This window comes from Streptomyces sp. NPDC094143, assembly GCF_040303825.1.
Taxonomy (GTDB): Bacteria; Actinomycetota; Actinomycetes; order Streptomycetales; family Streptomycetaceae; genus Streptomyces.
The window spans coordinates 1-57,671 of record NZ_JBEOTZ010000022.1 but is presented as its reverse complement, the minus strand read 5'-3'; the positions used below and the strand labels follow the sequence as shown (position 1 = coordinate 57,671).

The window sequence follows — 57,671 nt, the reverse complement described above, 5'->3', positions numbered from 1 at the left end:
TGGATCGACCGGGCCGACGGCGTGCTGCGCTTCGGCACCGGCGCCGGCATCACCTGGGGCTCCGACCCCGAGGGGGAGTGGCGCGAGACCGAGCTGAAGGCCTCCCGGCTGCTCGCGATAGCGTCGGGAACGTACGAGGTGAGTGGAGAGGACCTGACGTGAAGATCTGGCTCGACGGCGGGCTGCAGGACATCGAGTCCGCCCGCGTCTCCGTCTTCGACCACGGGCTGACCGTGGGCGACGGCATCTTCGAGACCGTGAAGGCCGTGGACGGCCGGGCGTTCGCGCTCACCCGGCACCTCGACCGGCTCACCCGCTCCGCGCGCGGCCTCGGTCTGCCCGACCCGGACCTGGACGAGGTGCGCCGCGCCTGTGCCGCCGTCCTTGAGGCCAACCCCGTACCGCTCGGCCGCCTCCGCGTCACCTACACGGGCGGCCACGGCCCGCTCGGCTCCGACCGCGGCGACCGCGGCCCGACCCTCGTCGTCGCCCTCGGTGAGACGACCCGCCGCCCGGACTCCACCGCCGTGATCACGGTCCCCTGGACCCGCAACGAGCGTGGCGCGCTGACCGGCCTGAAGACCACCTCGTACGCCGAGAACGTCGTCGCCTTGGCCCGCGCCCGGGAACAGGGCGCCTCCGAGGCCCTGTTCGGCAACACGGTGGGACAGCTCTGCGAGGGCACGGGGTCGAACGTCTTCGTCGTCCTCGACGGCGAGATCCACACCCCGCCGCTTTCCTCCGGCTGCCTCGCGGGCATCACGCGGGCACTGACCGTCGAGTGGACCGGCGCCAGGGAGACCGACCTGCCGCTGGACGTCCTGGAGCGGGCCGACGAGATCTTCCTGACGTCCACGCTGCGGGACGTGCAGGCCGTGCACCGGGTCGACGGCCGTGAGCTGGCGGGCGCGCCGGGCCCGGTGACCGCCAAGGCCATGCGGATCTTCGAGGAGCGGTCCGGGGACGACCTCGATCCCTGACCGCCCGCGTTTAATCGGGCTGAACAGGGCGGCGGTTACGGGTAGAACACCCCTGATGACCACGACCCTGCGGCCGACCGAGCCGCTTCAGCAGAACGCCGACGGGACGCGCTCGCGCCGCTACCAGGTGTGCGTGAACGGCCGTCCCGTAGGGGCGGTACACCTCGGCACGCATCCCGTGTTCGGCGCCGCGGTGGCCCAGATCATGAAGCTCCGCATCGAGGAACCGGATCGCGGGCGCGGCCGGGGCACGGTGGCCGCGCTCGCCGCGGAGGAGGTGGCGCGCGGCTGGGGATGCCGCCGGATCGAGGCCATGGTCCCCGGGGACTTTGAGCCCGCGCTGCGCTTCGCCACGGCGCTCGGCTACGTCGTGCGCAACCGCGGCATGGAGAAGCAGCTCGGCGACACCCCGCCCGGTCTTCCGTCCGGCAGCCGGGCCCGGCCCATGACCGAGGCGGAGTTCGGTCCCTGGCTGGAGAAGGGCAAGGCGGACTACGCCCGCAGCTGGATCGACCGGGGTGTTCCTAAGGCCGAGGCCCGGGCCAAGTCGGAGCGGGACCACGCCACGCTGCTGCCCGACGGCCTCGCCACTCCCGGCACGCTCATCAGCGTCGTCGAGCACCTGGGGACACCGGTGGGCACGCTGTGGCTGGCGGTGCGCGAGAGCGACGCCTTCGTCTACGACGTCGAGGCGGACGCCGCCCACCGGGGCCAGGGACACGGCCGCACCCTGATGCTGCTGGCCGAGGCCCAGACGATCACCGAGGGCAGGCGCGTCCTCGGCCTCAACGTCTTCGCGGGCAACACCCCGGCGGAGCGGCTCTACGCGTCCCTCGGCTACGAGACGACGCGGTACGCCGTGTACAAGCCGCTGCTGTAGCGGCCCGGAGCCGGGAGCCGGCGAGGGCGATCAGTGCTCCCGGCCGGCCAGCAGCCGGTCCGCGATCTCCTCGATCCGCTCGCGCAGGCCCTCCTGGCTCTTGCCCCCGTCGAGCCGCTCGCCGCCGATGACGTACGTCGGGGTGCCGGTCACGCCGATGGCCTTGCCCTCGGCCTGGTCGGCGTCGACGATCAGGATGTGCCGTCCGTCGACCAGCGCGGTGTCGAACTCCTCGGCGTCCAGCCCCAGTTCCCGGGCCACCTCGACCAGGAAGGCCTCTCCCTTGCGGTCCAGCTCCTCCACGCGGCCCAGCACGGCCTCGACGTAACGCCATCCCTGTCCCTGCTCCCACGCCTCCTCCGCGGCCTGGGCGGCGGCGAAGGCGTGCTTGTGCTTCTCCAGGGGGAAGTGGCGCAGCCGCGGATCGAGGCGGTCGCCATAGCGCTCGCGCAGGGCACGCAGGTCGTCCAGCGCGGTACGGCAGTCCGGGCACTGCAGGTCGCACCAGATCTCGAGCACGGGGGCGGGGGAGGAGTCGTTCATGCCGACAGTCTTCCAGCAGTCGGCGCCGCGGGTGGAGCCCGCACCGGCACCTGGGGAGGAGAGGACCCGGAGATGTCCCTGATGTCGGGCCGCGGCATGGCCCGCCGCGGTGTCGCGGGTGCAGGATGGAAGGGACGGAGTGCCCCGCTCGACCGCGCCACGCCTGGAGGACCGGATGATTGCCGAGACCGTCTGCTCCGCCGTCTCCGCGGCCGGCCTGGGCATCGCGGCCGTCACGGCCTACCGCAAGCGCTTCCTCGCGGCGGTCCGCATCGCGGCGTACTCGCTGGTGCCGATCGGGCTGGTGCTGACGGGCGTCGTCGAGTGGCTGGCCGACACGGCTTTCAGCCCGACGGCCTGGGCCGGCTTCGGCCTGCTGGGCCTCGCGTGGGTGCTGTTCACGACCACACGCGTGGTGGAGCGCCGCCGCGGTGGCACCCGCAAGGAGCGCAGGGCGGCGGCCCGCGCCGCGGACCGTCCCGACGCGGTGGCCCCTGCGGCCTCGGCGCCCTCCCTCGGCCAGGGCGCGCGCCCGGCGGCCCGGCCCACGGCGGCGCCCCGGGGCGAGGACGACTTCAGCGACATCGAGGCGATCCTCAAGAAGCACGGCATCTGACGACCGGGCGACGGCCGAACCGTCACAGTGGGTCCGCGGGCGCACGGAAGTGATCACAACCCGAACCGGACCTCACGGAATCGGGGCACACCCGCACGGATCGAGGCCGCCGATCGCGCCCGGCCCGGCGACTGCGTCATCATCGCCCCGAGATGCTGGACACGACGGAACAGAGCGACCCCGCCCCGCCGCAGGACGAGCCCCGTCCCCGTCGGGACGAACCACGCGGTTGCCTCTTCGCCCTTTCCCAGCCACCGCTGATGATCTTCCTTGCGGTGATCGGGTGTCTGCTGCTCATGGCCTCGTTGCACGATCTGCTGTTGCTGTGAGCCGTACCCGCGGTACCCGGCGTCACCCGCCGGGGCCGCGTCGGCATCGACGTCGGTCCGGCGGCCTGGGCGGTCAGCCGGCCGCCTCCTTGCGGCGGGCCCGGTACGCGGCCACGTGCAGCCGGTTTCCGCAGGTGCGGCTGTCGCAGTAGCGGCGGGAGCGGTTGCGGGACAGGTCGACGAAGGCGCGCCGGCAGTCGGGCGCCTCGCAGCGCCGCAGCCGCTCCTGCTCCCCGGCGACCACGAAGAACGCCAGCGCCATCCCGCAGTCGGCCGCCAGGTGGTCGGCGACGGACGCGCCGGGCGCGAAGTAGTGGACGTGCCAGTCGTAGCCGTCGTGGTCGGTGAGCCGGGGGGTGGTGCCGGCGGCGGCGACCAGCTCGTTGATCAGGACGGCGGCGGTCCGGGCGTCGGGGGCGGCGAAGACGGAGGCGAACCGGCCGCGGATCTTCCGCACCGCGGACAGGTCGAACTCCGAGAGCACCCCGACATCGCTGATCTCGTGGTTGCGCACGAAGTCCGCGAGAGTCGCCACGTCCGGCAGCCCGTCGGCTGCCGTGTCGTCCTCCGGTGCGGTGTTCACCAGATCGACCACGGTGTCGAGGGCGCACCGGGTGTCATGGGTGATCAGCACGATTCGCTCCCTGGCCTGGGGGTCGGGCAGGCGCCCGTCGGTGGGGGCCGATGGTAACGGCTCCGCATTCGCCGGACCGCCCTCACGCCCGCACATGGCTTCGAATACAACGCCGCCGAGGCCGCCATGGTTCCCCAGGCGGTCCCGGCGGCCGCCTGCGCGACGCGGACCGGCGCCGCCCCGCGTGCTCCGCGGTGCAGACGCCGGTGTATCCCGTATGCGATTGTCCGAGCCCGAGCCGTCTCCCCGAGTCGACGGCGCCGGGCGGCTTTGTGAGGGCCTCGGCCTAGCTTTCCGCCAGGATGTGCGAGAGCTCCTGATCGAGATCGAAGTGCCGGTGTTCCGTGCCGGGCGGCACAGCGGCGTCGGTGCGCTTCAGGAAGGACTCCAGGGCCCGCGCCGGGGCCTCCAGCAGGGCCTCGCCCTCCGGCGAGCTCAGGGCGATGCACACGACGCCCTGACCGTGGCTGCGCGACGGCCAGACGCGGACGTCGCCGGTGCCCGTGGGGCGGTGAAGTCCCTCGGCGAGCAGGTCGCGGGCGAACACCCACTCGACGGTTTCCTCGGCTCCGGTGTGGAAGGTGGCGTGCACGGCGTAGGGGTCGGCCGTGTCGTACCGCAGGCCTGCGGGGACAGGCAGGGAGGACTCGCTCGACACAACGAGGCGCAGGTGCAGCTCGCAGCTGACCGTGGTGTTCATAAGCGCCAGGGCCTTTCGCTCAGTGTGCGCTCGGGGATTCGCACGTCGGCGAAATCGACATGCCACCTACGGTGCCGTTGTAAACCCCTCTGAGTGTTTTGCGTGCCTTTACGTAACTCTTCCGGCCGAGAGATCGTTCGCGCCGTGCGTCCATTCCGGTGACTGGTTTCGCTCGGGTAGTGTTTGGCCGTATGAATACGGGGAGTGACGAGCCGGGCGAGGTGGCCGTGGCATCGAACGAGACGGGGACGAACGAGGCGCACGACGAGCCGCATCGGGGGCTCGGCTCGCGGGCGCCGGAATTCGTCAAGGCGCGTCGGCTGCTGCACGTGAGCTGGCAGGTCGGGGTCTTCATCATCGGGCTCGCGGTCGTCGTGACGGGCATCATCATGCTGCCCCTGCCCGGGCCCGGCTGGGTCGTGATCTTCGGTGGCATGGCGATCTGGGCGACCGAGTTCGTGTGGGCGCAGCTGGTGCTCCGCTGGACCAAGCGGAAGGTCACCGAGGCCGCGCAGCGGGCCCTCGACCCCAAGGTGCGGCGCCGCAACATCATCCTGACGAGCATCGGGCTGGTCATCGTGGCCGTACTGGCCGGTATCTACCTGTGGAAGTTCGGCATCGTCATGCCGTGGAAGATCGAGAACCAGTGAGCCGCGTCGGGGGTGCCGGCGTCGACCGATGGTCCCAGGCACCCCCTGACATGGGGTAATGTTCTTCCTGCGTCCGGGCGATTAGCTCAGTGGGAGAGCGCTTCGTTCACACCGAAGAGGTCACTGGTTCGAACCCAGTATCGCCCACCCAAAACGGCGGCCCACCTGCGACAACGCGGGTGGGCCGCCGTCGTTGTGGGCGGGGGAGGTGCCACGGGCGCGCGCCGTCCCCCGTGCGGCTCCGGCCCCCTGCGGGCGGTCACCGCGCCGCTCGGAACCGCACCGCCGAATCGCTCCGCACCGCCTCGGGCCGTTTCCCGGGTGCCAGACGCCCGTGCGACAGCCGCTCGCCCGGTCACCGCTGCGCGGCCCGGTCCGGCGGCGGACCGGGCGCGTCTGCGCGAGCCGCGCGAGACCGGATACGGCACGCCCCGCACGTCGCGCAAGATCGGACACGGCGTGCTCCACCGGACCGTGGTCGCACCCCACAAGATCCGCAGGTCGGCCCGCCACCGTCACGCGCTGTTGCCCGCCCGTCTCACCGTTCGTCTGGCCGGAAACGGTCACCGACTGTCCCGCTGTCCCCTCCGCTCCACCGTCGTCTTTCGGCCGCCCCCGAAAACCGTCGGGCGGTCCCGCCGCGTTCGCCCCGTCGGCCGCACGCACCTCACCAGCGACGTCCGTCCGCCCCGCACTCGCCCCCACCGCCTCGCCCGGCCCGGCACCCCGCCCCTTCGGTGAGAAATTCTTGTCCGAATCATTGACGCACCATCTGCCCCTCCGTAACTTGTGCCAGCAAGCGCTTACTTGAAACGATTCATGCGAGCGGGGCAATGTGCGGGGAGGTCCAACCGTGGTGAACGGCAGGAATGTTGAGAGACGTACGGTTCTGAAGGCGGCCGGGGCCACGGCGGCGACGCTGGGGCTGGCCGCGACCACCGGGTGCGGTGGCGACGGAGGGGCGTCCGCGGACGGGACGGTGACGATCCGTTACGCGTGGTGGGGCGCGGAGGACCGGGCCCAGAGAATCAAGAAGACGATCGCGCTCTTCGAGAAGAAGTACCCGAAGATCAAGGTGAAAACGGACTTCCAGCCTTATCTCGACTTCTGGAAGAAGTTCAACACGCAGGCCTCCGGCGGAAATCCGCCGGACGTCTTCCAGAATGCCGTCGGCTTCCTCCGCAAATACGACGCGAAGAACGTCCTGCTCGATCTCAGCGAGCAGGTCGAGGCGGGCAACCTCCGGATGGAGGGATTCCGGGCGGGTCTCGAGAAGTTCGGCGAGATCGACGGCAAGCTGCTCGGCGTCCCCGCCGGCTCCAACTCGATGGCCCTGGTCATCGACAAGCCCGTCTACACCAAGGCCGGCGTCAAGCCCGAGCTGGGCTGGACCTGGGACGACTTCGAAGCGGGCATGAAGAGGATCCGCGACAGGACGGGCCGCGCCGGGGACAGCGGCATGTACGGCGTCATGTACCTCTACGACCTCTACCTGCGCCAGAACGGCAAGGCCTTCTTCACCGAGGACGGACTCGGCTTCACCGAGGCGGATCTGACGGACTGGTGGGCCAGGGCCGAGAAGGGCGTCGAGGAAGGGCTCTACGCCGACCCCAAGAAGGTCGCCCAGATCAAGCCCAAGTCGGCGCTCGCCGCGGAGCTCTGCGGCAGCGAGTTCACCTGGGACAACTTCACCGTGCGCTACAGCGCCGAGGGCAAGAGCGAGTACGCCCTGGCGCCGATCCCCACCACCGACGGCAAGAAGACCGGCCAGTACCTCGGCTCCCTCATGCTGAGCGCCTCCAGGCGCACCCGGCACCCGAAAGAAGTCGCCCAGTTCATCGACTTCATGGTGCACGACCCCGAGGTCGCCAAGATCATGGGCTACGACCGCGGCGTGCCCGCCACCCAGGCGCAGTTCGACGCGTACCAGCCGACCGACGAGGTCAACAAGGCGATCGCCGCCTATGAGGAGTCCCTCGTGGAGGCGGGTGTCCTGGAGCCCATCACGCCGCACCCGAACGGCGCGGACATCTGCGAGTCCGCGTTCCTGCGCATCGCGGAGGAGCTCGGCCTGGGCAAGCGGTCGGTGGACGAGGCCGTCAAGCAGTTCTTCACCGAGTCGAAGACGGCTCTCGGCACCTGATGGGAACCACCGTGACACACGCCCCTGCGATGGAGGGCCTGTCCCGGGACTCCGAGCCGCGGCACGGTCCGGTGCAGCCCGCGCGCCCCGCCGCCCTCAAGCGGCGGCGGCGCCGGGAGAACCTGGCCGGCTATCTCTTCATGTCCCCGTGGATCGCCGGGTTCCTGCTGCTCACAGCGGGCCCGATGATCGCCTCGCTCTACTTCGCGTTCACCGACTACAACCTGTTCGACCCGCCGAAGTGGATCGGCCTCGACAACTTCTCCGAGATGTTCGGCGATCCCCGCTGGCGCCACTCGGTGCAGGTGACGTTGTGGTACGTCGTCGTGGGCACACCCCTGAAGCTGATCGCGGCGCTCGGAGTGGCGCTGCTCCTCGCCCAGAAGCGGCGCGGGCAGGCTTTCTACCGGGCGGCGTTCTACGCGCCGTCGCTGATCGGGGCGAGTGTCTCCGTCGCGATCGTGTGGAAGGCGATCTTCTCGGACGACGCGGTCGTCGACCGTACGCAGAAGCTGTTCGGGATCGACGTCGGCGGCTGGACCGGCGACCCGGACATGATCATCTACGCGCTGGTGGCGCTCACCGTCTGGCAGTTCGGCGCTCCCATGGTCATCTTCCTCGCCGGTCTCAAGCAGGTCCCGCGGGAGCTGTACGAGGCGGCCGAGGTCGACGGAGCCGGCAAGCTGCGGCGGTTCTGGAACATCACCCTGCCGATGATCTCGCCGGTCCTCTTCTTCAACGTCCTGCTGGAGACGATCCACTCCTTCCAGATCTTCAGCTCGGCGTACATCGTCGGCGGCGGCGCCGGAGGCAACGCCTGCGGTCCGGCCGACGGTTCGATGGTCTACACCTGCTACCTCTACGTCCAGGGCTTCGAGAACAGCCGGATGGGTCTGGCCTCCGCCATGGCCTGGCTGCTGCTGATCGCGGTCGCCCTGGTGACGGCGGTGCTGTTCTGGTCCCAGAAGCGCTGGGTGCACTACGAGGAGGGCGCCTGATGAGCGCACCAGCCACCGAGATCGAGCCCTCCACCGGGGCGCTGCGCCGCAGGCTCCCCGGGTCCGTCGCCTGGCACGTCGGCTCCCTGCTGATCCTCGGGGTGATCCTCTACCCGGTGGTCTGGGTCGTCGGCGCCTCGTTCAAGAAGAGCGAGGACATCGTCGGCAGCCTGGACCTCTTCCCGGGCGATCCGATCACCACGAACTACACGCGGCTCGGCGAGGGCATCGCGGACATCGCCATCTCCACGTTCTTCGCCAACTCGCTGATCCTCGCGGTGGGTTCCGTGATCGGGATCCTGGTGTCCTGCTCGCTGACCGCGTACGCCTTCGCGAAGATCAGGTTCGCGGGCCGGAACCTGCTGTTCACACTGATGATCGGCACGCTCCTGCTGCCGTACCACGTGCTGCTCATCCCGCAGTACGTGCTGTTCCGCAACATGGAGATGATCAACACCTACACCCCGCTGCTGCTGGGCAAGTACCTGGCCACGGAGGCGTTCTTCGTCTTCCTGATGGTGCAGTTCATGCGGAACCTGCCCAGGGAGCTCGACGAGGCGGCCCGGCTCGACGGCTGCGGGCACCTGCGCGTCTACTGGTCGATCGTGCTGCCGCTGTGCCGTCCGGCGCTGATCACCAGTGCCATCTTCACGTTCATCAACTCCTGGAACGACTTCATGGGCCCGCTGATCTACCTGAACGAGCCCGACAAGTACACCGTCTCGCTGGGGCTGAAGATGTTCGTGGACCAGGACGCCGTGGCCAACTACGGCGGCATGATCGCCATGTCGCTGGTCGCGCTGCTGCCGGTCCTCGCCTTCTTCCTCGCCTTCCAGCGCTATCTGATCGACGGCATGGCCACGTCGGGTCTGAAGGGCTGAGGTGAGCATGGCCGGGACACGGGTGAAGGCACGTGGTGAGTCGTTGCTCGCGGAGCGGTTCGCGGTGTTCGCGGAGACGTTGCTGACGGGTGTGTGGATCGCGGTGGCCTCGCTGGGCGTGGTGACGTACCCGGCGGCCTTCGCCGCCGGGGCGCGGCACCTCAGGCGCCGCACCGCCCACGAGGGCGGCGGTCTGCGCGAGTTCGTCGCCGACTTCCGCACGGCCCTGCGCCGCGGATGGCTCGCGGGCCTCGTCGGGTGGGCCGCGGCGGTCGCGGTGTGGGTGGACGTCCAGGCGGCCCGGGCGGGAATTCCCGGTGGGCCCGTCGTGGGGGCTCTGGGAGTCCTCGCGCTGATCGGGCTCGTCGTGGCCGGGCTGCGCGCTTCGGCGGTCTGGGAACCGGGCGCCCGCTGGCGGACGCTGCTCGCGCACGCCGGACGGCGGACCGTGCTGGATCCGGCCGGCTCCTTCCTGATCGTCGCCGGGCTGGCCGTGGTGCCGCTGTCCGCGTGGTTCGCCACGCCGCTGGCGATCCCCGTCCTCGGGGCCGTCGCGGCGGCGGCCGTCGCCGTGGAGGAGCGGTACCGGCACCGCTGACGGCGGTCCCCGCCCACCCAGGCCGGCGCCCCGGGCGCCGCGCCTGTGCCTGTCATGCCCATGACCTGAACACGCGCACGGATTCCCATCCCGCACGGACGAGGAAAGGCAGCAACCCCTATGTCTCCCATTCCCCGCAGATCCCTCCTCAAGGCGGCCGCCGCCGCCGGAGCCGCCGCCCAGTTCAGCTGGGCGCTGGGGGCGCAGGACACCCACGCCGCGCCCGCGGCCGCGCCCGCCGAGCCCGACCCGGTGGTCCTCGACTGGCTGGAGGACGGCGGCCTCGGCGCCGCCCCCGGCTCCACCGTCGGCGTCCCCTGGCCCAAGGGCGCCTACCAGGAGCACCAGACCTTCGCGCTCACGGACTCGGACGGCAAGGCCGTACCCGTGCAGTCGTGGCCGATCGCCTACTGGCCCGACGGCTCCCTCAAGTGGACCGCGCACGCGGTGGGTTCGGGCAACGGCAAGCTCACCCTCGCGGCCGGCGCGCCCGCCGCGCCCGAGAAGAAGGTGACCGTCGATCAACGCGGCGGCACCGTCGACATCTCGACCGGCGTCATCACCGTGCGGATCGGCAAGTCCGGCTCCACGCTCGTCAAGTCCGTCACCCGCGGCTCGACCGAGATCGCCCGCAACGGCCGCCTGGTGCTGATCCGCCAGCCGGAGTTCGAGGACGAGGACCAGGGCACGGTCAGGACCGAGCGCTTCGACGGTGTCCTCTCCAAGGTCCAGGTCGAGCAGGAGGGCCCGGTCCGGGCCGTCGTCCGCATCGACGGCAGACACCGCAGGGGCGACCGCAGCTGGCTGCCGTTCTCCGTCCGGCTCTACTTCTACGCGGGCGCCGACTCCTTCCGCATGGTGCACACCATCACCTACGACGGCACCCAGAAGCCGGGCAAGGCGTCCGGCGACTTCGTCCGCGGCCTCGGCGTCCGCTTCACCGTGCCGATGCGCGACGAGTCCTACGACCGCCACATCCGCATCGGCGGCGACGGCACCGGCCTGCTGCGCGAAGCCGTCAAGGGCATCACCGGACTGCGCCGCGACCCGGGCGCGGCCGTGCAGGCGGCCCAGTACGAGGGCAGGAAGCTGCCCGACCCGGCCACCTGGGACCAGCGGGTCACCACCCGCCTGCAGTACATCCCCGAGTGGGGCGACTACACGCTCTCCCAGCTCTCCGCCGACGGCTTCACCGTGCGCAAGCGCACCAAGAAGGGACACGGCTGGATCGGCGCCGGCGGCGGCCGGCGCGCGTCCGGATTCGGCTACGTCGGCGGCGTGAGCGGCGGACTCTCCTTCGGCCTGCGCGACTTCTGGGAGAAGTTCCCCGCCCAGCTCGACATCCGCGACGCCCACACCGACGCGGCCGAGGTCACCTTGTGGCTCTGGTCCCCCGAGGCGCAGCCCATGGACATGCGCTTCTACCACGACGGCATGGGCCAGGACACCTTCCCCGAGCAGCTCGAAGGCCTCAACATCACCTACGAGGACTACGAGCCCGAGTTCGGCACGCCCTACGGCATCGCCCGCACCTCCGAGCTGCTGTTCTGGGCCAACGCCTCCACCCCGAGCGCCGAGACGCTCGCCGGGCAGGTCGAGGCCGTCCGGGTCCTGCCGCAGCTCGCCGCCCCGCCGAAACAGCTCATCGAGGCGGGCGTCTTCGGCAAGGGCCTGTTCGCCGAGCCCGACCGGTCCACCCCGGCCAAGGCGAAGATCGAGGACCACCTGGACTTCCTCCTCACCTACTACAAGGACCAGGTGGAGATGCGCCGGTGGTACGGCTTCTGGGACTACGGCGACATCATGCACACCTACGACGCCGTCCGGCACCAGTGGCGCTACGACGTCGGCGGCTACGCCTGGGACAACTCCGAGCTGTCCCCGGACCTGTGGCTCTGGTACGCGTACCTGCGCTCCGGCCGCGCCGACGTCTTCCGCTTCGCCGAGGCCATGACCCGGCACACCGGCGAGGTCGACGTCTACCACCTCGGCGAGTGGGCGGCCCTCGGCACCCGGCACGGGGTGCAGCACTGGGCCGACAGCGCCAAGCAGCAGCGCATCGCCAACACCACCTACCGGCGTTATTACTACTTCCTCACGGCGGACGAACGCGTCGGCGACCTCATGCACGCCAACGTCGACTCCGACGAGACGTTCCTCGCCCTCGACCCGCTCCGCAAGATCCGCACCGAGCCGTACACGCCCGACCGGCACGCCCTGTCGATCGGCTTCGGCACCGACTGGAGCGGGCTGGTGTCGGCGTGGCTGACCGAGTGGGAGCGCAGGGGCCCCAAGTGGGAGAAGGCCAGGGCGCGTGTGCTGTCCACGATGGAGACCATCGCCGCCCAGCCCAACGGCTTCGTGCAGGGCAGTGGCCTGTACGACCTGGACACCGGCAGGTTCGCCGTCGCCGCCCAGCCCAAGGTGGAGGTCTCGCACCTGTCGGCCGTCTTCGGCCTCAACGAACTGTGCGCCGAGCTCATCGACCTCGTCGACATGCCGGAGTTCAAGGAGGCCTACCTCGACTACTGCCGCTACTTCAACGCCACCAAGGCCGAGCAGGCGGCCCGCTACGGCAGCAACTTCGGCTCCCTGATCCTCTTCCAGGGCCACTCGCGCCTCGACGCCTACGCCGCCGTCCACAGCGGCGACGAGAAACTCGCCGAGCGCGCCTGGGACAAGTTCTACAACTCCGACGGCTACAAGGAGTCCGCGCCCTGGAGGACCGAGAAGCTCAGCGGTCCGCTGACGCTGGTGCCCGGCAGCGAGGCGCCCTGGGTCTCCACCAACGACACCTCGCTGTACGGCCTCGCCGCGATCGAGAATCTGGCCCTGCTCGGCGACAGGATGCCCTGATCGGCGGCTAGTTCATCCTCCCGAGGACCTCCCGCACCCGCCGGACGTCCCGGATCCGCTGCTCGTACGTCGCCCCGAGTGCGAGCAGCAGGAGCCCGGCCAGGGCGGGAGGCGCCCAGCGGGGGAGTGCACCGGTCACCTGCACGACGTACGGGGCGAGTTCGTGCAGCGTGACCAGGGTCAGCACCGCTCCGCCCAGCACCAGCGGTGCCTGGAGGTGGTGCCGGGCGCCCAGCAGGGTCACCAGCAGCGCCGCCGCGCCCAGCAGCAGCGGGCGCGTCCAGTGCGGGTCGGCCCAGGCCGCGACCAGGCTCGGCAGGAGGGTGGCGGCCAGTCCGGCGCCGTACGCCGTCCAGGACGTGACCCGCGGGTCACGGCGCCGGCGCAGGGCGCCGACGAGCAGGGCCGGGACGGTCACCGGGAGCGTGTACGCCTCGGGCGTGGACACGTCCCAGGCGGCCAGGCGCACCCACGCGGCCAGCACCAACAGGGCCGTGGCCGCGTAACCGACGGGTCGGCGGCCGGGACGCAGCGCGGTACCCGCGGCGATCACGCCGCACAGGGCCAGCACCAGGGCGAGCAGCGGCGGGTCGGTGACGGCCAGGCCCACGGCGAGCAGGCCGGTGGCGGCGGCGGTGAGCTCCACCGCCACGACCGTCCGGCGCTCGACCAGACGCGCCACGAGCAGGGCGGCGACCGCGGGAACGGCCAGGACCAGCAGGGCCGTACGGGCCGGCGGCCAGTTGGCCGCGGCGCCCGTGGCCGAGGCCAGCGCGGCGGCGTACACCAGGGCGGCCGGAGCCGTGAACGGAGTGAGTGCCGTCCGCCAGGAGAACGCGGCGAGCAGGGCCGTCAGCACGGACAGCACGACCAGCGTCGCCGTCCGGGCGGCGAGGGAGAGCAGGGTGAGGTCGACGACGGTGACCAGCGCGAGAACGAGGGCGGTGATCCGTGCCTCGGCCGAGGTGGTCCGGGCCGTGTACAGCGCGGCCGCGGTCAGGACGGCCAGGACCGACACCCCCGCGGCGTACGGAACCGTGGCGATCGCGGGAAGCGGCAGCGCCGCCGCCCAGAGGAGACCCAGCGCACCGAACCGGGCGCGTGACCGCCACTGGTCCACGCGGACCACCAGCGCGAGCACGACCGCGACCAGCAGCAGCACCACGGGAGCCGTCGCCGCGTCCGGCGGCCAGGGCGCGTCCACGGTGACGGCCGCCCGGGCGTCCGACGGCGCACCGCTCCACACCCGGGCGAGCCACCCGGCCGGACCCAGCACCACCAGGGCGAGGACCGGCAGCGTCCACAGCAGGGCCAGCCCCTGCACGACGGCAGAGGCCCAGACCCAGCCGCGCCGCACCGCGTCCGGCAGCCGCACGGCCCGGAGCGCCCCCAACAGGGCCACACCCAACACCAGATGGACCGGAACCACCCACTGCGACGGCACCACCGTGCGCGGCACCGCGCCGAGCGCCGCGACGGTGAGCAGCCCCGAGGTGATCGTCAGGCCGAGCGTGTGCGCCGTACCCGGGCCCCGCCGGGCCGCGCCCAGCGCGATCCCCGCCGCGAGCAGGAGCAGCGCCCCCGCCCGGGCGGCCGCGCCCGGACCGTCGGCCGTCACGGACAGCCAGCCGGCGCCCAGGACGCCCCAGCCGCCCGTGCCGTAGGCGCCGACGACCGCCGTGATCCGCACGGACACGGCCGTCACCCGGAGCGCCACGACCGCGTCGAGTCCGGCGGTCACCAGCAACGCCGCCGTGACGGCATGGGGTCCCGCGTCGGCGGCCACGGCCCACAGCAGCAGCGGGAGCTGCGCCGCCGCCAGCGCGGAGGGCAGCGGCAGCCGCAGCGCCGCTGTGACCGGCAGCCGGCCGTACGCCGCCCAGACCACGGCCAGTACCGCCGTGGCGGCCGCCGCGTACCCCGTCCCGCCCGTCCCGGAGAGGGCCGCCTCGTGCAGGGCGTACGCGTCGAGGACGGTCAGGGCCAGCCCGAGCCCCGCCACCGCCTCGGCCGTCGAGCGCAGCCCCCGCTTGAGGAGCGGCACGGGCACCGCGAGCGCGGTCAGCGTCACCGCGCCGAGCACCAGCGCCCGCCCGGTGATGCCCATGTGCCCCCAGCTGACCAGGGTGAAGACCGCGGCCGCGAGCGTGAGCAGGACACCGCCCAGCACCAGGAGCACGTTCTGCACGCTGGGCGCGGCGGCCTCCGGCCGGGGCGGTGCCGTGGACGGCGTCCGCGGGTGCGCCCAGGGCCGCGACGGTCGTCCCGTCTGCTGCAGGGCCGCGACCAGCCAGGCGCGGCGGGTCAGCAACTGGGCCCGGCGGGCGTCCAGTTGCCGCAGTTCGGCGTCGAGGAGCCGCAGTTCCTCGGCCGGGGGCGGAAGGTGCGTCATGGCACGCAGTGTGTCCGGCGTCACCGCGCCGGTCATGAGCGCGGATACTCAGGCGCGTACTCAGTCGGACCGTCCCCTGAGTGGGCAGACTGCGGACATGGACTGGAACCATTACCGCTTCCGCAGCCTGTGGACCCTGCCCGAACCCCCGACGGCCGTGTACGAGGTGCTGCGGCGCCCCGAGGACTACCCGCGCTGGTGGCGCCAGGTCCGCGAGGTGACCCGGCTCGACGACACCACCGGGGTGATCCGGATCCGTTCCGTCCTGCCGTACGACATGACCTTCACGGCGCGCGAGGTGCGGCGCGACCCGGGCGCCGGGGTGCTGGAGATCGCCGTGTCCGGGGACATCGAGGGCTGGGCGCGCTGGACGGTCACACCACGCGGGACGGGCAGCCTCGCGCGGTACGACCAGGTGGTGAGCGTCACCAAACCGTTGCTGAGGCGGCTCGCCGTACCGGGACGGCCCGTCTTCCGCGCCAACCACGCCCTGATGATGCGGTCGGGGCGGCGCGGACTGCTCCGGCACCTGCGAACGGTTTGAAGGAAGCGCGCCGGGACCTGTATTGTTCAGTGCGTTCCCGGGCGATTAGCTCAGTGGGAGAGCGCTTCGTTCACACCGAAGAGGTCACTGGTTCGAACCCAGTATCGCCCACCGGAAACAGCCGGTCCGTCGCAGACGGACCGGTTTTTTCATGCCCGCCCCGTGCCGCCGGTTCTGTCCCGCGCCGTCTGCTCAGGCCGCCGCGGGCAGGTCCGGACGCAGCGGCCAGGCCGGATCGACCGCCTCGTCCACGCCGCTGCGCGCGAACCACGCCTGCAGGCCCCGGGCCTGTGCCGCGTGCCACACCGCCTGCAGCGTGTGCAGCTCGCCCGGCGCGAGACGCTCCAGCCGGGACGCGAACCGGCGGCCCACCGCCCGGGTCACCTCCAGCGCCGCCACGGCGTCCGCCGCCGCGTCGTGCGCGCCCTCCAGCGCGACGCCGTAGTGCGCGCACAGGTCGGTCAGGGTGCGGCGGCCCTTGCGGTAGCGGTCCAGGTGCTTGTCCAGGACCCTCGGGTCGAGCACCAGCAGCGGCGCCGACTCGAACCAGCGGCCGAGCGCCGAGGCGCGATGCCGGCGCAACTCCCGGTCCAGCACGGTCAGATCGAACGGGGCGTTCATCACGACGACCGGACGGCCGGCATGGGCCTGCTCGGCCAGCGCCTCCGCTATCTCGAACATCACCGGCGCCGGCCACCGCCCGTTGCGCTGCAGGTGTTCCTCCGTCAGCCCGTGCACCGCCGTCGCCTCGGCGGGCACCGGCACTCCCGGGTTCACCAGCCACCGGCTGACCCGCGGCCGCATGCCCGGGGCGTCCTGGACGACGACGGAGGCCGACACGATCCGGTCGGTCTCGACGTCCACGCCCGTCGTCTCCGTGTCGAAGGCGGCCAGCGGCCCCTCGAACCAGCACGTCGTCATAGCCACACAACCCCTCTTTCACGCTCAGCAGTTGACATACCGTCCGCTGCCCGATCCGGTGATACCCCGCCTGTTTGCGCCGTACGCCGGAAGGAGACAACAGGAGTACGGGTCGCCGCAGTTCAGCGGTCCGCAGCGGGACTCACTTGTTCTGGAAGGCTGTTGGGCCATGGCCATAGCGCAGCCCGAACGGGGCGGGCTGCTGCCCGGGAGCGCGGCTGCCTCTCGCGGCTCTCTCGCCACCACCGCCTGCATGGAGACACTGCAGGTCGGCTATCTGCACGCCGTCGCGGCGGCCGCCGGCTGCTCGCTGTCCCAGCCTTTCCCCGACAACGGCATCGACTGGCACGTCAGCCACAGCGCACCCGGGCACACGGTCGACGACGAGGTCACCATCAAGGTGCAGCTCAAGGCGACCTACCAGGTGCCGCCCCACCCCCCGGGCCGCGCCTTCTCCTTCACGCTCGACAACGACCACCTGGCCAAGCTCGCCCGCACCCCCGTGTCCGTGCACAAGATCCTGGTGGTGATGCTGGTGCCCCGGTCGCAGGACGACTGGCTGCGCGCCGGCCACGACCGGCTCGACCTGAGGCACTGCTGCTACTGGACCAACCTCGCCGGCCACCCGATCACCGGCCGCCGCCGCACCACCGTGCGCATACCGACAGCACGCATCTTCGACGACCGGGCGCTGTGCGAGATCATGACGCGGGTCGGGACGGGAGGAAGACCGTGACGCACCGCCCGACCGAGGAACCGGCGAGGCCCGTCCGGCCCCACCCCGTGGACGTCCACTGGAGCGGCTCACCGCCCGAGCCCGGCGCGGTCGACCCGGCCGTGCTCGGCGCCCTGCTGCGGCGGCACGGCTGGCAGCGCCGCGGCGGTGCCCCCGGACGGTACGGCCGCTGGACCCCGCCCGGGCCGGGCGGTGGCGGCACGAGCCTGCTGGTGCCCGAGAGCCGCGCCTTCCCCGACAGCGACGACCTGCTCGCCGAGGCCCTGCTCGCCCTCTCCCGCAGCGGCTCGCCCTCCGCCCGCGAGGTGCTCGTCTCCCTCGCGGTGCCCAGCGACGAGATCCGCTGGTGGCAGGACGTGCCCGCCGGGCCCGCGGGCGCGGCGCCCTGGACCGCCGAGGAGCGGCTGCGCACCGCCGCCCGCCGGATGCTGCTCGCCGCGGCCCTCGCCACCCGCGCCCGGGCCGGCTACCACGGCGCCCGCCACCGCCGCGCCGCCGCCGCGGCCCTGGGGAGCGTCCTCGTCGGCTCCGCCACCGGCGGCCGGCTCACCGCCTTCGTGCCCGTCACCGGCGGCCGCCCCCTCGCCGTACGCCTCCACCAGGCCCTGTTCGCCGCCCGCGAGGCCGTCGACTACCAGCGCGCCACCGGCGGCATGGACGTCTTCGACGCGGCGGTCGAGGCCGGGGTGAGCCACGAGCTCACCGAGTCCCTCGTCGCCCTCGTCCAGGGCACCGAGGGCGCCCGGATCGCCGTCGCCTGGGCCCCGGCGGCCGGGGTGCCCGAGGGCTGCGCGCCCGCCGCCGAGCCCGTCGAGTTCTCCCCCGGCGACCTGCCCGCGCTGCGCGACGCCGGCACCCGCTACCTGCGCCAGGAGCCCGCCGTACCGGTGCGGATCACCGGGGCGGTCACCCGCATGCGCCGGTCGGGCCCGCGCGGCGAGGGCACCGTACGGCTGCGCGTCCTGGCCGGTGCCGACGTGCCGCACGTCCGGATCACCCTCGACGAGGAGGCGTACCGGATCGCCGGGCACGCCCACCTGGTGGGGCTGCCGGTGCGGGTGCACGGCAGGCTGGAGAGCCGGGGCGGATTCCGCCGCCTCACCGGCGCCCACGGTGTCGTCCCCGTGCAGGTCGACGACGCCGAGCGGGACCGGTTGCTGAAGGAGCTCCAGGAGAACCTCGACTTCTTCGAGGAGGCCTGCGGAGGGGACTGCGGGGACTGATTTCGCCCAGGGTGGTCCCGGGTCGGTACGATCCTTACTCGTGCGTGCGCTCCGGTATGGCGCCGCAGCCCCCTTCAGTCAGGAGAGACCGGTGTCAGACGTCCGTGTGATCATCCAACGCGATTCCGAGCGGGAAGAACGCGTGGTGACGACGGGCACTACGGCCGCCGAGCTCTTCGCCGGCGAGCGCTCGATCATCGCCGCGCGCGTGGCAGGCGAGCTCAAGGACCTGTCGTACGCGCTGTCGGACGGCGACGAGGTCGAGGGCGTCGAGATCGCCTCCGAGGACGGTCTGAACATCCTGCGCCACTCCACCGCGCACGTCATGGCGCAGGCCGTGCAGGAGCTCTTCCCCGAGGCCAAGCTCGGCATCGGCCCGCCCGTCAAGGACGGCTTCTACTACGACTTCGACGTCGAGAAGCCGTTCACGCCCGAGGATCTCAAGGCCATCGAGAAGAAGATGCAGGAGATCCAGAAGCGCGGGCAGCGCTTCTCCCGCCGCGTGGTCACCGACGAGGCCGCCCGCGAGGAGCTGGCAGGCGAGCCGTACAAGCTGGAGCTGATCGGCCTGAAGGGCTCCGCCTCCTCCGACGACGGAGCGGACGTCGAGGTCGGCGCCGGCGAGCTGACGATCTACGACAACCTGGACGCCAAGACCGGCGAGCTGTGCTGGAAGGACCTCTGCCGCGGTCCCCACCTGCCCACCACCCGGAACATCCCGGCGTTCAAGCTGATGCGCAACGCGGCCGCCTACTGGCGCGGCAGCGAGAAGAACCCGATGCTCCAGCGCATCTACGGCACCGCCTGGCCGACCAAGGACGAGCTGAAGGCGCACCTGGAGTTCCTCGCCGAGGCCGAGAAGCGCGACCACCGCAAGCTGGGCAGCGAGCTGGACCTGTTCTCCATCCCGGAGCAGATCGGCTCCGGCCTCGCCGTCTTCCACCCCAAGGGCGGCATCATCCGCCGGGTCATGGAGGACTACTCGCGCAAGCGGCACGAGGAGGCGGGTTACGAGTTCGTCTACACCCCGCACGCCACGAAGGGGAAGCTCTTCGAGACCTCGGGCCACCTGGACTGGTACGCCGACGGCATGTACCCGCCCATGCAGCTCGACGAGGGCGTGGACTACTACCTCAAGCCCATGAACTGCCCGATGCACAACCTGATCTTCGACGCGCGCGGCCGCTCCTACCGCGAACTGCCGCTGCGCCTGTTCGAGTTCGGGACCGTGTACCGGTACGAGAAGTCGGGCGTGGTGCACGGCCTGACCCGGGCCCGCGGCTTCACCCAGGACGACGCGCACATCTACTGCACGCGCGAGCAGATGTCCGAGGAGCTCGACAAGCTGCTCACGTTCGTGCTGGAGCTGCTGCGCGACTACGGCCTGACCGACTTCTACCTGGAGCTGTCCACCAAGGACCCGGAGAAGTTCGTCGGCTCCGACGAGGCCTGGGAGGAGGCGACCGAGACGCTGCGCCAGGTCGCCGAGAAGCAGGGCCTGCCCCTCGTCCCGGACCCGGGCGGCGCCGCCTTCTACGGGCCGAAGATCTCCGTCCAGGCCAAGGACGCCATCGGCCGCACCTGGCAGATGTCGACCATCCAGCTCGACTTCAACCTGCCGGAGCGCTTCGACCTGGAGTACACCTCCGCCGACGGCTCCAAGCAGCGCCCGGTCATGATCCACCGCGCCCTGTTCGGCTCGATCGAGCGCTTCTTCGCGGTGCTCCTGGAGCACTACGCGGGCGCCTTCCCGGCCTGGCTGGCCCCGGTCCAGGCGCTCGGCATCCCGATCGGCGACGCGCACGTCGAGTACCTGGAGAAGTTCGCCGCGGCCGCCAGGAAGCAGGGCCTGCGGGTCGAGGTCGACTCCTCCTCCGACCGGATGCAGAAGAAGATCCGCAACGCCCAGAAGCAGAAGGTGCCCTTCATGGTCATCGCGGGCGACGAGGACATGTCCCAGGGCTCGGTGTCCTTCCGCTACCGCGACGGCTCGCAGGAGAACGGCATCCCCTTCGACGAGGCCATCGCGAAGATCCAGAAGGTCGTCGAGGAGCGCGCGCAGGTCTGATCGCACGGCGCGCGGGCCCCCGGGGGCGATCCCGGGGGCCTTTGCCGTCCCCCCAGCTCGACGCCATATGCTGCACTGCATGACGAGTGAGCCGGAGCAGCAGCTGGGAGTGGGGACGCAGGACGCGTTCCAGCGTCTGTGGACGCCCCATCGGATGGCCTACATCCAGGGGGAGAACAAGCCGACCGGCCCGGGCGCCGGCGACGGCTGCCCCTTCTGCTCGATCCCGGCCAAGTCCGACGAGGACGGCCTCGTCGTCCGCCGCGGCGAACAGGTCTACGCGGTGCTCAACCTCTACCCGTACAACGGCGGGCACCTGATGACCGTGCCCTACCGGCACGTCGCCGACTACACCGACCTGACGGCCGCCGAGACCGCCGAGCTGGGCGAACTCACCAAGCAGGCGATGACGGCCCTGCGCACCGCCTCCGGCGCGCACGGCTTCAACATCGGCATGAACCAGGGCTCGGTCGCCGGCGCGGGCATCGCGGCGCACCTGCACCAGCACATCGTGCCGCGGTGGGGCGGGGACACGAACTTCATGCCGGTGGTGGGGCACACGCGGGTGCTGCCGCAGCTGCTCGCCGACACGCGGAAGATGCTGGCGGAGGCGTGGCCGAGCACCTGAGCCCGGCGGTTCCTGTCAGCCCGTCCGGCGCTCGCGGACGAGGCCGTGCGGGCCGAGGGGGGTCCGGGGGCGCGGCCCCCGGGACCCGCTGACGATCGACTACGCGTCGTACACGTCCGCCTTCTTCGGCGAAGCCTCCTGCACCGCCCCGCTGAGCGCCGCCGACCGCGCCCCGAACTTCTCCACGTTCACGCCGTTCTCCCGCAGCACCTTCAGCGCGGCGGCGTGCACCACCCGCAGCACCGGCGTCGCCGCCCGCAGCGCGTCGTCCGCCATGAACCGGTGCCGCCACGGCTGGTCCGCCCACGCGTGCCGCAGACCGAACGGCTCGGGCAGCGTCAGGCTCCCGCCGAGCCAGTTCAGCAGCGGGGGGTACCAGGTCAGCGGGGCCCGCGCGGCCAGCCGGACCACCTCGTCGGCGTCGATCAGCGGGAGCTTCACGGTGCGGGTCTCCCAGAAACGGAGTGCCTTCTGCACCGTCTTCTCCCTGGCCGCGGGCTTCTCGTTGAACAGGGGGTTGACCGGGCCCAGGGCGTGGCCGGTGACCTCGATGCGCAGCGTGTCGTGCAGCACGGTCACCGTGATCAGCATCGTGATCACCAGGTGGCCGTCCCATAGCGTCCACTGCACGCCCAGGTAGTGCCGGTCGCCGCTGCCGAACTGCTGCTTGTTGCAGATCTCCTGTACGGCGTGCGTGCGCACCGTGTACGCGTCGACGTCCGTGCCGCTCGGCCGGGACACCTCCGTCGCCTTCTCACCGATCGGCGTGACGACCCAGTGCGTGATGGTCGGCTTGGGGAAGCCACCGGTGTTGATGGACGTGCGTTCCAGCATGCCCAGGCCGCCCTGGATCGCCACGATGACGTCCCAGCTGCGGAAGGGGTGGAAGTCCTTGCCCGGCTCGGCGGAGACCAGCTCCTCGGCCAGCTGCCAGCTGCCCCAGCGCGTGCCCATGCCGAGGATGCCCTTGGGACCGGCGTAGAAGGCCGAGTTGGAGCGCTGCTCGGCGGCGAGCCGGGCCAGCTCCTTGCGGACCTGCTCGGCCGCGTCGCCCGGCGTGCCCGGCACCGCTTCGGGGATCTTGGCGCCGACGCCACCGCCGGACAGCAGGCTCGACCAGCGATCGCGCAGGTCGCGGGCCGTGCGCTCGCAGATCTGCTTGGCCCAGAACCAGCCGACCACCGGCATGACGATCGCCAGGCGTCCGTACCACCCCCAGAATCCGGTGAACGGCATGCGCAGCAGGAACAGCACCGCGAGCGCGCCCACGGCGATCAACAGCGTCGTGGCGAGGGCGCCGGCGCGCTTGTCCTCCCGCTTGGCCATGGTGGTGCGCAGGGTGAACACCAGCAGCCACACCAGGAAGCCGGGCAGGAAGAGCACCCCGCAGATCACCGTGATCGCCGAGAGCATGTTGTCGCGGTCGCGGCGGATGCGGTGGGCCGCCAGGCAGTGCTCCACCACGACCTGCGGCTCGATGCCGAAGGACTGGATGACCGGCTTGCGCCCGGCTCCCAGCATGCGGTCGATGATCGCGCGGGAGAAGGCCTCACCGAACCGGGGGCGGAAGATCTTCGCCCAGGGGCGCGGCGGTGTCACCTTCGACTGGTGCCACTCGTTGTCGGCGCTGAGGATCTTGGTGACCTCATCGTCCCGGTATGCCGCCGCGGCCAGCGCGTAGGTCGCCGCCGTCTGGCCGCTCGCGCCCGCCACGGGCACCTGGGCCCCGGGACTGAAGTCGAATCCGTCCGTCACTGCCGCCCCCATCGCTGCCGCATCTGCATCTGCGGCCTTCCCGACTTCCGCGCTCCGCACACCTGTTGATCAGGTCATCAGCGTATCGGCACGCACCGGCGGCCGTCGGCGGGCGGCCCGCAAGCCGCCCGCCGACCCGGAACGGAGCCCTCAGGGGGGCACTTGGAGGCGCCGGGGCGCCAACTACGAGGCCCCGCGCGCCTCTTCGCGCACCCGGTCCGCGACCTGCTGCGGCATCGGCTCGTGGCGCGCGTAGCGGCGGCTGAAGCGGGCCGTGCCGTGGGTCATCGACCGCAGGTCGATCACGTAGCGGCCGATCTCGATCTCCGGCACCTCGGCCCGGATCACGGTGCGCCCGCCCGGTGTCTGCTCGGTGCCCAGCACGCGGCCGCGCCGGCCCGACAGGTCGCTCATCACGGCGCCCACGAAGTCGTCGCCGACCAGCACCGACACCTCGGCCACCGGCTCCAGCAGATGGATCTTCGCGTCGGCCGCGGCCTCCCGCAGCGCCAGCGCCCCGGCCGTCTGGAACGCGGCGTCGGAGGAGTCCACCGAGTGCGCCTTGCCGTCCAGCAGCGTCACGCGCACGTCGATCAGCGGATGCCCGGCGGCGACCCCCTTGGCGGCCTGGGCCCGTACGCCCTTCTCCACCGACGGGATGAACTGCCGGGGCACCGCGCCGCCGACGACCTTGTCCACGAACTCGATGCCGGAGCCGCCCGGCAGCGGCTCGACCTCGATCTCACAGATGGCGAACTGGCCGTGCCCGCCGGACTGCTTGACGTGCCGGCCCCGCCCGGCCGCCCCGGTCGCGAACGTCTCACGCAGCGACACCCGGTGCGGGACGACGTCGACCTGGACGCCGTAGCGGCTGCGCAGCCGCTCCAGGGCCACGTCCGCGTGCGCCTCGCCCAGGCACCACAGGACCACCTGGTGGGTGTCCTGGTTCTGCTCGAGCCGCATGGTCGGGTCCTCGGCCACCAGCCGGGCCAGCCCCTGCGACAGCTTGTCCTCGTCCGGTTTGCTGTGCGCCTGGATGGCCAGCGGCAGCAGCGGGTCGGGCATCTGCCACGGCTCCATGAGCAGCGGATCGTCCTTGGCGGACAGGGTGTCGCCGGTCTCGGCGCGGCTCAGCTTGGCCACGCACGCCAGGTCGCCGGCGATGACGTGCGACACCGGGCGCTGCTGTTTGCCGAACGGCGTGGACAGAGCGCCGATCCGCTCGTCGACGTCATGGTCCTCGTGGCCCCGGTCGGCCAGCCCGTGCCCGGAGACGTGGACCGTCTGGTCGGCGCGCAGGGTGCCGGAGAAGACGCGGATCAGCGACAGCCGGCCCACGTAGGGGTCCGAGGACGTCTTCACGACCTCCGCGACGAGCGGCGCGTCCGGATCGCAGGGCTTGAGCTCGCGCGGCTCGCCGTCGATCGTCGTGACCCGCACGGTCTCGTGCTCCAGCGGGGTCGGGAAGCCACCGGTGATCAGCTCCAGCAGCTCCACCGTGCCGAGCCCCTGCCGGGCGCCCTCGGCCGCGGGGGCGGCGGCCAGGACCGGGAAGAAGACCCCGCGCGCCACGGCCCGCTCCAGGTCGTCGATCAGGGCCTTGACGTCGACCGGCTCCCCGCCGAGGTAGCGGTCCATGAGGGTCTCGTCCTCGCTCTCCGAGATGATCCCCTCGATCAGCCGGTTGCGGGCCTCCTCGATCAGCGGCAGCTGGTCCTCGCCCGGCTCCGACTCCTTGCGCTCACCGGTCGAGTAGTCGAACAGCTTCTGCGACAGCAGCCCGATCAGCCCGGTCACGGGCGCGTGCCCGTCGGGCGCCTGCGGGCCGTGCAGCGGCAGGTAGAGCGGCAGGACCGCGTCGGGGTCGTCCGCGCCGAAGGCCTCCGCGCAGATCCTGGTCATCTCCCCGAAGTCGGCGCGCGCCGCCTCCAGGTGCGTGACGACGATGGCCCGGGGCATGCCCACGGCCGCGCACTCCTCCCACACCATGCGCGTCGAGCCGTCCACGCCGTCGGAGGCCGAGACGACGAAGAGGGCCGCGTCCGCCGCCCGCAGACCGGCCCTGAGCTCACCGACGAAGTCGGCGTATCCGGGGGTGTCGAGGAGATTGACCTTGATGCCGTCCCACTCGACGGGCACCAGGGAGAGCTGTACCGAGCGCTGCTGCCGGTGCTCGATCTCGTCGTAGTCGGAGACGGTGCCGCCGTCCTCCACGCGGCCCGCCCGGTTCACCGCCCCCGCGGTCAGCGCGAGGGCCTCCACCAAGGTCGTCTTGCCCGATCCGGAGTGGCCGACCAGCACCACATTCCGTACGGACTGGGGGTGGTCGGCCGCCTGTGCCCTGCCGGCGGCTCCGGGGTGTGTCTGTGCCTTGTCGCCCATGATCCTGCCTCCCGTGCACGGTGAGGTCACTGGGGGCGCGGACAGCCGGAGCCGCGTGCGGTGCGGCTCCGGCGACGCCCGCGGTCTTTCGACCTTCCCACTGTCGTCACGGTGCGTCCATACGAACGACGTCGCCCCGCCGCCCGCCGGGGCCTCGCGGGTTCCCCCGAAAGGGGTCCGGGTGCCCGTCCCTCGCCGCCACGCGCGCGTGGCTACGATGGGCCAGCCGGTGGCCAGCAGGGGCCAGACGGCGACACCGACCCTCGGGAAGGCCATGCTGAACAAGTACGCGCGTGCATTCTTCACGCGTGTCCTCACACCGTTCGCCGCGTTTCTGATCCGCCGGGGCGTGAGCCCGGACACCGTCACGCTCATCGGCACCGCCGGGGTGGTCGCGGGCGCGCTGGTCTTCTATCCCATGGGCGAGTTCTTCTGGGGCACGGTCGTGATCACGCTGTTCGTGTTCTCCGACCTCGTCGACGGCAACATGGCCCGCCAGCTGGGCCGCTCCAGCCGTTGGGGCGCCTTCCTCGACTCCACGCTCGACCGGGTCGCCGACGGCGCGATCTTCGGCGGCTTCATCCTCTGGTACGCCGGCGGCGGCGACGACCTGGTGCTGTGCGCCGTCTCGATCTTCTGCCTGGCCAGCGGGCAGGTGGTGTCGTACACCAAGGCCCGCGGCGAGTCGATCGGCCTGCCGGTCGCGGTCAACGGGCTCGTCGAGCGCGCCGAGCGGCTGGTGATCTCCCTGGTCGCGGCGGGCCTGGCGGGCCTGCACGCGTTCGGCGTCCCCGGCATCCAGTACCTGCTGCCCATCGCCCTGTGGATCGTCGCCGTGGGCAGCCTCGTCACGCTGATCCAGCGGGTCGTCACGGTCCGCAGGGAGTCCGCCGAGGCCGAGGAGGCGGCCGCCGCCGCGCAGGACGATGACGGCGGGCAGCACAACGCCTCACACGGGAGCGGGGCGGCCACGTGAGCGCCCGGGACCGGCTGACGGACGCGCTGTACGGCCTCGGCTGGAGCACGGTCAAGAAGCTCCCCGAGCCGGTCGCCGTGACGCTCGGGCGCACCATCGCCGACGCCGCCTGGAAGCAGCGCGGCAAGGGCGTACGGCGCCTGGAGAGCAACTACGCGCGCGTGGTGCCCGACGCGAGCCCCGAGCGCCTCGCCGAGCTGTCCCGTGCGGGCATGCGGTCGTATCTGCGCTACTGGATGGAGTCCTTCCGCCTCCCCGCCTGGAGCGAGGAGCGCATCCGGGCGGGCGTCGACGTCAAGGACCTGCACCACCTGACCGAGGGCATGGCCGCCGGCAAGGGCGTGATCCTCGCCCTGCCGCACCTGGCCAACTGGGACCTCGCCGGGGCCTGGGTCACCACGCACCTCGGCATCCCGTTCACCACGGTCGCCGAGCGCCTGAAGCCCGAGACGCTCTACGACCGGTTCGTCGCCTACCGCGAGGGCCTCGGCATGGAGGTCCTGCCGCACAGCGGCGGCAGCGCCTTCGGCACCCTGGCCCGGCGGCTGCGCGACGGCGGCCTGGTGTGCCTGGTCGCCGACCGTGATCTGTCCGCCTCGGGCGTCGAGGTCGGCTTCTTCGGCGACACGGCCCGGATGCCGGCCGGACCGGCCCTGCTCGCCCAGCACACGGGCGCTCTGCTGCTGCCCGCCACCCTCTGGTACGACGACTCGCCCGTGATGCGCGGCCAGGTCCATCCGCCGGTCGAGGTGCCCGAGTCAGGCACGCGCGCCGAGAAGACGTCCGTCATGACACAGGCGCTGGCCGACGCCTTCGCCACCGGGATCGCCGACCATCCGGAGGACTGGCACATGCTGCAGCGCCTGTGGCTCGCGGACCTCGACCCCGCGAAGGGGCGCGCGTGAGGATCGGCATCGTCTGCCCCTACTCCTGGGACGTGCCGGGCGGGGTCCAGTTCCACATCCGCGACCTCGCCGAGTACTTCCTCCGCCTCGGCCACGAGGTGTCCGTCCTGGCCCCGGCCGACGACGACACCCCGCTGCCGCCGTACGTCGTCTCCGCCGGGCGCGCGGTGCCGGTGCCGTACAACGGCTCGGTGGCCCGGCTGAACTTCGGCTTCCTGAGCGCGGCGCGGGTCCGGCGCTGGCTGCACGACGGCGCGTTCGACGTGATCCACATCCACGAGCCGACCTCGCCGTCGCTGGGCCTGCTGGCCTGCTGGGCGGCCCAGGGCCCGATCGTGGCGACCTTCCACACGTCCAACCCGCGCTCCCGAGCGATGATCGCCGCCTACTCGATCCTCCAGGCCGCCCTGGAGAAGATCAGCGCCCGGATCGCGGTGAGCGAGTACGCCCGGCGCACGCTCGTGGAGCACCTCGGCGGGGACGCGGTGGTGATCCCCAACGGTGTCGACGTCGGCTTCTTCGCCGAGGCCGAGCCCAAGGCCGAGTGGCAGGGCGACACGATCGGCTTCATCGGGCGCATCGACGAGCCCCGCAAGGGCCTGCCGGTGCTCATGAGGGCCCTGCCGAAGATCCTCGCCGCCCGGCCGCAGACCCGGCTGCTGGTCGCCGGGCGCGGCGACGAGAAGGAGGCGGTGGAGTCCCTGCCCGTCGAGCTGCGCCCCCGCGTGGAGTTCCTCGGCATGATCAGCGACGAGGACAAGGCCCGCTTCCTGCGCAGCGTCGACCTGTACGTCGCGCCCAACACCGGCGGCGAGAGTTTCGGCATCATCCTCGTCGAGGCCATGTCCGCCGGGGCGCCCGTCCTCGCCTCCGACCTGGACGCCTTCGCCCAGGTCCTGGACCGGGGAGCGGCCGGTGAGCTCTTCCCCAACGAGGACGCCGACGCCCTCGCCGACGCGGCCCTGCGCCTCCTGGACGACCCCGAGCGGCGCGCGGAACTGCGCGACCGGGGCAGCGCCCACGTGCGCCGCTTCGACTGGTCGACCGTCGGCGCGGACATCCTCTCCGTCTACGAGACGGTGACGGCAGGCGCGGCAGCGGTGGCCGAGGACGAACGGACCACGGGGTGGTGGGGCCGGTTGGGCCTGACACGGGACTGACCCCGGTCGACCGGCGCGCTTCCGCACAGGGCCACTGAGAGCCCTGCCGGAGCGGAGTTGCGGGGAAGGCGCCGCTGACGACGGGCGTTGTGGTGCGCCGCCGGGTGGCTCCGCTCGACCGAGGTTCGCCGCGGCTGCCGGGCGGCACGGGATGCGGAGCGGGCCCGGGCGCTGGGTCCAAGCGGCACTGGACGCACAGCGGGGCCCCGGCGGCACGCGATGCACACGGGGCTCGGCGGCGCGGGACGCACAGCGGGATTCGAGCGGCGCGGGATGCACACCGGGTCCGGGCGGCGCGGGACACGCAGCGGGCCCCGAGCGGTACGAGACCCACTGCGCGCCCCGAGCGGTACGAGACCCACTGCGCGCCCCGAGCGGCACGGGCGCACAGCGGCCCCGGGGCGGCAGGGTTCGCACAGCGGACCCAGGAGCGTCACGGGGCGCACGGCGGGGCCCCAGCGCCACAGCCCGGAGACTGCCTTCCAGCCGGACGGCGGCGTACTCAGCCCGTCCGGCGTCCGAGGCGCGAGGCAGTTCGGCGGACTGCGGGGGCGGCGTCCGAGGCGCGAGGCAGTTCGGCGGACTGCGGGGGCGGCGTCCGAGGCGCGAGGCAGTTCGGCGGACTGCGGGGGCCGGGGGGCGCAAACCCCCGCCCCGCAAGGCCCGGGCCACCCCGGCACCGCACCCGGCCGACCCAGCGGAGCGCCCCGGTAGCCTCTTGGCCCGTGACCGCAACCCTCATCTGGATCCTCGTCGCCCTCGTGGCGATCGGCCTGTACCTGAGCTGGACGGCCGGGCGGCTGGACCGGCTGCACGCCCGCATCGACGCCGCCCGCGCCGCGCTCGACGCGCAACTGCTCCGCCGTGCCTCCGTCGCGCAGGAACTGGCCACCTCCGGCGTGCTGGACCCGGCCGCCTCGATCGTCCTGTACGAAGCCGCGCACGCTGCCCGCCAGGCCGAGGAGGAACAGCGGGAGGTCGCCGAGAGCGAGCTGAGCCAGGCGCTGCGGGCCGTGTTCGGGGAGGTGGCCCAGGTGGAGGCGGTGCGCGGCGCGCCCGGGGGAGAGGAGGCGGCCCGGGAGCTCACCGAGGCGGTCCGCAGGGTCCCGATGGCCCGGCGCTTCCACAACGACGCCGTACGCGCGGCCCGGGCCCTGCGCCGGCACCGCAAGGTGCGCTGGTTCCGCCTGGCCGGTCACGCGCCCTTCCCGATGGCCTTCGAGATGGACGACGAACCTCCCGCGGCCCTGGTGGACCGGGCCGGTTAGCCCGGCCGGCGCCGGCACACCGCCCCGTTCACCAGCCGTTTTCCGCCCACCCCACCGAAAAGGATCCACGGCGTCCCCATTGGCCCTTGATGTGGCCTGCTTCCCTCACGTTTCCTCGGTGCTGCAGAAAACCCTCTTTCCCATCAGTGAGGTCACCCGTGTCCATCTCCGAAAACCAGGCTCCCGAGACCGGCACCGCCCGTGTGAAGCGCGGCATGGCCGAGCAGCTCAAGGGCGGCGTCATCATGGACGTCGTCACGCCTGAGCAGGCGAAGATCGCCGAGGACGCGGGAGCCGTCGCCGTCATGGCCCTGGAGCGGGTCCCGGCCGACATCCGCAAGGACGGCGGCGTGGCCCGCATGTCCGACCCGGACATGATCGAGGGCATCATCGAGGCCGTCTCCATCCCGGTCATGGCCAAGTCCCGCATCGGCCACTTCGTCGAGGCCCAGGTGCTGCAGTCCCTCGGCGTCGACTACATCGACGAGTCCGAGGTCCTCACCCCGGCCGACGAGGTCAACCACTCCGACAAGTGGGCCTTCACCACCCCCTTCGTCTGCGGCGCCACCAACCTGGGCGAGGCCCTGCGCCGCATCGCCGAGGGCGCCGCGATGATCCGCTCCAAGGGCGAGGCCGGCACCGGCAACGTCGTCGAGGCCGTGCGCCACCTGCGCCAGATCAAGAACGAGATCGCCCGCCTGCGCGGCTACGACAACCACGAGCTGTACGCCGCCGCCAAGGAGCTGCGCGCCCCGTACGAGCTGGTCAAGGAGGTCGCCGAGCTGGGCAAGCTCCCGGTGGTCCTCTTCTCCGCCGGTGGCGTCGCCACCCCGGCCGACGCGGCCCTGATGCGCCAGCTCGGCGCCGAGGGCGTCTTCGTCGGCTCCGGCATCTTCAAGTCCGGCGACCCGGCCAAGCGCGCCGCCGCCATCGTGAAGGCCACCACCTTCTACGACGACCCGAAGATCATCGCGGACGCCTCCCGCAACCTCGGCGAGGCCATGGTCGGCATCAACTGCGACACCCTCCCCGAGACCGAGCGCTACGCCAACCGCGGCTGGTAAGGCACATCAGAGACATGACCGAAGCACCTGTGATCGGCGTCCTGGCCCTCCAGGGCGACGTACGGGAGCACCTCGTGGCCCTGGCCGCGGCCGACGCCGTGGCCAGGCCGGTGCGGCGCCCCGAGGAACTCGCCGAGGTGGACGGCCTGGTCATCCCCGGCGGCGAGTCCACGACCATCTCGAAGCTGGCCGTGCTGTTCGGCGTGATGGAGCCGCTCCGCGCGCGCGTGCGCGACGGCATGCCCGTCTACGGCACCTGCGCCGGCATGATCATGCTCGCGGACAAGATCCTCGACCCGCGCTCGGGCCAGGAGACCGTCGGCGGCATCGACATGATCGTGCGCCGCAACGCCTTCGGCCGGCAGAACGAGTCCTTCGAGGCGGCCGTCGACGTCAAGGGCGTCGAGGGCGACCCCGTGGAGGGCGTCTTCATCCGGGCCCCCTGGGTCGAGTCCGTCGGCGCCGCCGCCGAGGTGCTCGCCGAGCACGAGGGCCACATCGTCGCCGTCCGCCAGGGCAGCGCGCTGGCCACGTCGTTCCACCCGGAGCTGACCGGAGACCACCGGGTGCACGCCCTGTTCGTCGCCATGGTGAGGGCGAACCGGACAGCCGACTCCTTGTAGGATTCCTGCGTTCGTTGCTGAGATGGGTTACGCGAAGGAGACAGGCAGATGTCCGGCCACTCTAAATGGGCCACGACGAAGCACAAGAAGGCCGTCATCGATGCCAAGCGCGGCAAGCTCTTCGCGAAGCTGATCAAGAACATCGAGGTGGCGGCCCGGATGGGCGGCGCCGACCCCGAGGGCAACCCGACGCTTTACGACGCCATCCAGAAGGCGAAGAAGTCGTCGGTCCCCAACAAGAACATCGACTCCGCGGTCAAGCGCGGCGCGGGCCTGGAGGCCGGCGGCGCCGACTACGAGACGATCATGTACGAGGGCTACGGCCCGAACGGTGTCGCGGTGCTCATCGAGTGCCTCACCGACAACCGCAACCGCGCCGCCTCCGAGGTCCGCGTCGCCATGACCCGCAACGGCGGTTCCATGGCCGACCCGGGCTCGGTGTCGTACCTGTTCAACCGCAAGGGCGTCGTCATCGTCCCCAAGGGTGAGCTGACCGAGGACGACGTCCTCGGCGCCGTCCTGGACGCCGGTGCCGAGGAGGTCAACGACCTCGGCGAGAGCTTCGAGGTCATCAGCGAGGCCACCGACCTGGTCGCGGTCCGCACCGCCCTCCAGGACGCCGGCATCGACTACGACTCCGCCGACGCCAACTTCGTCCCGACCATGCAGGTCGAGCTGGACGAGGAGGGCGCCAAGAAGATCTTCAAGCTGATCGACGCGCTGGAGGACAGCGACGACGTGCAGAACGTCTTCGCCAACTTCGACGTCAGCGACGAGGTCATGGAGAAGGTCGACGCCTGACCCGCGCAGGAGTTCCAACGGGCCGACGGGACACACCCCGTCGGCCCGTCGCGTTGTCGGTGGCACCCGATAGCCTGCACAAACAGGTGAGCGAAAGGGAGTTGCGCGTGCGCGTACTGGGGGTGGACCCGGGACTGACCCGGTGCGGAGTGGGCGTCGTCGAGGGAGTCGCCGGACGGCCGCTCACGATGATCGGCGTCGGTGTCGTCCGCACGCCCGCCGAGGCGGACCTCGGCCACCGCCTCGTCGCCGTCGAGCAGGGCATCGAGCAGTGGCTCGACGAGCACCGCCCCGAGTTCGTCGCGGTGGAGCGCGTCTTCAGCCAGCACAACGTCCGCACGGTGATGGGCACGGCCCAGGCCAGTGCCGTCGCCATGCTCTGCGCCGCCCGTCGTGGGATCCCCGTCGCACTGCACACCCCCAGTGAGGTCAAGGCCGCCGTCACCGGCAGCGGCCGGGCCGACAAGGCCCAGGTGGGCGCCATGGTGACCCGGCTGCTCCGGCTCAGCGCACCGCCCAAGCCCGCCGACGCGGCCGACGCCCTCGCCCTCGCCATCTGCCACATCTGGCGCGCCCCCGCGCGGAACCGGCTCCAGCAGGCCGTCGCCCGGCACACCGCCACAACGCCGGCCACGGCAACGACCCCAGCACCGAAAGGCCGTACGGCATGATCGCCTTCGTCAGCGGCACAGTGGCCGCCCTCGCCCCGGACGCCGCGGTCGTCGAGGTCGGCGGCGTCGGCATGGCCGTCCAGTGCACGCCCAACACGCTCTCCACGCTCCGCGTGGGCCGGCCGGCCAAGCTCCACACGTCCCTGGTCGTGCGCGAGGACTCCCTCACCCTCTACGGCTTCGCCGACGACGACGAGCGGCAGGTCTTCGAGCTGTTGCAGACCGCGAGCGGCGTGGGACCGCGGCTCGCCCAGGCCATGCTCGCCGTGCACACCCCCGACGCCCTGCGCCGGGCCGTCTCCACCGGCGACGAGAAGGCCCTCACGGCCGTCCCCGGCATCGGCAAGAAGGGCGCCCAGAAACTGCTGCTGGAGCTGAAGGACCGGCTCGGCGCCCCGGTCGGCGCCCCCGCCGTCGGCGCCCCGGTCAGCACCGGCTGGCGCGACCAGCTGCACGCCGCCCTCATCGGCCTCGGGTACGCGACCCGCGAGGCCGACGAGGCCGTCGCCGCCGTGGCCCCGCAGGCCGAGGCCGCCGAGGGCACGCCCCAGGTCGGCCGGCTGCTGAAGGCGGCCCTCCAGACCCTCAACCGCGCCCGCTGACCCCCACCCCCCGAGGCACATCACATGAACTGGGACGACACGACCGACGCCGAGGCCACCGAGCCGCTCGCCGGGCCCGCCGAGGAGCGGCTGGTGGACTCCGTCGCCGACCGTGAGGACCAGGCCGTCGAGGCCGCCCTGCGCCCCAAGGACCTGGGCGAGTTCATCGGCCAGGAGAAGGTCCGCGAACAGCTCGACCTCGTCCTGCGCGCCGCACGCGCGCGCGGGGCCACCGCCGACCACGTGCTGCTCTCCGGCGCCCCCGGCCTCGGCAAGACCACCCTGTCGATGATCATCGCGGCCGAGATGGGCGCCCCGATCCGCATCACGTCCGGGCCCGCCATCCAGCACGCCGGCGACCTCGCCGCGATCCTCTCCTCCCTTCAGGAGGGCGAGGTCCTCTTCCTCGACGAGATCCACCGCATGTCCCGGCCCGCCGAGGAGATGCTGTACATGGCGATGGAGGACTTCCGCGTCGACGTCATCGTCGGCAAGGGCCCCGGTGCCACGGCCATCCCGCTGGAGCTGCCCCCCTTCACCCTGGTCGGCGCCACCACCCGCGCCGGCCTGCTGCCGCCCCCGCTGCGCGACCGCTTCGGCTTCACGGCGCACATGGAGTTCTACGAACCGGCCGAACTGGAGCGGGTCGTGCACCGTTCGGCGAACCTCCTGGACGTGGAGATCGACCCGGCGGGCGCAGCGGAGATCGCCGGCCGCTCCCGCGGCACCCCCCGCATCGCCAACCGCCTGCTGCGCCGCGTCCGCGACTACGCGCAGGTCAAGGCCGACGGCCGGATCACGCGGGACATCGCAGCGGCCGCCCTCGCCGTCTACGAGGTGGACGCACGCGGCCTCGACCGCCTCGACCGGGCCGTGCTGGAGGCCCTGCTCAAACTCTTCGGCGGCGGCCCCGTCGGGCTGTCCACGCTCGCTGTCGCGGTGGGGGAGGAGCGTGAGACCGTGGAAGAGGTCGCCGAACCCTTCCTCGTACGGGAGGGACTGCTCGCCCGCACCCCGCGCGGCCGGGTCGCCACCCCCGCCGCCTGGGCGCACCTCGGCCTCACCCCGCCCCGCTCCCAGACCGCCGGAAACGGACAACAGGACCTGTTCGGGGCGTGACGGCGCCGTCACCGCTCCGGGTCGGCGAGGACAGTGGCCGGAGCAGGAACCCCGGTGCCATGCTGAGCGTTGTTCCATGCGCGCGGACTCGCTTAGACTCCGCCGATGCCGCCTTTGTCGGCGGCGTACACACCCCCAACCCATCTGGCCGCTCACAGCGCGGTCGTGTGAAGGAAGTACCGACCCGTGAGTCTCCTGACCCTCCTCCCGTTCATCGTGCTCATCGGGGCCATGTTCCTGATGACCCGATCGGCCAAGAAGAAGCAGCAGCAGGCCGTGGAGATGCGGAACCAAATGCAGCCCGGCAGCGGTGTCCGCACCATCGGGGGCATGTACGCCACGGTCAAGGAGGTCAACGAGGACACCGTCCTCCTCGACGCCGGGCCGGGCGTCGAGCTCCTGTTCGCCAAGAACGCCATCGGTGCCGTCCTCACCGACGACGAGTACAACCGCATCGTCCACGGCATCGAGCACGACCTCAAGTCCGACGCCGACCTCGTCCCGGACGACGCCTCCTCCCTCACCGGGACCGGCGACTCCGTCACCGACGCCCCCGCTGACGACAAGGCCGTCGACCTCGGCAAGAAGGACACGGCCGGCGAACCGGCCGACCAGGCCCCGGCCGGGGAGGCGAAGACGGACGCGGAGCCGAAGAAGACCGACGGCGACTCCGAGGCGAAGTAGTCGTGTCCCGGGGTGCGCGGGCGGGGTCCCGTGCGCCCCGGGACACGCCATAGCTCGCACGGAATCCCGACACCATGTCATGGCCGCCCGTCCGCCGACCCGGAGCGAGGCGGCCCGAGAGGGAGTACGAGAAGGTGGCCACACCTAAAAAGGGCCGGAGCGCGAGCGCCCAGAGCAAGCCGGGGCGCTCGCTGGCCCTGATCCTGATCGCCATCGCGGCGCTCACCGGTGGAATGTTCGCCTCGGGGCACACGACCCCGCGCCTCGGCATCGACCTGGCCGGCGGCACGAGCATCACGCTCCGCGCGGTCCCCGAGGCGGGCAACGAGTCGGCGATCAACAAGACCAACATGGACACCGCAGTCTCCATCATGGAGCGCCGTGTCAATGGTCTGGGCGTCTCCGAGTCCGAGGTCCAGACGCAGGGCCGGGAAAACATCATCGTCAACATTCCCAAGGGCACCAACTCGGAGCAGGCCCGCAAGCAGGTCGGCACCACCGCCAAGCTCTACTTCCGCCCGGTCCTCGCCACCGAAGTCTCCGGCGGCGGCACGGTCCCGTCGCCGAGCCCCACCGGCAGTCCTTCGGGCAGCCCCTCGGGCCAGCCGTCCGGCAAGGCCAGCGACAAGCCGGAGGCCACCGACAAGGGATCCGGATCCCCGTCCGCCTCTCCCACCACGCAGGGCCGTGCGGTCACGGACGCGCTCAAGGCCGACGCCACGCCGTCCGCGAGCGCCTCGGACAAGGCGACGTCCAGCCCCTCCCCGTCCGCGAGCGGAGGCACCGCCGAAGCGGCCGCGGGCAAGCTCCAGGAGCAGTACGCCAAGCTCGACTGCACCGACGAGAAGACCCGCTCCACCGTCGGTGACACCGCCAAGGCCTCCGACCCGACGCTGGCCTGCGGCCAGAACGCGCAGGGCCAGTGGCAGAAGTACATCCTCGGCCCGGCCGAGGTCGACGGCACGGACGTGGACAAGGCCCAGGCCGTCCTGAACACCCAGACCGGTGCGGGCTGGACCGTCACGATGGACTTCACGGACGGCGGCGCCAAGAAGTTCGCGGACATCACCGGCAAGCTGGCGCAGAACCAGTCGCCGCAGAACCAGTTCGCGATCGTCCTCGACGGTGACGTGGTCTCCGACCCGTACGTCCGCCAGGCACTGACCGGCGGCAACGCCGAGATCTCCGGCAACTTCAACCAGCAGTCGGCCCAGGAACTGGCCAACATGCTGACGTACGGCGCGCTGCCGCTGACCTTCAAGGTCGACAGCATGACCACCGTGACCGCCGCGCTGGGCGGTGACCAGCTGCAGGCCGGCCTGATCGCCGGCGCCATCGGTCTCGCGCTGGTCGTCATCTACCTGCTGGCCTACTATCGCGGCCTGTCCTTCATCGCGATCCTCTCGCTGCTGGTCTCGGCCGCCCTGACCTACACGATCATGTCGCTGCTCGGCCCGACCATCGGCTTCGCGCTGAACCTCCCGGCCGTCTGCGGCGCCATCGTCGCCATCGGCATCACGGCGGACTCGTTCATCGTGTACTTCGAACGCGTCCGTGACGAGATCCGCGAGGGCCGCTCCCTGCGCCCCGCCGTCGAGCGGGCCTGGCCGCGCGCCCGGCGCACCATCCTGGTCTCCGACTTCGTGTCGTTCCTCGCCGCCGCGGTGCTCTTCATCGTCACCGTCGGCAAGGTCCAGGGCTTCGCGTTCACGCTCGGCCTGACCACCCTGCTCGACGTGGTCGTGGTGTTTCTGTTCACCAAGCCGCTGCTGACGCTGATGGCCCGCCGCCCGTTCTTCGCAGGCGGCCACAAGTGGTCCGGCCTCGACCCGAAGAGCCTGGGTGCCCAGCCGCCGCTGCGCCGCACCCGCCGCCCCGCCGCCCCCGTCGACCCCAAGGAGGCCTGAGATGTCGAAACTCGGCAACCTCGGCGCCCGACTGCACCGTGGCGAGGTCGGCTACGACTTCGTCAAGAACCGCAAGATCTGGTACGGCCTGTCCATCCTGATCACCATCACGGCCATCGTCGGCCTGGCGGTCCGCGGCCTGAACATGGGCATCGAGTTCCAGGGCGGCGCCGTCTTCAACACCCCGAAGAACACCGCCGCTTCGGTGACCCAGGCCGAGAGTTACGCGGAAGAGGCCTCCGGCCACGACGCGATCGTCCAGAAGCTCGGCGACGGCAGCCTGCGCATCCAGGTCGCCGGCATCGACACCGGCGCCGCGAACAAGATCAAGAACACCCTCGCCGACGACCTCAAGATCGACCCGGAGCAGATCAACGCCGAACTGGTCGGCCCCAGCTGGGGTGAGCAGATCGCCAACAAGGCCTGGCAGGGCCTCGGCATCTTCCTGGTCCTCGTGGTGCTCTATCTGGCGATCGCTTTCGAGTGGAGAATGGCGGTCGCGGCGTTCGTCGCCCTGATCCACGACATCACGATCACGGTCGGCATCTACGCCCTGGTCGGCTTCGAGGTCACACCGGGCACGGTGATCGGCCTGCTGACCATCCTCGGCTACTCGCTCTACGACACGGTCGTGGTCTTCGACAGCCTCAAGGAACAGACGAAGGACCTCACCAAGCAGACCCGCTGGACCTACAGCGACGTCGCCAACCGGTCGATCAACAGCACCCTGGTCCGCTCCGTCAACACCACGGTCGTCGCACTGCTGCCGGTGGCGGGCCTGCTGTTCATCGGTGGCGGTGTGCTCGGCGCCGGCATGCTGAACGACATCTCGCTGTCCCTGTTCGTCGGCCTCGCCGCCGGTGCGTACTCCTCGATCTTCATCGCCACGCCGCTCGTCGCCGACCTCAAGGAGCGCGAGCCGCAGATGAAGGCCCTGAGGAAGCGCGTCCTGGCCAAGCGCGCCCAGGCCGCCGCCAAGGGCGAGACCGAGGTCCACGACGACGAGCCGTACGCCGGTGAGCCCGAGGACGACGCCGCTCCCGCGGTCGTCGGCCCGCGCAACCAGCCCGCGTCGCGCGGTCGCGGCCGCGGCCGTCCCTCCGGGAAGCGCCGATGACGGACATCAGGGAGCTGCTGCTCAGCCGCATCAGGGACGTGGCCGACTACCCGGAGCCGGGCGTGATGTTCAAGGACATCACCCCGCTCCTGGCGGACCCGGCGGCGTTCACGGCCCTCACCGACGCGCTCGCCGAGATCGCCCAGCGCACCGGTGCCACCAAGGTCGTCGGCCTGGAGGCCCGCGGCTTCATCCTCGGCGCACCGGTCGCCGTCCGCGCCGGACTCGGCTTCATCCCCGTGCGCAAGGCGGGCAAGCTCCCCGGAGCCACCCTCGCCCAGGCCTACGACCTGGAGTACGGCTCGGCGGAGATCGAGGTGCACGCCGAGGACCTCAGCGCCGACGACCGCGTCCTGGTCGTCGACGACGTCCTGGCCACCGGCGGCACCGCCGAGGCCTCGGTCCAGCTCATCCGCCGGGCCGGCGCCGAGGTCGCGGGTCTCGCCGTGCTGATGGAGCTCGGCTTCCTCGGCGGCCGCGCCCGCCTGGAACCGGCCCTCGCCGGCGCCCCGCTCGAAGCGCTGCTCACGGTCTAGGAACGCTGACGCACAGCGGCGTACACCGGCAGGACATCGCGGAGGCGGGCCCGGAGGAATCCGGAGCCCGCCTCTTGTGTTTCCCGGGTAGACGGCACTCACAGTGGCCTGAAGGCGATCCTGAGGCCCAGGATGGCTACCATGGGGTCTCCGGAGCCTGACCGGGGGACCCGGATCGCGCACGAGGAGCCCTCTTGCCAGACGAGGCCCAGCACCTGACCGCCGCCAAGCCCGAGTCCGCCTCGGCAGCCGCGGCGAAGCCCGCGCCGAACGCGCCCCACGCGAAGAACGACACCCGCGGGCCGGTCGAGCACGCCCAGTCGGCCCCGGTCGACAAGCCCGCCGAGCAGGCGCGCCCCAAGCCCGCCCCGCCGGTGCGGCAGGCTTCCGGTCAGCCGGCCCGCAGTGGCTCCTCCAACCGCGTCCGTGCCCGCCTGGCCCGCCTCGGCGTACAGCGCGCGAACCCGTACAACCCGGTGCTGGAGCCGCTGCTGCGGATAGTGCGCAGCAACGACCCCAAGATCGAGACCGCCACGCTCCGCCAGATCGAGCGCGCCTACCAGGTCGCCGAGCGCTGGCACCGCGGCCAGAAGCGCAAGAGCGGCGACCCGTACATCACGCACCCCCTCGCCGTCACGACCATCCTCGCCGAACTGGGCATGGATCCGGCCACGCTGATGGCGGGCCTGCTGCACGACACGGTCGAGGACACCGAGTACGGCCTGGAGGACCTGCGCCGCGATTTTGGCGACGTCGTCACCCTGCTCGTCGACGGCGTCACCAAGCTCGACAAGGTCAAGTTCGGCGAGGCCGCGCAGGCCGAGACCGTGCGCAAGATGGTCGTCGCCATGGCCAAAGACCCCCGCGTCCTGGTCATCAAGCTCGCCGACCGCCTGCACAACATGCGCACCATGCGCTACCTCAAGCGCGAGAAGCAGGAGAAGAAGGCGCGCGAGACCCTGGAGATCTACGCGCCGCTCGCCCACCGCCTGGGCATGAACACCATCAAGTGGGAGCTGGAGGACCTCGCCTTCGCGATCCTCTACCCCAAGATGTACGACGAGATCGTCCGGCTGGTGGCCGAGCGCGCGCCCAAGCGCGACGAGTACCTGGCCATCGTCACCGACGAGGTCCAGCAGGACCTGCGGGCGGCCCGCATCAAGGCGACCGTCACCGGCCGTCCGAAGCACTACTACAGCGTCTACCAGAAGATGATCGTCCGCGGCCGTGACTTCGCGGAGATCTACGACCTGGTGGGCATCCGCGTCCTCGTGGACACCGTCCGCGACTGCTACGCGGCCCTCGGCACGGTGCACGCGCGATGGAACCCGGTCCCCGGCCGGTTCAAGGACTACATCGCGATGCCCAAGTTCAACATGTACCAGTCGCTGCACACCACGGTCATCGGCCCCGGCGGCAAGCCCGTCGAGCTGCAGATCCGCACGTTCGACATGCACCGCCGCGCCGAGTACGGCATCGCCGCGCACTGGAAGTACAAGCAGGAGGCCGTCGCCGGCGCCTCCAAGGTGCGCACGGACGCGCCCAAGTCGTCCGGCAAGGACAAGGACGCCATCAACGACATGGCGTGGCTGCGGCAGCTGCTGGACTGGCAGAAGGAGACCGAGGACCCGGGCGAGTTCCTGGAGTCCCTGCGCTTCGACCTGTCCCGCAACGAGGTCTTCGTCTTCACCCCCAAGGGCGACGTCATAGCGCTCCCCGCGGGCGCCACCCCCGTGGACTTCGCGTACGCCGTGCACACCGAGGTCGGCCACCGCACGATAGGCGCCCGCGTCAACGGCCGTCTGGTCCCGCTGGAGTCCACCCTCGACAACGGCGACCTCGTGGAGGTCTTCACCTCCAAGGCACCCGGCGCCGGGCCCTCCCGCGACTGGCTCGGCTTCGTCAAGTCACCGCGCGCCCGCAACAAGATCCGCGCCTGGTTCTCCAAGGAACGCCGCGACGAGGCGATCGAGCAGGGCAAGGACGCCATCGTCCGCGCCATGCGCAAGCAGAACCTGCCGATCCAGCGCATCCTGACCGGCGACTCCCTGGTGACCCTCGCGCACGAGATGCGCTACGCCGACATCTCCGCGCTGTACGCGGCGATCGGCGAGGGCCATGTCTCCGCGCAGAACATCGTGCAGAAGCTGGTGCAGGCCCTCGGCGGCGAGGAGGCGGCCACCGAGGAGATCGACGAGTCGGTCCCGCCGGCCCGCGGCCGCAGCCGCAAGCGCCGCTCCAGCGCCGACCCGGGCGTCGTCGTCAAGGGCGTCGACGACGTGTGGGTCAAGCTGGCCCGCTGCTGCACGCCCGTGCCAGGCGACCCGATCATCGGCTTCGTCACCCGCGGCAGCGGCGTATCGGTGCACCGCAGCGACTGCGTGAACGTGGACTCGCTGTCCCGGGAGCCCGAGCGCATCCTCGACGTCGAGTGGGCGCCCACGCAGTCCTCGGTCTTCCTGGTCGCCATCCAGGTCGAAGCCCTGGACCGCTCCCGGCTCCTGTCGGACGTCACACGCGTGCTGTCCGACCAGCACGTGAACATCCTCTCCGCGGCCGTCCAGACCTCCCGCGACCGCGTCGCCACCTCCCGCTTCACCTTCGAGATGGGCGACCCCAAGCACCTCGGCCACGTGCTGAAGGCGGTCAGGGGCGTGGAGGGCGTCTACGACGTCTACCGGGTGACGTCGGCGCGCAACAGGACGTAACCCGCCGTAGCGGCCAAGCGAAAGGGGCTCCCGTACGGCGAGTACGGGAGCCCCTTCTCGGCCGGCTGTCAGCCGCCGAACTCCTGCAGGCCCTTCAGCGCCTGGTCCAGCAGTGCCTGGCGGCCCTCCAGCTCACGCTGCAGCTTGTCGGCCCGGGCGTTGTTGCCCTGCGCGCGGGCCTGCTCGATCTGGCCCCGCAGCTTGTCCACCGCGGCCTGGAGCTGACCGGTCAGACCCTCCGCACGCGCCCGTGCCTCCGGGTTGGTGCGGCGCCACTCGGCCTCCTCGGCCTCCTGGATGGCCCGCTCGACGGCGTGCATCCGGCCCTCGACCTTCGGCCGGGCGTCCCGCGGCACGTGGCCGATGGCCTCCCAGCGCTCGTTCACGTTCCGGAACGCGGCGCGGGCCGCCTTCAGGTCCGTGATCGGCAGGAGCTTCTCGGCCTCCTCGGCCAGCTCCTCCTTGAGCTTGAGGTTTTCCGTCTGCTCGGCGTCCCGCTCGGCGAAGACCGAGCTGCGCGCCGCGAAGAACACGTCCTGGGCGCCGCGGAAGCGGTTCCACAGGTCGTCCTCGTGCTCGCGCTGGGCGCGGCCCGCGGCCTTCCACTCGGCCATCAGCTCGCGGTAACGCGCCGCCGTGACACCCCAGTCCGTCGAGTTCGACAGCGCCTCGGCCTCCGCGACCAGCCGCTCCTTGGTCTTGCGGGCCTCCTCGCGCTGCGCGTCCAGCTGCGCGAAGTGCTGCTTGCGCCGCTTGGAGAACGCCGACCGCGCGTGCGAGAACCGGTGCCACAGCTCGTCGTCGGACTTGCGGTCCAGCCGCGGCAGACCCTTCCAGGTGTCCACCAGGGCGCGCAGCCGCTCGCCCGCCGCCCGCCACTGGTCGGACTGCGACAGCTCCTCCGCCTCGGCGACCAGCGCCTCCTTGGCGTGCCGGGCCTCGTCGGACTGCTTGGCGCGCTGTGCCTTGCGCTCCTCGCGGCGCGCCTCCACCAGCTCCACGAGCTTGTCCAGCCGGACCCGCAGGGCGTCCAGGTCGCCCACCGCGTGATGCGCGTCGACCTGTTCGCGAATGTGGTCGATGGCGGCCTGGGCGTCCTTCGCCGACAGGTCGGTGGTCTTCACTCGCTTCTCGAGGAGGCCGATCTCGACAACCAGGCCCTCGTACTTGCGCTCGAAATAGGCCAGCGCCTCATCGGGTGAGCCTGCCTGCCACGAACCGACGACCTGCTCGCCGTCGGCCGTACGCACGTACACGGTCCCCGTCTCGTCGACGCGGCCCCACGGGTCGCTGCTCACAGCGCCTCCTCCACATGATGCCTGCGAGGGGCTTTCGAGCTCCCCCGGGCATCGTCCACAGTTTCGTCACGGCCAACATAGGCGACCGGCGGGGGGCCTGTCCGCATCCCGCGCGACCGAAATTACGCAGTTGGGGGTCAGGATTCGCCGACCGTCGCCTTGTTGATCACGACCGTCGCGTTGGGCGCCGTGTTGCCCGTCTGAGGGTCGGGAGCCTGCGCTCCGGCCTTGGCGATCTTCTGCAGCACCTTCATGCCCGCCTCGGACACCGTACCGAACGGTGTGTAGTCGGGCGGCAGCTGGCTGTCCTGGTAGACCAGGAAGAACTGGCTGCCACCGCTGTCGCGGCCCTGCTTCGTCTGGGCGTTGTACTGGTTCGCCATCGCGACCGTGCCCGCCGGGTACACCCCGCCCTTGAGGCTCTTGTCCTTCAGGTTCTCGTCCGGGATCGTGTAGCCCGGACCGCCCATGCCGGTGCCCTGCGGGTCACCGCACTGCAGGACGTAGATGCCCTGGTCGGTGAGGCGGTGGCACTTGCTGTGGTCGAAGTACCCCTTGTCGGCGAGGAACTTGAACGAGTTGACGGTGTGCGGGGCCGCCGACGCCTTCAGCGCGATGTCTATCTCGCCGCAGGTCGTGTCCAGCTTCATCGTGTACTTCGCCGACTCGTCGATGGTCATGGCCGGTTCCTTCTTCCAGGTCTCCGACTTGACCTTGCCCGGGGCGGGCTTCTCGCACGGGTCCGGCGCCTTGCTGGCGGAGGCGCTCGGGCTGACCTCCGCGTTCGCGTTCTCCTTCGTGCCGTCGTCCTCGAACGGCTTGGTCAGGAAGACCGTCACGGAGAGCACCACGACCACACCGAGGACCGAGGCGATCACGGAGTTGCGGATACGGGCCTTGCGCCGTGCGTCAGTGCGCCGCTGCTGCTGCCGCAGGTACTTCTCCCGGGCGAGCTGACGCCGCCGCTGTTCCTGGCTGACCACCGGGTTCTCTCCTATGCGTCTGATACGTCGACCGGTACGCGTGGGGCCTGTGCGCCGACCGCCCGCGTGTGCCCCGTACCGTATATGGGTTCGCTGTGGAATCGGCAGCGCCGGTAGGCTCTGACGACAGCCGCAGCCGCCCGTATCGACACAACGAAGGACGATCGTGCTCATTGCCGGGTTCCCCGCCGGGGCCTGGGGGACGAATTGCTACCTCGTCGCCCCCGCCGCCGGTGAGGAGTGCGTGATCATCGACCCCGGCCACCAGGCCGCCGACGGCGTCGCGGAGGCGATCGCCAAGCACCGGCTCAAGCCCGTCGCCGTCGTCCTTACCCACGGCCACCTCGACCACGTCGCCTCGGTCGTCCCGGTGTGCGGCGCGCACGACGTGCCGGCCTGGATCCACCCCGACGACCGGTACATGATGAGCGACCCGGAGAAGGCGCTGGGACGCTCGATCGGCATGCCGTTGCTGGGCGAGCTGACCATCGGCGAACCGGACGACGTCAAGGAGCTGACCGATGGTGCCGCGCTCCACCTGGCGGGTCTCGAACTCACCGTCTCGCACGCGCCGGGCCATACCAAGGGGTCGGTGACCTTCGGCCTGCCCGAGGCGGCGGACATCCCGCCGATCCTGTTCTCGGGCGACCTGCTGTTCGCCGGCTCCATCGGACGCACCGACCTGCCCGGCGGTGACATGGCCGAGATCCTCGACTCGCTGGCCCGCGTGTGCCTGCCGCTCGACGACTCGACCGTGGTGCTGTCCGGCCACGGCCCCCAGACGACCATCGGCCAGGAGCGCGCCACCAACCCGTACCTGCGGCAGGTGGCGGCGGACCGCCAAGGACACGGCGCCGCCGAGGCTCCCCGACGAGGAATGTGACGAGACCTTCCGTGAGCACCTTCAAGGCCCCCAAGGGCACGTACGACCTGATCCCGCCGGACTCCGCGAAGTACCTGGCGGTCCGCGAGGCGATCGCCGCCCCGCTGCGCAACTCCGGCTACGGCTACATCGAGACGCCCGGCTTCGAGAACGTCGAACTGTTCGCACGCGGGGTCGGCGAGTCCACCGACATCGTGACCAAGGAGATGTACGCCTTCGAGACCAAGGGCGGCGACCGGCTCGCCCTGCGTCCCGAAGGCACGGCCTCGGTGCTGCGCGCCGCGCTGGAGGCCAACCTGCACAAGGCGGGCAACCTCCCGGTCAAGCTCTGGTACTCCGGCTCGTACTACCGCTACGAGCGCCCCCAGAAGGGCCGCTACCGCCACTTCTCGCAGGTCGGTGCCGAGGCCATCGGCGCGGAGGACCCAGCGCTCGACGCCGAGCTGATCATCCTGGCCGACCAGGCCTACCGCTCGCTCGGCCTGAGCGACTTCCGGATCCTGCTCAACAGCCTGGGCGACAAGGAGTGCCGCCCGGTGTACCGGACGGCGCTGCAGGAGTTCCTGCGCGGCCTGGACCTGGACGAGGACACCCTGCGCCGCGCGGACATCAACCCGCTGCGCGTCCTGGACGACAAGCGCCCTGAGGTCCAGAAGCAGCTGGCCGACGCCCCCCTGCTGCGCGACTACCTGTGCGACGCGTGCAAGGCGTACCACGAGGAGGTCCGTGAGCTGATCACGGCGGCGGGCATCTCCTTCGAGGACGATCCGAAGCTGGTGCGCGGCCTGGACTACTACACCCGCACGACGTTCGAGTTCGTCCACGACGGACTCGGCTCCCAGTCCGCGGTGGGCGGCGGGGGCCGTTACGACGGCCTCTCCGAGATGATCGGCGGCCCCGCGCTGCCGTCCGTCGGCTGGGCCCTCGGCGTCGACCGCACGGTCCTCGCCCTGGAGGCGGAGGGCATCGAGCTCGAACTGCCCCCCACGACCAGTGTGTTCGCCGTCCCGCTCGGCGAGGAGGCGCGCCGGATCCTGTTCGGCAAGGTCACCGAGCTGCGCAAGAACGGCATCGCGACCGACTTCTCCTACGGCGGCAAGGGCCTCAAGGGCGCGATGAAGAACGCCAACCGCAGCGGGGCCCGCTACACGATCGTCGCCGGTGAGCGCGACCTCGCCGAGGGCGTCGTCCAGCTCAAGGACATGGAGTCGGGCGAGCAGACGGCGGTGGGCGTGAACGAGATCGTGGCGGAACTCGAAGCCCGGCTGGGCTGATCCGCACGGAAGGGCGCCGGGTCCCCGGCGCCCTTCCTGTTGCTCGGACACCCCGGGTCCCGACGGACCGGCGAAGCGAACCAGCCAGATCCTGCCGACCGTACGAAACCCCCGTCGGCACAGCGCCGCGTCGCACGTTCTCGCGGACCGTCAACTCCGTGAGTGCCGATTCGCCCTGCCGCGCGATTTCCGCTCCGGGGGCGCCACGCGCGCGTGCCGGAGACCGGGTCCGCCCACCGATGCCGCCGGCGCCGGGCACGTCCCCGCAGCTTCCGGGCCCGGACGGCGCAGAGGTACCCGCATCCCGCCCCGCGACGAGCGGCGGCCGGAACGCAACCCCCGGCGGCGGCCGTGGGGACCTCCTTATGTCCACTGAACGGTGGAGACACAGGTCGGTGCGGCACAATGGCCCTGCCCGGAGAAGTTCAGGTCTCAAGTGACGGAATCGGCGTGATGAGCAAGACGACAGTCAAGGACGTCTCCACGGAGCCCGAGCCGGAGCGTGCCGAGATCGCGCCCCGCGCGGAGGGCGGCAGCCGGGCCCTCGCCCTGCTGCTCGTGATCACCGGCGCGGCCGGACTGCTCGCCGCCTGGGTCATCACCCTCGACAAGTTCAAGCTCCTGGAAGCCAAGGTCGAGGGCAAGACGTTCACCCCGGGCTGCAGCCTCAACCCGGTCGTCTCCTGCGGCAGCGTCATGGAGAGCAAGCAGGCCGCCGTCTTCGGCTTCCCGAACCCGATGCTCGGCTTGGTCGCCTACGGCATCGTCGTCTGCGTCGGCGTCAGCCTGCTCGCCCGCGCCCGCTACCCGCGCTGGTACTGGCTCACCTTCAACGCCGGCTGCCTGTTCGGCGTGGCCTTCTGCGCCTGGCTGATGTTCCAGTCCCTGTACCGGATCAACGCCCTGTGCCTGTGGTGCTGCCTCGCCTGGGTCGCGACGATCATCATGTTCTGGTACGTCACGTCGTTCAACATCCGCAAGGGCTTCCTGCCCGCCCCGGGCTGGCTCAAGGGCTTCTTCGGCGAGTTCACCTGGGTCATGCCCGTGCTGCACATCGGCATCATCGGCATGCTGATCCTGACCCGCTGGTGGGACTTCTGGACCAGCTGACCCGGGCGCTGCGGGCCCCGGCCGGATTGTCAGTGCGGTGATTTAGGGTTTCTCACGTGGAGCCCGACCTGTTCACCGCCGCAGCCGAAGAACGCCAGGAGAAGGAGCCGTCCAGCAGCCCCCTGGCCGTGCGGATGCGCCCGCGCACCCTCGACGAGGTGGTGGGCCAGCAGCACCTGCTGAAGCCCGGCTCGCCCCTGCGCAGACTGGTCGGTGAGGCCGCCTCCGGCCCGGCCGGCCCCTCCTCGGTGATCCTCTGGGGCCCGCCCGGCACCGGCAAGACCACCCTGGCTTACGTCGTCTCCAAGGCGACCGACGCCCGCTTCGTGGAGCTGTCCGCGATCACCGCCGGCGTCAAGGAGGTCCGCGCGGTCATCGACGGCGCCCGCCGCGCCTCCGGCGGCTACGGCAAGGAGACCGTCCTCTTCCTCGACGAGATCCACCGCTTCAGCAAGGCCCAGCAGGACTCCCTGCTCCCGGCCGTCGAGAACCGCTGGGTGACGCTCATCGCGGCGACGACGGAGAACCCGTACTTCTCGATCATCTCCCCGCTGCTGTCCCGCTCCCTGCTCCTCACCCTCGAACCGCTCACGGACGACGACATCAGGAGCCTCCTGCGCCGCGCCCTCACCGACGAGCGCGGCCTCAAGGGCGCCGTCGCCCTCCCCGAGGAGACCGAGAGCCACCTCCTGCGCATCGCCGGCGGCGACGCCCGCCGTGCCCTCACCGCCCTGGAGGCGGCCGCCGGAGCCGCCCTCGACAAGGGTGAGGCGGAGATCGGCCTGACCACCCTGGAGGAGACGGTCGACCGGGCCGCCGTGAAGTACGACCGCGACGGCGACCAGCACTACGACGTGGCCAGCGCCCTGATCAAGTCCATCCGCGGCTCCGACGTCGACGCCGCCCTGCACTACCTGGCGCGGATGATCGAGGCCGGCGAGGACCCCCGCTTCATCGCCCGGCGCCTGATGATCTCCGCCAGCGAGGACATCGGCCTCGCGGACCCGACCGCCCTGCAGACGGCGGTCGCCGCCGCCCAGGCCGTCGCCATGATCGGCTTCCCCGAGGCGGCCCTCACCCTCAGCCACGCCACGATCGCGCTCGCCCTGGCCCCGAAGTCCAATGCGGCGACCACCGCGATCGGCGCCGCCCTGGAGGACGTGCGCAAGGGCCTGGCCGGACCGGTCCCCGCCCACCTGCGCGACAGCCACTACAAGGGCGCCACCAAGCTCGGCCACGGCCAGGGTTACGTCTACCCGCACGACCTGCCCGAGGGCATCGCCGCCCAGCAGTACGCCCCGGACGCCCTCAAGGACCGCGAGTACTACGAGCCGACCCGGCACGGCGCGGAGGCCCGTTACGCGGACGCGGTCGAGTGGACCAGGAAGAACCTCGGTCGAAAGCGGTCCTGAAAACCCTGTAAACTCGTCCGGAGTGCCGCGTCCCGCGCAGTCAGAACGGGACAGCCGGCCGGAGCCGGTCCTCCGGGATCTGCTCCAGGAGCGTCGCGCACCGTCGAAGGTGTCGCGGGCAGCCCACCACCCCTCGTCCAGCGGACGGGACCGGTCGGTGGGCCACTCGCGTGCTGCACGTATGTGCCCAGACCAGGGGAGCGGCTGCCCACCGAGGTCCGTCAGGACCGAGGCGGGTTTCCCCGGCTGCGGATGCGACCTCCCACAACCCTGACAAGCCGAATCAAGGAAATGAGAAGCAGTGGCGAACCAGTCCCGCCCCAAGGTCAAGAAGTCGCGTGCCCTCGGCATCGCGCTGACCCCGAAGGCCGTCAAGTACTTCGAGGCCCGTCCCTACCCGCCGGGTGAGCACGGCCGCGGCCGCAAGCAGAACTCGGACTACAAGGTCCGTCTGCTGGAGAAGCAGCGTCTGCGCGCGCAGTACGACGTGTCCGAGCGCCAGCTCGTCCGCGCCTACGAGCGTGCCTCCAAGGTCCAGGGCAAGACCGGTGAGGCCCTGATCATCGAGCTGGAGCGCCGTCTCGACGCCCTGGTCCTGCGTTCGGGCATCGCCCGCACGATCTACCAGGCCCGCCAGATGGTCGTCCACGGCCACATCCAGGTCAACGGCAAGAAGGTCGACAAGCCCTCCTTCCGTGTCCGCCCGGACGACGTCGTGCAGGTCCGCGACCGCTCCAAGGAGAAGACCCTCTTCACGATCGCCCGTGAGGGTGGCTTCGCCCCCGACGGTGAGACCCCGCGCTACCTCCAGGTGAACCTCAAGGCCCTGGCGTTCCGCCTGGACCGCGAGCCGAACCGCAAGGAGATCCCGGTGATCTGCGACGAGCAGCTCGTCGTCGAGTACTACGCCCGCTGATCCCCGGCAGGCACGCGGTACTTCAGCCCGCCGTCTCCCCGCCCCCGTGGCGGGCGAGGCGGCGGGCTTTCGCGATTGTCCCGTCGCCGGGCGGATATCCGGTACGGAGCGCCACCCCCGGCGCGATAGGCTCGTCGCACGACTTTTTCGATGTTCAGGCACGTTTCAGGGAGCGGGTGCACACAGTGTCCGGTGGAGAGGTTGCCGGGATTCTGGTGGCCGTCTTCTGGGCGATTCTGGTCTCCTTCCTCGCCGTCGCCCTGGCGAGGCTGGCCCAGACGCTCAAGGCGACCACCAAACTCGTCGCGGATGTGACCGACCAGGCCGTCCCGCTCCTGGCAGAGGCCTCCACGGCGGTGCGCTCCGCGCAGACCCAGATCGACCGGGTCGACGCGATCGCCTCCGACGTCCAGGAGGTCACCTCGAACGCCTCCGCGCTGTCGACCACCGTCGCCTCCACCTTCGGCGGCCCGCTGGTCAAGGTCGCCGCCTTCGGCTACGGCGTGCGCCGGGCCCTCGGCGGCCGCAAGGAGGACGTGCCCGCCAACGCGTCCAGGCGTACCGTGATCGTGGGCCGTACGGTCTCTCGGCGCAGCGCCCGAGGGAAGAGGGACTGAGAGCCAGCGATGTTCCGCCGTACCTTCTGGTTCACCACGGGCGTCGCAGCCGGTGTGTGGGCCACCACCAAGGTCAACCGCAAGCTGAAGCAGCTGACCCCCGAAAGCCTCGCCAAGGCCGCCGGAAACAAGGCGATCGAGGCCGGTCACCGCCTCAAGGACCGCGCCGTGGGCTTCGCGCTCGACGTCCGCGCCAACATGGCCGTCCGCGAGGCCGAGCTGGGTGAGGCCCTCGGGATCAACCAGAATCCCGAACTCCCCGGCCCCCGGCGGTTCGCCGCCATCGAGAACCGCAACGACCCGAAGTACGTCGAGGGTTCGACGTACGAGACGTACACGTACAACCGGAATGAGGACCACTGATGGAGTCGGCCGAGATTCGCCGCCGTTGGCTGAGCTTCTTCGAGGAGCGCGGGCACACCGTCGTCCCTTCGGCGTCGCTCATCGCGGACGACCCGACTCTGCTCCTCGTCCCCGCCGGCATGGTGCCCTTCAAGCCGTACTTCCTCGGTGAGGTCAAGCCCCCCTTCGACCGCGCCACGAGCGTGCAGAAGTGCGTGCGCACGCCGGACATCGAAGAGGTCGGCAAGACCACCCGGCACGGCACGTTCTTCCAGATGTGCGGCAACTTCTCCTTCGGCGACTACTTCAAGGAAGGCGCCATCAAGCTCGCCTGGGAGCTGCTCACCGGCCCCCAGGACAAGGGCGGTTACGGCCTCGACCCCGAGCGTCTGTGGATCACCGTCTACAAGGACGACGACGAGGCCGAGCGGATCTGGCACGAGGTCGTCGGCGTGCCGAAGGAGCGCATCCAGCGCCTCGGCATGAAGGACAACTACTGGTCCATGGGCGTCCCCGGCCCCTGCGGCCCCTGCTCCGAGATCAACTACGACCGCGGCCCCGAGTTCGGCGCCGAGGGCGGTCCCGCCGTCAACGACGAGCGGTACGTGGAGATCTGGAACCTGGTCTTCATGCAGTACGAGCGGGGCGAGGGCACCGGCAAGGACAACTTCGAGATCCTCGGCGAACTGCCCAGCAAGAACATCGACACCGGCCTCGGCCTCGAACGGCTCGCCATGATTCTGCAGGGCGTGCAGAACATGTACGAGATCGACACCTCGATGGCGGTCATCAAGAAGGCCACCGAGCTGACCGGTGTCGCCTACGGCGACGCCCACGCCTCGGACGTCTCCCTGCGCGTGGTCACCGACCACATGCGCACGGCCACCATGCTCATCGGCGACGGTGTCACTCCCGGCAACGAGGGCCGCGGTTACGTGCTGCGCCGCATCATGCGCCGCGCCATCCGCAACATGCGCCTGCTCGGCGCCACCGGTCCGGTCGTCAAGGACCTGGTCGACGTCGTCATCGGCATGATGGGGCAGCAGTACCCGGAACTCATCACCGACCGCGAGCGCATCGAGAAGGTCGCCCTCGCCGAGGAGAACGCCTTCCTCAAGACGCTGAAGGCCGGCACCAACATCCTCGACACCGCCGTCACCGAGACCAAGCAGGCCGGCTCCACCGTCCTGCCCGGCGACAAGGCCTTCCTGCTCCACGACACCTGGGGCTTCCCGATCGACCTCACCCTGGAGATGGCCGCCGAGCAGGGGCTGTCCGTGGACGAGGAGGGCTTCCGCCGCCTGATGAAGGAGCAGCGGGAGCGCGCCAAGGCCGACGCCCAGGCCAAGAAGACCGGCCACGCCGACATGGGCGCCTACCGCGAGATCGCCGACCGTGCCGGTGCCACCGATTTCATCGGCTACACCGACACCGAGGGCGAGTCGACGATCGTCGGCATCCTCGTCGACGGCGTCTCGTCCCCGGCCGCCACCGAGGGCGACGAGGTCGAGATCGTCCTCGACCGCACCCCGTTCTACGCCGAGGGCGGCGGCCAGATCGGTGACACCGGCCGGATCAAGGCCGACTCCGGTGCGGTCATCGAGGTCCGCGACTGCCAGAAGCCGGTCCCGGGTGTCTACGTCCACAAGGGCGTCGTGCAGGTCGGTGAGGTCACGGTCGGTGCCAAGGCCCACGCCTCGATCGACAGCCGCCGCCGCAAGGCCATCGCCCGTGCCCACTCGGCCACGCACCTGACCCACCAGGCCCTGCGTGACGCCCTCGGCCCGACGGCCGCCCAGGCCGGTTCCGAGAACCAGCCCGGCCGCTTCCGCTTCGACTTCGGTTCCCCGTCGGCCGTTCCGACGGCCGTGATGACCGACGTCGAGCAGAAGATCAACGAGGTGCTCGCCCGCGACCTGGACGTGCAGGCCGAGGTCATGGGCATCGACGAGGCCCGCAAGCAGGGCGCCATCGCCGAGTTCGGCGAGAAGTACGGCGAGCGCGTGCGCGTGGTCACCATCGGCGACTTCTCCAAGGAGCTGTGCGGCGGCACGCACGTGCACAACACCGCCCAGCTGGGCCTGGTGAAGCTGCTCGGCGAGTCCTCCATCGGCTCCGGAGTGCGCCGTATCGAGGCCCTGGTGGGCGTGGACGCCTACAACTTCCTCGCCCGGGAGCACACGGTCGTCGCCCAGCTCCAGGAGCTGATCAAGGGCCGCCCGGAGGAGCTTCCGGAGAAGGTCTCCGCCATGCTCGGCAAGCTGAAGGACGCCGAGAAGGAGATCGAGAAGTTCCGCGCCGAGAAGGTCCTCCAGGCCGCCGCCGGTCTCGCCGAGTCCGCCAAGGACGTCCGTGGCGTTGCCGTCGTGACCGGTCAGGTCCCGGACGGCACCACCGCCGACGACCTGCGCAAGCTGGTCCTCGACGTACGCGGACGCATCCAGGGCGGCCGGGCCGCCGTGGTCGCCCTGTTCACGGTGGCGAACGGCAAGCCGCTGACGGTCATCGCCACCAACGAGGCCGCCCGCGAGCGCGGCCTGAAGGCCGGCGACCTGGTCCGCACGGCCGCCAAGACCCTCGGTGGCGGCGGTGGCGGCAAGCCGGACGTCGCCCAGGGCGGCGGCCAGAACCCGGCCGCCATCGGTGACGCCGTGGACGCCGTCGAGCGCCTCGTCGCCGAGACGGCCAAGTAGGAGACGGTAGAGAACATGCGCAGAGGACGTCGCCTCGCGATCGACGTCGGGGACGCCCGCATCGGGGTCGCCTCGTGCGACCCCGACGGGATCCTCGCCACCCCGGTCGAGACGGTCCCGGGGCGTGACGTCCCCGCAGCTCAGCGGCGGTTGAAGCAACTCGTCGAGGAGTACGAGCCGATCGAGGTCGTGGCCGGCCTGCCGCGCTCCCTCAAGGGGGGCGAGGGGCCGGCCGCTATCAAGGTCCGCGGTTTCGTCCAGGAACTGGCGCGCATGATCGCCCCGGTTCCGGTGAGGCTCCTGGACGAACGCATGACGACGGTGACGGCCACTCAGGGGCTGCGCGCCTCGGGCGTGAAGTCCAAGAAGGGCCGGTCCGTCATCGACCAGGCAGCGGCCGTGGTGATCCTGCAACAGGCGCTTGAATCCGAACGGGTGTCAGGTAAAGCACCCGGCGAAGAGGTCGAAGTGGTCATCTGATCGCGATACGGTAACGTTCCGCGCGATGCGGCGGCATTCGAACAGCCCCCGCACAGCAAGAGGCGGAACGGGAGCCGAGCCGGAAGCCGCGTGACCGCCGCCTCGCGGCTCTAGGGGATCGATGACTGAGTATGGCCGGGGCCAAGGCTCCGAACCGTGGCATCCGGATGACCCGTTGTACGGGGACGGCGGATGGGATGGACAGCAGGCCCAGCAGGGTCAGCAGTCCCCTTACGGCGGCCAGCCGCAGCACTACCCGCAGCAGCAGCCGCAGTACGGCGACTGGGGCACCGGTGAGCAGGCCGGATACGGCCAGGCGCAGCAGCAGTACCCCTACGACCAGCAGCAGTACGCGGCACACCCCCAGGGCCATCAGCAGCACCCCGGTCAGCAGGACCCCGGCCACCCGCAGGACCAGGGATATCACCAGCAGCAGTACGGCGACGGCGGTTGGTCCGACGACCCCCACCAGCAGCACGTCTCCTATCCCGGTGACCCCTCGGACTCCTACGGACAGCAGGCCGGGGCGTACGACGCGGGCCGGCAGGACCACTACGGCACGCCCGACGCCTACCCGCCCCCCGAGCCGCCCGGGCACCGGCAGGGCGAGCCCGAGCCGGAGACGGACTGGGACCCCGGCCCCGACCAGGGGGAACACGCGTTCTTCGCGGGGGGTGACGACGAGGACGACGAGCCGGGGGACCGCCGCGGACGCGGCGACCAGCGCGGTCGCGGCGGCAAGCCGAAGAAGCGGCGCAACGGCATGGCCTGCCTGGTGGTCGTCCTGGTCCTCGGCGGCGGCCTGGCGGGCGTGAGCTACGTCGGCTACCAGTTCTATCAGGATCGTTTCGGCGACGCCCCGGACTTCGCGGGGGACGGCAACGGGCAGACGGTGACCGTCGAGATCCCCAAGGGCGCGGGCGGTTACACGATCGGCCAGGTCCTGAAGTCCGCCGGGGTCGTCAAGAGCGTCGACGCCTTCGTCTCGGCCCAGTCCGAGAACCCCGACGGCAAGACCATCCAGGACGGCGTCTACACGCTGCAGAAGCAGATGTCGGCCGCGAGTGCGGTCGAACTGATGCTCAGTCCCAGGAGCCGTGACAACCTGATCATCGCCGAGGGCAAGCGCAACGCCGACATCTACCGGCTCATCGACCAGCGACTGAAGGTCAAGGCAGGCACCACGGCCGCGGTCGCCAAGAAGGACTACAAGAAGCTCGGACTGCCCGCCTGGGCGCAGAACCACCCGGACGTCAAGGACCCGCTGGAAGGGTTCCTCTACCCCTCCAGCTACGGCGTGAAGGAGGGGCAGAAGCCCGAGGCCGTACTGAAGCAGATGGTCGAGCGGGCTGCCCAGAACTACCAGAAGATCGGTGTGGAGGAGAAGGCCGAGGGTCTCGGCCTCGACGGCCCGTGGCAGCTGATCACGGTGGCGAGCCTGGTCCAGGCCGAGGGCAAGACCCACGACGACTTCCGGAAGATGGCCGAGGTGGTCTACAACCGCCTCAAGCCCACCAACACGGAGACCTACCAGTTGCTCCAGTTCGACTCGACCTTCAACTACCTGAAGAACGAGAGCAACATCCACATCAGCGAATCCGAGATCAACAGCAACAAGGACCCGTACAACACGTACACCAACAAGGGTCTGCCGCCGGGGCCGATCGGCAACCCGGGGGACGTCGCGCTGCAGGCGGCCCTGAAGCCGACGAAGGACGGATGGATCTACTTCGTGGCGACCGACGGTGTGAGCAAGACCGAGTTCGCGAAGACGCACGCGCAGTTCCTGAAGTTGAAGGAAAAGTTCGATGCCAGCTCCGGTAACTGACATCCGCCGTGCCGCGGTGCTCGGCAGCCCCGTCGCCCACTCCCTCTCTCCGGTACTGCACCGCGCGGCGTACGCCGAGCTGGGGCTGACCGGCTGGTCGTACGACCGCTTCGAGGTCGACGAAGCGACGCTGCCCGGGTTCGTGGACAAGCTCGGGCCCGAGTGGGCCGGGTTGTCGCTCACCATGCCGCTGAAGAGGGCCGTCATTCCGCTGCTGGACGAGGTCAGCGAGACGGCGGCCTCCGTGGAGGCGGTCAACACCGTCGTGTTCACCGAGGGCGGGCGGCGCGTCGGAGACAACACGGACATCCCCGGTATCGTCGCCGCGCTGCGCGAACGCGGCATCGGACAGACCGAATCCGCCGCCATCCTCGGGGCCGGTGCCACGGCCTCCTCCGCGCTGGCCGCACTCGCCAGGATCTGCACCGGCGAGATCGTCGTCCATGTGCGCAGTGAGACCCGGGCGGCCGAGATGCGTGAGTGGGGCAAGCGGCTGGACGTCGACGTGCGGATCGCCGACTGGTCGGACGCCGAGCAGGCGCTGACTGCCCCTCTGGTGATCGCCACGACGCCCGCGGGAGCCACGGACGCGCTGGCCTCCGCCGTCCCCGAGCGGCCGGCCACGCTCTTCGACGTGCTCTACGACCCGTGGCCGACCGCACTGGCCGCGCGCTGGTCGGCTCATGGGGGTGCGGTGGTCAGCGGACTCGACCTCCTGGTTCACCAAGCCGTTCTCCAGGTGGAACGGATGACGGGCATTTCACCGGCTCCCCTGACGGCGATGCGAACAGCCGGAGAACGTGCTCTCTCAGCCGGGTGAAACACCGCGACCGCCTGTTTTCGGTCAACGCGCCGAATGTGGAAATACCTAGTTGATCACTCCCTCTCCTGGTCGCTAGCTTGTGGCCGCAGAGTAAATCACGGGAGGGGAATGAAAATGCGCAGGCATCTCACGTCGATCGCGCTGGCCGTCGGTCTGGCGGGAGCGATGGGCCTCGCCTCGGCGACGCCCGCTGTGGCTGCGGCCTCGACGCCTGAAGCGGCATGCGGCTCCGGGTACCAGGTTCTCGAATCCCGCACGGTGGGATTCGACAAAAGCACCAGGAAGCCCGCAGCCCGGGTCTCACTGCTGTACAACGCGTCGAGCGGCTACAACTGCGTGGTGACCATGCACATCAATGGTTATGTCGGAGTCAGCGCCCTGACGGAGGCGGGAATTCTGGTCGAGGGTGGCAGCTGGAAGCGGGACAAGGCCGACTACAGCTATTACGCGGGCCCCGTCTATGTCCAGGCCTCCAATAAGTGCGTGAAGTACACCGGCGGCATCGAGTACGTGGACAACGGTGTTTTCTGGGACAGCTACACGAGCGGGTTCGGCCACTGCGGCTGACGCTCTCGTGAGACGCCCGCGGCACCCTCCGCTCCGTGAGGGTGTCGCGCACGTCCCCGCTCGGCCCGATCCCTGTCCGTCACGCGGACCGATTCCGGTCCGCCCGCCTCGACGTGGGAGGATCGGAAGCGGCGGACCGGGGCCGCGCACCCGGTCGGGCCGTCGCCGTACGCGAGGACGTGCGTACGCAGGGCAGTACCAGGGCGCGAGCACTGAGGAGCACCGTTGAGCAGGTTGCGCTGGCTGACCGCGGGTGAGTCCCACGGTCCCGCACTCGTGGCGACGCTGGAGGGCCTTCCCGCCGGCGTGCCGATCACCACGGACATGGTGGCGGACCATCTCGCGAGGCGGCGGCTGGGCTATGGCCGCGGTGCCCGGATGAAGTTCGAGCGCGACGAGGTCACCTTCCTGGGCGGGGTGCGGCACGGTCGCACGCTGGGTTCGCCGGTGGCGATCATGGTGGGCAACACCGAGTGGCCCAAGTGGGAGCAGGTCATGGCGGCCGACCCGGTCGACCCGGAAATCCTTCGAGGTCTGGCCCGCAACGCCCCGCTGACCCGCCCGCGCCCGGGCCACGCCGATCTCGCGGGTATGCAGAAGTACGGCTTCGACGAGGCCCGCCCGATCCTGGAGCGCGCCTCGGCCCGCGAGACCGCCGCCCGGGTGGCGCTCGGCGCGGTGGCCCGTTCCTACCTGAAGGAGACCACCGGCGTCGAGATCGTCTCCCATGTGGTGGAGCTGGCCTCGGCCAGGGCGCCGAAGGGTGTGTACCCGGCGCCGGGTGATGTGGAGCGGCTGGACGCTGACCCGGTGCGCTGTCTGGACGCGGACGCCTCGAAGGCGATGG

Annotated in this window: 53 protein-coding genes and 2 tRNA genes (1 of these 55 running past the window's edge); 46 read left to right on the top strand and 9 right to left on the bottom strand. The window is 71.0% G+C overall.

All coding sequences use genetic code 11. The features are described 5' to 3' along the window. The 3 genes in view from ABTZ58_RS25705 to ABTZ58_RS25695 are tightly spaced (at most 55 nt apart) and all read left to right on the top strand, a layout consistent with a single transcriptional unit that may run on beyond the window. On the top strand, positions 1–162 hold the 3' portion of the coding sequence (locus ABTZ58_RS25705) for a chorismate-binding protein (RefSeq protein WP_351361112.1). The gene continues 882 nt to the left of window position 1, outside the view; 162 of the gene's 1,044 nt are visible here — the last part of the coding sequence; the start codon falls outside the window, past its left edge; the stop codon is at positions 160–162. After that, complete coding sequence (locus tag ABTZ58_RS25700; RefSeq protein ID WP_351361109.1) at positions 159–980, top strand: aminotransferase class IV; 822 nt, start codon at positions 159–161, stop codon at positions 978–980. Before ABTZ58_RS25705 ends, ABTZ58_RS25700 begins: the two co-directional genes overlap by 4 nt. 55 nt (positions 981–1,035) lie before the next feature. Continuing rightward, entirely contained in the window at positions 1,036–1,860 is an 825-nt protein-coding gene (locus ABTZ58_RS25695; protein WP_351361106.1) for a GNAT family N-acetyltransferase, read from the top strand. Between the two features lie 30 nt (positions 1,861–1,890). Here the strand turns inward: ABTZ58_RS25695 and ABTZ58_RS25690 are convergent, their stop codons facing one another. Then, complete coding sequence (locus tag ABTZ58_RS25690; protein ID WP_351361104.1) at positions 1,891–2,403, bottom strand: DsbA family protein; 513 nt, start codon at positions 2,401–2,403, stop codon at positions 1,891–1,893. 175 nt (positions 2,404–2,578) lie between these two features. Here ABTZ58_RS25690 and ABTZ58_RS25685 point away from each other — a divergent pair, with 175 nt between their 5' ends. After that, positions 2,579–3,019, top strand: coding sequence for a hypothetical protein (locus ABTZ58_RS25685; protein ID WP_351361101.1), 441 nt, complete (start codon positions 2,579–2,581; stop codon positions 3,017–3,019). Between the two features lie 152 nt (positions 3,020–3,171). Next, complete coding sequence (locus ABTZ58_RS25680; RefSeq protein ID WP_351361098.1) at positions 3,172–3,348, top strand: hypothetical protein; 177 nt, start codon at positions 3,172–3,174, stop codon at positions 3,346–3,348. A gap of 73 nt (positions 3,349–3,421) precedes the next feature. Here the strand turns inward: ABTZ58_RS25680 and ABTZ58_RS25675 are convergent, their stop codons facing one another. Both ABTZ58_RS25675 and ABTZ58_RS25670 read right to left on the bottom strand, forming a co-directional pair. Beyond that, positions 3,422–3,982 (bottom strand): CGNR zinc finger domain-containing protein, encoded by a 561-nt coding sequence (locus tag ABTZ58_RS25675; RefSeq protein ID WP_351361095.1) that lies wholly within the window; start codon positions 3,980–3,982, stop codon positions 3,422–3,424. 286 nt (positions 3,983–4,268) lie between these two features. After that, positions 4,269–4,682, bottom strand: a complete 414-nt coding sequence (locus ABTZ58_RS25670; RefSeq protein ID WP_004002642.1) for an SsgA family sporulation/cell division regulator — start codon at positions 4,680–4,682, stop codon at positions 4,269–4,271. A 191-nt stretch (positions 4,683–4,873) separates the two neighbouring features. On the opposite strand from ABTZ58_RS25670, the gene ABTZ58_RS25665 reads away from it, so the two are divergent. From ABTZ58_RS25665 to ABTZ58_RS25635, 7 genes are all read left to right on the top strand, one after another. Then, entirely contained in the window at positions 4,874–5,332 is a 459-nt protein-coding gene (locus ABTZ58_RS25665) for a TIGR02611 family protein (protein ID WP_351361092.1), read from the top strand. A 75-nt stretch (positions 5,333–5,407) separates the two neighbouring features. Then, a tRNA-Val gene (locus ABTZ58_RS25660) sits at positions 5,408–5,479 on the top strand. Positions 5,480–6,185: 706 nt separating this feature from the next. After that, positions 6,186–7,475: an ABC transporter substrate-binding protein gene (locus tag ABTZ58_RS25655; RefSeq protein WP_351361089.1), complete on the top strand. Its 1,290-nt coding sequence runs from the start codon at positions 6,186–6,188 to the stop codon at positions 7,473–7,475. Beyond that, complete coding sequence (locus ABTZ58_RS25650) at positions 7,475–8,473, top strand: carbohydrate ABC transporter permease (protein ID WP_351361086.1); 999 nt, start codon at positions 7,475–7,477, stop codon at positions 8,471–8,473. Before ABTZ58_RS25655 ends, ABTZ58_RS25650 begins: the two co-directional genes overlap by 1 nt. Further along, complete coding sequence (locus tag ABTZ58_RS25645) at positions 8,473–9,354, top strand: carbohydrate ABC transporter permease (RefSeq protein ID WP_351361083.1); 882 nt, start codon at positions 8,473–8,475, stop codon at positions 9,352–9,354. The genes ABTZ58_RS25650 and ABTZ58_RS25645 overlap by 1 nt, the downstream gene beginning before the upstream one ends. A gap of 7 nt (positions 9,355–9,361) precedes the next feature. Then, on the top strand, positions 9,362–9,952 hold the full coding sequence (locus ABTZ58_RS25640) for a hypothetical protein (protein ID WP_351361080.1): 591 nt from the start codon (positions 9,362–9,364) through the stop codon (positions 9,950–9,952). A 120-nt stretch (positions 9,953–10,072) separates the two neighbouring features. Then, positions 10,073–12,808 (top strand): exo-rhamnogalacturonan lyase family protein, encoded by a 2,736-nt coding sequence (locus ABTZ58_RS25635; protein WP_351361078.1) that lies wholly within the window; start codon positions 10,073–10,075, stop codon positions 12,806–12,808. Positions 12,809–12,815: 7 nt separating this feature from the next. Here ABTZ58_RS25635 and ABTZ58_RS25630 read toward each other — a convergent pair whose 3' ends face one another. After that, positions 12,816–15,200, bottom strand: a complete 2,385-nt coding sequence (locus ABTZ58_RS25630; protein WP_351361076.1) for an SCO7613 C-terminal domain-containing membrane protein — start codon at positions 15,198–15,200, stop codon at positions 12,816–12,818. A 97-nt stretch (positions 15,201–15,297) separates the two neighbouring features. On the opposite strand from ABTZ58_RS25630, the gene ABTZ58_RS25625 reads away from it, so the two are divergent. Both ABTZ58_RS25625 and ABTZ58_RS25620 read left to right on the top strand, forming a co-directional pair. After that, on the top strand, positions 15,298–15,744 hold the full coding sequence (locus ABTZ58_RS25625; RefSeq protein ID WP_351361073.1) for an SRPBCC family protein: 447 nt from the start codon (positions 15,298–15,300) through the stop codon (positions 15,742–15,744). A 39-nt stretch (positions 15,745–15,783) separates the two neighbouring features. Further along, a tRNA-Val gene (locus tag ABTZ58_RS25620) sits at positions 15,784–15,855 on the top strand. Between the two features lie 81 nt (positions 15,856–15,936). Here the strand turns inward: ABTZ58_RS25620 and ABTZ58_RS25615 are convergent. Then, positions 15,937–16,665 (bottom strand): 3'-5' exonuclease, encoded by a 729-nt coding sequence (locus ABTZ58_RS25615; protein ID WP_351361315.1) that lies wholly within the window; start codon positions 16,663–16,665, stop codon positions 15,937–15,939. A 169-nt stretch (positions 16,666–16,834) separates the two neighbouring features. On the opposite strand from ABTZ58_RS25615, the gene ABTZ58_RS25610 reads away from it, so the two are divergent. The 4 genes from ABTZ58_RS25610 (at position 16,835) to ABTZ58_RS25595 (ending at position 21,320) form a co-directional block, all read left to right on the top strand. After that, a complete protein-coding gene (locus tag ABTZ58_RS25610; RefSeq protein ID WP_351361070.1) occupies positions 16,835–17,401 on the top strand; it encodes a DUF4365 domain-containing protein in 567 nt (188 codons plus the stop codon). Continuing rightward, complete coding sequence (locus ABTZ58_RS25605) at positions 17,398–18,624, top strand: hypothetical protein (protein WP_351361067.1); 1,227 nt, start codon at positions 17,398–17,400, stop codon at positions 18,622–18,624. The genes ABTZ58_RS25610 and ABTZ58_RS25605 overlap by 4 nt, the downstream gene beginning before the upstream one ends. A 91-nt stretch (positions 18,625–18,715) precedes the next feature. Beyond that, positions 18,716–20,692 (top strand): threonine--tRNA ligase, encoded by a 1,977-nt coding sequence (thrS, locus tag ABTZ58_RS25600; RefSeq protein ID WP_351361064.1) that lies wholly within the window; start codon positions 18,716–18,718, stop codon positions 20,690–20,692. A 67-nt stretch (positions 20,693–20,759) separates the two neighbouring features. Next, positions 20,760–21,320 (top strand): HIT family protein, encoded by a 561-nt coding sequence (locus tag ABTZ58_RS25595; protein WP_309095359.1) that lies wholly within the window; start codon positions 20,760–20,762, stop codon positions 21,318–21,320. Positions 21,321–21,419: 99 nt separating this feature from the next. Here ABTZ58_RS25595 and ABTZ58_RS25590 read toward each other — a convergent pair whose 3' ends face one another. Together ABTZ58_RS25590 and ABTZ58_RS25585 are read right to left on the bottom strand one after the other, a co-directional pair. Continuing rightward, positions 21,420–23,087, bottom strand: coding sequence for an AbeC-like domain-containing protein (locus ABTZ58_RS25590; RefSeq protein ID WP_351361061.1), 1,668 nt, complete (start codon positions 23,085–23,087; stop codon positions 21,420–21,422). 171 nt (positions 23,088–23,258) lie between these two features. Then, a complete protein-coding gene (locus ABTZ58_RS25585; RefSeq protein WP_351361058.1) occupies positions 23,259–25,457 on the bottom strand; it encodes an elongation factor G-like protein EF-G2 in 2,199 nt (732 codons plus the stop codon). A gap of 217 nt (positions 25,458–25,674) precedes the next feature. Here ABTZ58_RS25585 and pgsA point away from each other — a divergent pair, with 217 nt between their 5' ends. From pgsA to relA, 15 genes are all read left to right on the top strand, one after another. Beyond that, positions 25,675–26,433, top strand: coding sequence for a phosphatidylinositol phosphate synthase (gene pgsA, locus ABTZ58_RS25580; RefSeq protein ID WP_351361312.1), 759 nt, complete (start codon positions 25,675–25,677; stop codon positions 26,431–26,433). Beyond that, on the top strand, positions 26,430–27,338 hold the full coding sequence (locus ABTZ58_RS25575) for a phosphatidylinositol mannoside acyltransferase (RefSeq protein WP_351361055.1): 909 nt from the start codon (positions 26,430–26,432) through the stop codon (positions 27,336–27,338). Before pgsA ends, ABTZ58_RS25575 begins: the two co-directional genes overlap by 4 nt. Further along, positions 27,335–28,498, top strand: coding sequence for a glycosyltransferase family 4 protein (locus tag ABTZ58_RS25570; protein WP_351361053.1), 1,164 nt, complete (start codon positions 27,335–27,337; stop codon positions 28,496–28,498). Before ABTZ58_RS25575 ends, ABTZ58_RS25570 begins: the two co-directional genes overlap by 4 nt. Positions 28,499–29,223: 725 nt before the next feature. After that, positions 29,224–29,766: a hypothetical protein gene (locus ABTZ58_RS25565; RefSeq protein ID WP_351361050.1), complete on the top strand. Its 543-nt coding sequence runs from the start codon at positions 29,224–29,226 to the stop codon at positions 29,764–29,766. Positions 29,767–29,924: 158 nt separating this feature from the next. Then, on the top strand, positions 29,925–30,830 hold the full coding sequence (pdxS, locus tag ABTZ58_RS25560) for a pyridoxal 5'-phosphate synthase lyase subunit PdxS (RefSeq protein WP_351361047.1): 906 nt from the start codon (positions 29,925–29,927) through the stop codon (positions 30,828–30,830). A 14-nt stretch (positions 30,831–30,844) separates the two neighbouring features. Next, complete coding sequence (gene pdxT, locus ABTZ58_RS25555) at positions 30,845–31,453, top strand: pyridoxal 5'-phosphate synthase glutaminase subunit PdxT (protein WP_351361044.1); 609 nt, start codon at positions 30,845–30,847, stop codon at positions 31,451–31,453. A 48-nt stretch (positions 31,454–31,501) separates the two neighbouring features. Beyond that, a complete protein-coding gene (locus tag ABTZ58_RS25550; protein ID WP_309096580.1) occupies positions 31,502–32,254 on the top strand; it encodes a YebC/PmpR family DNA-binding transcriptional regulator in 753 nt (250 codons plus the stop codon). 107 nt (positions 32,255–32,361) lie between these two features. Beyond that, positions 32,362–32,925, top strand: coding sequence for a crossover junction endodeoxyribonuclease RuvC (ruvC, locus tag ABTZ58_RS25545; RefSeq protein WP_351361041.1), 564 nt, complete (start codon positions 32,362–32,364; stop codon positions 32,923–32,925). Beyond that, the gene (gene ruvA, locus ABTZ58_RS25540) at positions 32,922–33,527 is read left to right on the top strand and encodes a Holliday junction branch migration protein RuvA (protein ID WP_309096582.1); all 606 of its coding nucleotides are present in this window, start codon (positions 32,922–32,924) and stop codon (positions 33,525–33,527) included. Before ruvC ends, ruvA begins: the two co-directional genes overlap by 4 nt. A gap of 24 nt (positions 33,528–33,551) precedes the next feature. After that, a complete protein-coding gene (gene ruvB / locus ABTZ58_RS25535; RefSeq protein WP_351361038.1) occupies positions 33,552–34,646 on the top strand; it encodes a Holliday junction branch migration DNA helicase RuvB in 1,095 nt (364 codons plus the stop codon). Positions 34,647–34,832: 186 nt separating this feature from the next. Next, positions 34,833–35,330, top strand: coding sequence for a preprotein translocase subunit YajC (gene yajC, locus ABTZ58_RS25530; protein ID WP_351361036.1), 498 nt, complete (start codon positions 34,833–34,835; stop codon positions 35,328–35,330). Between the two features lie 134 nt (positions 35,331–35,464). Further along, complete coding sequence (gene secD / locus ABTZ58_RS25525) at positions 35,465–37,237, top strand: protein translocase subunit SecD (protein ID WP_351361033.1); 1,773 nt, start codon at positions 35,465–35,467, stop codon at positions 37,235–37,237. A gap of 1 nt (position 37,238) precedes the next feature. Then, positions 37,239–38,354 (top strand): protein translocase subunit SecF, encoded by a 1,116-nt coding sequence (gene secF, locus ABTZ58_RS25520; RefSeq protein WP_351361030.1) that lies wholly within the window; start codon positions 37,239–37,241, stop codon positions 38,352–38,354. Then, positions 38,351–38,890, top strand: coding sequence for an adenine phosphoribosyltransferase (locus ABTZ58_RS25515; protein ID WP_351361027.1), 540 nt, complete (start codon positions 38,351–38,353; stop codon positions 38,888–38,890). The genes secF and ABTZ58_RS25515 overlap by 4 nt, the downstream gene beginning before the upstream one ends. Positions 38,891–39,084: 194 nt before the next feature. Next, a complete protein-coding gene (relA, locus tag ABTZ58_RS25510; RefSeq protein WP_351361024.1) occupies positions 39,085–41,598 on the top strand; it encodes a GTP pyrophosphokinase in 2,514 nt (837 codons plus the stop codon). Between the two features lie 68 nt (positions 41,599–41,666). On the opposite strand, the gene ABTZ58_RS25505 is transcribed toward relA, so the two are convergent. Together ABTZ58_RS25505 and ABTZ58_RS25500 are read right to left on the bottom strand one after the other, a co-directional pair. Further along, positions 41,667–42,896 carry a DUF349 domain-containing protein gene (locus tag ABTZ58_RS25505; protein WP_351361021.1) on the bottom strand — a complete coding sequence of 410 codons (1,230 nt, stop codon included), beginning with the start codon at positions 42,894–42,896 and terminating at the stop codon, positions 41,667–41,669. Positions 42,897–43,033: 137 nt separating this feature from the next. Beyond that, positions 43,034–43,879, bottom strand: a complete 846-nt coding sequence (locus ABTZ58_RS25500; protein ID WP_351361018.1) for a peptidylprolyl isomerase — start codon at positions 43,877–43,879, stop codon at positions 43,034–43,036. Positions 43,880–44,045: 166 nt separating this feature from the next. Between ABTZ58_RS25500 and ABTZ58_RS25495 the strand changes: the two genes are divergently transcribed. From ABTZ58_RS25495 to aroC, 13 genes are all read left to right on the top strand, one after another. Further along, positions 44,046–44,762: an MBL fold metallo-hydrolase gene (locus ABTZ58_RS25495; RefSeq protein WP_309096591.1), complete on the top strand. Its 717-nt coding sequence runs from the start codon at positions 44,046–44,048 to the stop codon at positions 44,760–44,762. An 11-nt stretch (positions 44,763–44,773) separates the two neighbouring features. Next, positions 44,774–46,036, top strand: coding sequence for a histidine--tRNA ligase (gene hisS, locus ABTZ58_RS25490; RefSeq protein ID WP_351361014.1), 1,263 nt, complete (start codon positions 44,774–44,776; stop codon positions 46,034–46,036). Positions 46,037–46,489: 453 nt separating this feature from the next. Beyond that, entirely contained in the window at positions 46,490–47,146 is a 657-nt protein-coding gene (locus ABTZ58_RS25485; protein ID WP_351361011.1) for a vitamin K epoxide reductase family protein, read from the top strand. 56 nt (positions 47,147–47,202) lie between these two features. Further along, on the top strand, positions 47,203–48,558 hold the full coding sequence (locus ABTZ58_RS25480; RefSeq protein WP_309096594.1) for a replication-associated recombination protein A: 1,356 nt from the start codon (positions 47,203–47,205) through the stop codon (positions 48,556–48,558). 301 nt (positions 48,559–48,859) lie between these two features. Next, a complete protein-coding gene (gene rpsD, locus ABTZ58_RS25475; RefSeq protein WP_094057797.1) occupies positions 48,860–49,474 on the top strand; it encodes a 30S ribosomal protein S4 in 615 nt (204 codons plus the stop codon). Between the two features lie 176 nt (positions 49,475–49,650). After that, positions 49,651–50,091 carry a DUF948 domain-containing protein gene (locus ABTZ58_RS25470; RefSeq protein WP_311684360.1) on the top strand — a complete coding sequence of 147 codons (441 nt, stop codon included), beginning with the start codon at positions 49,651–49,653 and terminating at the stop codon, positions 50,089–50,091. A 9-nt stretch (positions 50,092–50,100) separates the two neighbouring features. After that, the gene (locus tag ABTZ58_RS25465) at positions 50,101–50,454 is read left to right on the top strand and encodes a hypothetical protein (protein ID WP_351361007.1); all 354 of its coding nucleotides are present in this window, start codon (positions 50,101–50,103) and stop codon (positions 50,452–50,454) included. Further along, a complete protein-coding gene (gene alaS / locus ABTZ58_RS25460) occupies positions 50,454–53,126 on the top strand; it encodes an alanine--tRNA ligase (RefSeq protein ID WP_351361004.1) in 2,673 nt (890 codons plus the stop codon). Before ABTZ58_RS25465 ends, alaS begins: the two co-directional genes overlap by 1 nt. A gap of 15 nt (positions 53,127–53,141) precedes the next feature. Continuing rightward, positions 53,142–53,606, top strand: a complete 465-nt coding sequence (ruvX, locus tag ABTZ58_RS25455; RefSeq protein ID WP_351361001.1) for a Holliday junction resolvase RuvX — start codon at positions 53,142–53,144, stop codon at positions 53,604–53,606. A 121-nt stretch (positions 53,607–53,727) separates the two neighbouring features. Then, positions 53,728–55,434, top strand: a complete 1,707-nt coding sequence (gene mltG / locus ABTZ58_RS25450; RefSeq protein ID WP_351360998.1) for an endolytic transglycosylase MltG — start codon at positions 53,728–53,730, stop codon at positions 55,432–55,434. Then, complete coding sequence (locus ABTZ58_RS25445; RefSeq protein ID WP_351360995.1) at positions 55,415–56,254, top strand: shikimate dehydrogenase; 840 nt, start codon at positions 55,415–55,417, stop codon at positions 56,252–56,254. Before mltG ends, ABTZ58_RS25445 begins: the two co-directional genes overlap by 20 nt. Positions 56,255–56,371: 117 nt before the next feature. After that, positions 56,372–56,824, top strand: a complete 453-nt coding sequence (locus ABTZ58_RS25440) for an acetyltransferase (RefSeq protein WP_351360992.1) — start codon at positions 56,372–56,374, stop codon at positions 56,822–56,824. Positions 56,825–57,049: 225 nt separating this feature from the next. Then, positions 57,050–57,671 (top strand): chorismate synthase (aroC, locus tag ABTZ58_RS25435; RefSeq protein WP_351360989.1); only part of this gene is annotated, 622 nt, incomplete at its 3' end.

Coding starts and splice junctions, on each gene's coding strand:
- ABTZ58_RS25695 (WP_351361106.1), top strand. CDS start 1,036: ATGACCACGACCCTGCGGCCGACCGAGCCGCTTCAGCAGAACGCCGAC.
- alaS (WP_351361004.1), top strand. CDS start 50,454: ATGGAGTCGGCCGAGATTCGCCGCCGTTGGCTGAGCTTCTTCGAGGAG.
- ABTZ58_RS25615 (WP_351361315.1), bottom strand. CDS start 16,665: ATGACGACGTGCTGGTTCGAGGGGCCGCTGGCCGCCTTCGACACGGAG.
- ABTZ58_RS25590 (WP_351361061.1), bottom strand. CDS start 23,087: ATGGGGGCGGCAGTGACGGACGGATTCGACTTCAGTCCCGGGGCCCAG.
- secF (WP_351361030.1), top strand. CDS start 37,239: ATGTCGAAACTCGGCAACCTCGGCGCCCGACTGCACCGTGGCGAGGTC.
- ABTZ58_RS25625 (WP_351361073.1), top strand. CDS start 15,298: ATGGACTGGAACCATTACCGCTTCCGCAGCCTGTGGACCCTGCCCGAA.
- ABTZ58_RS25680 (WP_351361098.1), top strand. CDS start 3,172: ATGCTGGACACGACGGAACAGAGCGACCCCGCCCCGCCGCAGGACGAG.
- pdxT (WP_351361044.1), top strand. CDS start 30,845: ATGACCGAAGCACCTGTGATCGGCGTCCTGGCCCTCCAGGGCGACGTA.
- ruvX (WP_351361001.1), top strand. CDS start 53,142: ATGCGCAGAGGACGTCGCCTCGCGATCGACGTCGGGGACGCCCGCATC.
- ABTZ58_RS25550 (WP_309096580.1), top strand. CDS start 31,502: ATGTCCGGCCACTCTAAATGGGCCACGACGAAGCACAAGAAGGCCGTC.
- ABTZ58_RS25445 (WP_351360995.1), top strand. CDS start 55,415: ATGCCAGCTCCGGTAACTGACATCCGCCGTGCCGCGGTGCTCGGCAGC.
- mltG (WP_351360998.1), top strand. CDS start 53,728: ATGACTGAGTATGGCCGGGGCCAAGGCTCCGAACCGTGGCATCCGGAT.
- ABTZ58_RS25645 (WP_351361083.1), top strand. CDS start 8,473: ATGAGCGCACCAGCCACCGAGATCGAGCCCTCCACCGGGGCGCTGCGC.
- ABTZ58_RS25670 (WP_004002642.1), bottom strand. CDS start 4,682: ATGAACACCACGGTCAGCTGCGAGCTGCACCTGCGCCTCGTTGTGTCG.
- ABTZ58_RS25465 (WP_351361007.1), top strand. CDS start 50,101: ATGTTCCGCCGTACCTTCTGGTTCACCACGGGCGTCGCAGCCGGTGTG.
- ABTZ58_RS25440 (WP_351360992.1), top strand. CDS start 56,372: ATGCGCAGGCATCTCACGTCGATCGCGCTGGCCGTCGGTCTGGCGGGA.
- ABTZ58_RS25585 (WP_351361058.1), bottom strand. CDS start 25,457: ATGGGCGACAAGGCACAGACACACCCCGGAGCCGCCGGCAGGGCACAG.
- ABTZ58_RS25690 (WP_351361104.1), bottom strand. CDS start 2,403: ATGAACGACTCCTCCCCCGCCCCCGTGCTCGAGATCTGGTGCGACCTG.
- ruvB (WP_351361038.1), top strand. CDS start 33,552: ATGAACTGGGACGACACGACCGACGCCGAGGCCACCGAGCCGCTCGCC.
- ABTZ58_RS25595 (WP_309095359.1), top strand. CDS start 20,760: ATGCTGCACTGCATGACGAGTGAGCCGGAGCAGCAGCTGGGAGTGGGG.
- ABTZ58_RS25635 (WP_351361078.1), top strand. CDS start 10,073: ATGTCTCCCATTCCCCGCAGATCCCTCCTCAAGGCGGCCGCCGCCGCC.
- ABTZ58_RS25515 (WP_351361027.1), top strand. CDS start 38,351: ATGACGGACATCAGGGAGCTGCTGCTCAGCCGCATCAGGGACGTGGCC.
- ABTZ58_RS25665 (WP_351361092.1), top strand. CDS start 4,874: ATGAATACGGGGAGTGACGAGCCGGGCGAGGTGGCCGTGGCATCGAAC.
- ruvA (WP_309096582.1), top strand. CDS start 32,922: ATGATCGCCTTCGTCAGCGGCACAGTGGCCGCCCTCGCCCCGGACGCC.
- ABTZ58_RS25685 (WP_351361101.1), top strand. CDS start 2,579: ATGATTGCCGAGACCGTCTGCTCCGCCGTCTCCGCGGCCGGCCTGGGC.
- pgsA (WP_351361312.1), top strand. CDS start 25,675: ATGGGCCAGCCGGTGGCCAGCAGGGGCCAGACGGCGACACCGACCCTC.
- ABTZ58_RS25640 (WP_351361080.1), top strand. CDS start 9,362: ATGGCCGGGACACGGGTGAAGGCACGTGGTGAGTCGTTGCTCGCGGAG.
- ABTZ58_RS25650 (WP_351361086.1), top strand. CDS start 7,475: ATGGGAACCACCGTGACACACGCCCCTGCGATGGAGGGCCTGTCCCGG.
- ABTZ58_RS25485 (WP_351361011.1), top strand. CDS start 46,490: ATGAGCAAGACGACAGTCAAGGACGTCTCCACGGAGCCCGAGCCGGAG.
- ABTZ58_RS25630 (WP_351361076.1), bottom strand. CDS start 15,200: ATGACGCACCTTCCGCCCCCGGCCGAGGAACTGCGGCTCCTCGACGCC.
- ABTZ58_RS25610 (WP_351361070.1), top strand. CDS start 16,835: ATGGCCATAGCGCAGCCCGAACGGGGCGGGCTGCTGCCCGGGAGCGCG.